The organism is Kitasatospora sp. NPDC087271, assembly GCF_044744605.1.
Classification (GTDB): domain Bacteria; phylum Actinomycetota; class Actinomycetes; order Streptomycetales; family Streptomycetaceae; genus Kitasatospora.
Genome location: NZ_JBIUYQ010000037.1, coordinates 1 through 55,562 on the forward strand (window position 1 = coordinate 1; position 55,562 = coordinate 55,562).

Below are 55,562 nucleotides of genomic sequence, written 5' to 3' on the forward strand. Positions count from 1 at the left end.
CCACCGGCACCACCCCCGACATCAACGAACTCAACGTCCTCGCCGACCAGGACGACACCAACATGCCCCTCGCCGCCACCCACAACTTCCCACTCACCAACGACACCCGCGTCCTCAACCCCCACATGGGCAACTACCGCGCCACCATCGCCGACGCCGTCACCTCCATGACAGCCGCCGGCAAGTAACCCCGACCACACCACCGGCACCCACCCACGGCCGGACCCGGGTGAGCGACGAGGTCACGGGCCCGGTCGGTGTTCCGGTGCGACGGTGATCAGCGGGTGGAAGTGGGCGAGTTCGGCGGGCTCGTCGACGGGTTCGCCGTCGGCCTCGATCCACGCGTGGGCGCGGAAGGGTGCGGTTCGCACGCCCGTGCGCCAGGTCGGCCAGGTGCCGCGCGTGCGGCACAACAGCGCTGCGGCGATCGAGCGTTGGAGACATCCCTGGCCGGCGCAGCGCATGCTGAGGGCGACCACGGCCTGCCGGGCGGCCAGTGCCTCGGCCCGGCCGGCGGGGCGGGCGCCGCGCCGCAGTGCGCTCATCAGCCGACGGATCCGGACCGGGGGGAGCCGTTCGACCAGCCGCGCCGCGCCGATCGCCGCGAGCACGGCCGGCCGCAGGTGCCAGGGCGGCCGGCCCACGTGGTCGGCGTGCGCGTGCAGGCTCATCCGGTGACCAGCCCGGCGGTGCGCAGGCTCTCGTGCAGCCGGTCGACGTCGGAACGTGCCCGGGCCGCCGTGACCGGGAACCGGCCGCCGAGGTCGGCGGCGATCTCGTCGGCGGTCCGGTCCTCCAGCAGGGACCGCAGGATGAGCAGCCCGGTGCGGTTCAACTGGAAGTAGCGGCCGGAGCGTTCGTCCAGGACGACGGCGCCGTCGTCGGTCGGGGTGAGCGTCACGTCGGGGCGCAACCGGGTGGCCATTCAAGCTCCTTGGGCGGTGGTCGGGGAAGCGGGGTGCCGACTCGTCCCGTGGGCGCGCAGCCAGTGCTCGCAGGCGAGCGTCGCGTCCAGGGCCGCGTAGGAGGTGCCGGGCGGGTACAGCCCGAGGCAGGCCTGCCGGAGGACGGCGGGGTCGACCAGTCCGGCGCGGGCCAGGGCGCTGTCGTCGATGAGCGCGGCGAGTTCGACGCGGTGGCGGGCGAGCCCCTGGTAGGTGTCCGGACTGAAGTCGCCCTTGCCGGTGCGCCGGAGGAGGTCGGCCGGCACGTCGGGAGCGACCGCCGCGGTGAGCAGCGGCTTGTACGCGAAGGGCGTTCCGCGGGTGGCGGGGTCGGCGGCCAGGCAGGCGTCCAGGACCTGGTCGTCCAGGAAGGGCACGCTGTACGGCGTTCCCGCGCGGGCGGTGGCGTCGATCAGCTGCCGCATGGCCGCCGCGCTGTGCCGGACCATGCGCAGCGCCTGGTGCTGGGCGTGCTCCGGCGCCAGCGGTTCCGAGCCCTGGCCGGCCCGCAGCTGTTCGCGTACCAGTTCGGCGGTCCGGGCGGTGGCCCAGGGCGGCAGCCGGGGTGCCATCCCCCAGCCGAGCAGTTGGGTGGTGCGCGGCGGGTCGGGGTGGGTGAGGCGGTCGGCGGCGCGGGCGAGCCAGGCCGAATACGGCCGGGGGTCGCTGAGGGCGCTCAGGGCGTCCGGCAGCGTCCAGCGCAGGCGGGCCCGGTGTCCGCGCAGGTGGCGGGCGGCGGTGGCCGGGTGCCGTGGCAGGACGGTGCGCAGGTAGGCGGGCAGGGCTTGCAGCACCTCGTCGCCGCCTTCGCCGCTGATCCGCAGCCGGGCGCCGTGCGTCGCGAGCAGCCGGGCGACGGCTTCGTCGCGGGCCCTGGTCCGGGTCCAGGCGAACGGTTCGTCGCCCTGCGGTCCGGGTGTGTCGATGTCGGCGAACATCGCGGGAATGTCCTCGGCCGCCAGCACGAGTCGCCGGCCGGGCAGGTGGTGCGCGGCTCGCTGCGCCCAGGCGGCGTCCTCGTGGTGGGGGTCGACGGAGCCGATGGTGACGGTGAGCAGTTCGGCCGGGCCCGTGGCGGCCAGGAAGCACAGGGGTGTGGAGTCCAGCCCGCCGGAGAGGTCGGCGGCGATGAGACCGCCGTCCCTGGTCCGGGTGTCGACGGCCCGGTGCAGGGCCTGGCCGAGCGCCGTCGCGGCTTCGGGCCGGGCTCGCCGCGGGGCCGGCGGGTGCCAGTGGGCGAGGGTGCGGGCGGGGCGTCCGGGGGCGAGCACGGCCGCGTGGTTCGGCGGCACGGCGGTGACTCCCGGCCACAGGGGCAGCGCGTCGACGGGGTGCGGCAGCGGGTCGGCGAGCCTGAGGGCGAGCCGGTCGAGGGACGGGGCGAGGCCGGCGGCGGCGGCCAGGACGTCGGCCCGGTCGGACAGCACGGGGACGCCGTCGACCTCGGCCAGGTGGAGTCGGCGCAGTCCGGACAGCGAGCCGCGCGCGGCCACGGTGCCGTGCACGGTGGCGAGGAGGTGGAAGCTGCCCGCGAGGTCGCCGCCGAGGACGAGCACGTCCCGCGGGTCGCGAACGCGTTCGGCGTGGCGGCGCAGGCGGTGCGGGTCGGCGTCGGAGGTGCCGAACACGGCCAGCGCGACCGGTCCGGCCTGGGCGGTGACCGGCTCGCCGGCCGGCCAGTGGCCGAGGATCCAGGGACGCCCGCTGGGGTGGTGCAGGGCACGGCACTCGGCCGTGCCCCACACCGCGGCCGTCGCGGCCCCGGCTTCGGTGTCCGGAAGGACCACGAACCATGTCCGCGGGTGACCGCTCATCGGCCGGTTCCTCAGGGGGCGAGGTAGTAGCCGTGGACATCGGACTGGTTGCCGATGTCGAAGCCCCGGGTGAGGTCCGCGAAGTCACCGAGTTCGATCAGCATCGGGGGCTCGTACACGTCCAGCGTCGGGGGCTCGTACACGTCGGTCATGACGATGTCCTCTCGTTCACAAGGAGTGGGACGCGATCACCGGCCGGTCGAGTACAACTGTTCTCTGCCGACTCCCCGATGGACAAGCGGTGCCGGAGGCTTCGGCCGGAACCTGACGGTCTCCCACCTGGGCGGCCGGTGTCGCTCCCGGGGCTGCCGGGCACGTGAGTGCCGGTCCGCGCGTACGGAGGGCGGAGGGGCTGGATCCGGCCAGAGGGAAACGCGGGAGGACGCGGGCCCGCCGCTGCCGTGGCCGGCGGCGGGCGCCGCGAGCCCTCTAAGCCCCGGACGTCACCAGAGGACCGGCATGCTCCGCAGGCCGAAGACGATGTCGTTGTGCTTGAACGCGGACTGCGCCAACGGCTCGGCCAGCCGTAGCCCCGGCACGCGGCGCAGCAGTGTGGTCAGCGCGACCTGCAACTCGATCCGGGCCAGCTGCTGGCCGATGCACTGGTGCGGACCGAACCCGAACGCCAGGTGCGTGCGGGGCGGTCGGCACAGGTCGACGGTGTCCGGGGCCGGGAACAGGTCCTCGTCCCGGTTTCCGGACGGGATCGCGGCGACCAGCCAGCTTCCCGCCGCCACCGCGGTACCGCCGACGGTGACGCCCTCCGTGGCGTACCGCAGCAGCCCGAACTGGATCACGGACAGGTAGCGCAGCAGTTCCTCCACGGCCGTGCCGATGGTGTCCGGGGCGGCCCGCAGCGCGGCCGCCCGCTCCCGGTCCGCCATCAGCACCAGGGCGCTGAGCGCGATCATGTTGGCCGTCGACTCGTGCCCGGCGACCAGCAGCAGTACGCCGAGCGTGGCCAACTCCCCTACGGTCGGGGGGTGTTCGGTCTCCTCGCCGCGGACGATCAGCCGGCTCAGCAGGTCGTCCCGCGGCTCGGCCCGGCGCCGAACGATCAGCTCGCCGAGGTAGCCCTCCAGCCGCCGGGTGGCCGCGTCGCGGGTGGCCGCGTCGGCCCCGAAGCCGATCAGCACCTCGCTGTCGTGTTGGAAGGACTCGTGGTCGTCGTAGGGCACGCCGAGCAGCTCGCAGATCACCAGCGACGGGATCGGCAGCGCGAAGTCCCGTACCAGGTCGGCGCTCGACCCGGCGAGCATCGCATCGACGTGCCGGTCGGTGATCCGCTGGACGGACGGACGCAGCGCCTCCATCCGTCGCACGGTGAACTCGCCGATCAGCAGCCGTCGCAGCCGTGCGTGCTCTTCCCCGTCCAGCTGGATCATCGAGCCCGGGGCCGGGTCGCGCCGGTCGTAGGAGGGCAGCATGTGCATCGATCCCGCGCCGCGGGAGCTCAGCCGGGGATCCGTGAGCACGCTCCGGATGTCCTCGTAGCGGCTGACCAGCCATGCGTCCATCCCGGCCGGGCAGCGCACCGGTGACACCGGCGCGTGGGCGCGCAGCCGGGCGTAGGTCTCGTCGGGGTCGAGGGGGCGGGAGTCCGGCCGGGTGACCGGGAATTCGGGGAGTCCGGGGAGTTCTGATGCCGGGTCAGGGCTGGGTTTCGTCATGGGTGACGGCTCCAGGATGACGGAGGGAGAGCTCATCGCGCCGACGCGTACGGGGCCGGCCGTCCTCACGGACCGGGGTGGGTCCGGCGCGGCGGCCGCGCGGCCGGCTGAAGCGTCGGACCGCCGGGCGTTCGACCAGTGTGTAGAGGGCCGCCGCGAGGACGAGGCTGATCGCGACGGTGAGCAGGATGTGCACCAGCCGCGTCGACGCGGCGCCGCCCGCCGTCCCGCCCGTGGCGTGCACGCCGTCGATCGGGCCGTACTGGATGACGAGGTAGTGCACGAGGTAGAGGGCGAACGAGATCTCGCCGAGCCACACCATGGTCCGGCCGCTGAAGGGGGTGCGTGCGGTGCGTACGTCGGCGGAGGCGGCGGCCGCGATCAGCAGGGCGAGTGCGGCCGCGGTCGGTCCGGCGCAGAGGCGGAACACGCCGGGCAGGTGGGACTGGACCACCACACAGGCGACGGTCAGCAGGAACGCCGGCGTCATGCCCAGGCGGATCCACTTCCCCGAGATCACGATGCGCGCCATCAGGATGCCGAGGACGAATTCGAGCATCCTGGTGAAGGGCAGGCTGTAGGCGAACCAGGACTGCAGCTCGGCGATCGCCGGGTCCCATGAGGTGGCCGGCCGCGCCGGTAGCGCCTGGGCGGCGAACGGGACGGCGATGATCGCGATGGCGACGCCCACCGCCCACGGCCACAGCCGCGGCGGCCGGATGCGCCCGATGAGGCGGATGAGCCAGGGGAACGCGAGATAGAAGACCAACTCGCAGCCGAGGGTCCAACTCGGCACGTTGATTCCGGTCAGCCCGCCGAGGGCGTCGAAGTCGGGAATCCAGGGCTCGATCAGCAGCAGCGGCGGGATCGTGTTGATCACCATGATCGGAACGCCCGCAGCGGCCATCAACGCCACGGTGGCCGTGAAGGTCGTCAGGTGATTCGGAAGGATCTTCACCAGGCGTCGGCGCCAGAACAGTCCGGCGGTGTCGTTCGGGTCGGCGACCCAGGTGAGGATGAAGCCGCTGAGCACGAAGAAGAACGCCACCCCGACCGGTCCGAGGGTCGTGATCAGGTACGGCAGACCGGGGTGTATCGATCCGACGATCTGACCGGCCAGGTGGGATACCAGCACGGCGAACGCCGCGATGAACCGCATACCGGTCAGCGACGGCAGGCGGCTCGGACGAGCGGACGGTTCCGGCGTCTGCATCACCGCTTCTCTGTCGATGACGACATCCACGCCACCAAGGCTTCCCGGGTGGAATCCGAGCATGTGCGCAGACTGTTTGGGCCACTATCAAATGCCCCGCCGGAACGGTCAAGCGGATTTTCTCGATGCACCGCATCGCACCGTGCGACCCAGCGGATCGGCTCAGCGGATCGGCCCGGCGAATCGGCTCAGCGGATCGGCCCGGCGAATCGGCCCGGCGAATCGACCCAGCGGATCGGGCAGGCAGGCAGGCCCGGGCCGGCGGACAGGCAACCCGGCACACGTCCCGTCAGAGACGGAGGGCAGGGACGGGAATTCACCCACGTCAGGCCCCGTATCGGTCGGCGAGTGCGCGGGCGGTCGCGGCCAGCCGGGCACGCAGCTCCGGTGGTTCGAGGACCTCCACGTCGGTGCCCAGTCTCAGGAACTCGTCGTGGGCGTGGCCAAGGGACTCGATGGGCACGGACGCCCTGGTCCAGCCGTCCGCCTCGACCACCCCCGAATCCACGACCGCCCGGTCGAACGCGCGGCCGAGCTGCTCGCGGCCCCGGGCGACACCGCGCGGCGACAGTCGCACCGTCGCCTCCGCGGTGTGCAGTCGGGCATGGAAGTCGGCGAGCCGGTCCCGCCAGTGTGCAGCCAGGTCGAAGCTCGCGGGTATCTCGAACTCCTCTTCCAGTTCTCGCAGTTCGAGGATCTGGTCGACCCGGTACGTACGCGGGGCGGCACCGCCCGCGGCAGCGACCAGATACCAGCGGCCGGCCTTGAGGACCAGTCCGTACGGCTCCAGTCGCCGTTCCACTTCGGTGGGCGCCTTCCACCGCCGGTAGCGGACCCACACCCTGCGCCGGTCCCAGAGCGCGGCCGCGACGGCCGCCAGGTGCGGCGTCTCGTCCACGTCCCCGTACCAGCCGGGCGCATCGAGGTGGAAGCGCTCCTGGATCAGCCCGGCCCGCTCGCGGAGCTCCGCCGGTAGGGCGGCCCGCAGCTTGAGCTGGGCGGTCGCCAGGACCTCGCCCAGGCCCAACTCGGCCGCCGGGCCGGGCAGCCCGGCCAGGAACAGGGCCTGCGACTCATCGGCGGTCAGGCCCGTCAGCCGGGTGCGGTACCCGTCGAGCAGCCGGTAGCCGCCGCCGTGACCGGCCTCGCCGAACAGCGGGACCCCGGCGGCGCCGAGCGCTTCGAGGTCCCGGTAGACCGTGCGGACCGACACCTCCAGCTCGTCGGCGAGCTGCTGGGCCGTCATCCTTCCCCGGTTCTGGAGGAGCAGGAGCAGCGAGATCAGTCGGCTGGCGCGCACAGCTGTCAGTATCCACTGACAGGAGGTGTCAGTGGACCGGTTCTAGCCTGCGGCCATGATCGATTCCGACTTCCTCCACGGTTCCCGGGGCATGGCCGTCCGCAGACTCACCAGGGTTCCGGCCGGCGGTGACAGCCGGGCGCAGGAGTTCTCCGTGAACGGCGGACACAGCCGGGCGCTCGACCGGGTCACCGAGCTCAGCCGTGTCCAGTTGCAGGACGCCTCGTGAGCATCGTCGAACTGCGCCAGTACACCCTGCACCGAGGTGCCCGCGACACTCTGATCGACCTCTTCGAGCGGGAGTTCGTGACCGGACAGCAGGCAGTGGGCATCACCGTCGGCGGCCGGTTCCGGGACCTGGACGACCCGGACCGCTTCGTCTGGCTGCGCAGCTTCCCGGACATGGCGTCGCGGGCACGAGCACTGCACGCCTTCTACTACGGGCCGGTCTGGCAGGAGCACCGGGACGCCGCCAACGCGACGATGGTGGACTCGGACGACGTCCTGCTGCTGCGCGGCCCGGGCTTCACCACCCCGGCCGAGGCCGGACCGGTCGTCGCGACCATCTGCCACCCCCTGGACCCCGCCGCCTTCGCCGACCACTTCGAGCGGCGTCTGCGCCCGGAACTGGCCGCCCGGACCCCGCCGTTGGCGGTTCACCGCACCGAACACGCGGAGAACGACTTCCCCGCCCTGCCCGTACGGGCCGGCGAGGACGTCCTGGTGTGGTTCACCACGGGCGACACCGCCCCCCTGCCGGACCTCTCGACACACCTGCACTCCGCCCCGCAGCAACTGCACCTCTCGCCCGTGCCGCAACACTCCCGCTGAAGCCTGTCGCAGAGGGCCGTGGGTGGGCAGGCCGACGTCCGGCCTGACCTGCTGCGTCACCCGCCGGGAACGGGGTCGTGCGAGGTGGCGACGGCCTGCACCACGCTGGTGCGGGCCGTCGCTCCCCGCTTTCGGGCCGGTGGCCGGCGGGAACGGAGCAGTCCGGCTGGAGCACTACGAAGCGGCCGGTGGTTCCACCCGGGCGTGCGTCTCCGGCGGCACCGGGAAGCGCCTCAACAACTCCTCCATCCAGGCAGCCGGATGGGTGGCCTTCGCCGCCCCGCCGGGGAGGGCACGCGCTTTGCGGATGCCCTCGATCAGTGCCTCGACGGCGGCCCGGGTGGTGTACCGGTCGGCGACCCACTGACGGCCCGCCCGCCGCACCTCCTCCTGGCCGGGCAGGTCGAGCAGCTCAAGGGCCTTGTCCGCCAACCGATCCGTTTCGAGCTCCGGGATCCGCCACGCGGACGGCGAGTCGAACAGTTCCGCTCCGCCGCCGGCGGCGTAACCCGTCACCAGGCAGCCGCTGGCCATCGCCTCGGCCGGCGGCAATCCGAAGCCCTCGCCCTCGGGCGCTCCCAACGCGATGAACACCGACGTGTCGGACAGGACGCGAGCGACCTCCTCGTGGGGGACCGCGTGGATGTCGTACAGCTCCACGCCCTCGAACCGCGGGTCGGCGTGCAGCAGACGGCGGAGCAGCGTGGTCTCGATCGGACGCTTGCGGGACATCCACGCGATGCGCCGAACCCGCTCGGTCGACGCCGGTCGGAACAACTCGGTGTCGATGACGTTCGGCACCAGGTGGGGTTCGAACTCGGGCAGGGCGCGGCGGAACATGTCGACGCCCGCCTTCGAGATCGTCCACAGGGCCGGCCGGTCCGACCAGCCCGGATACGGGCCGGGTTCGGGGCAGGTCAGGAAGCTGACGTAGTGCCCCTGCGAGTAGATCACCTTGTGGCCGCCGGGCGCCGGGTCGTGGCCCGGCACCACGCTGACCTCGTGCAGCACGAGCACGTCCTCGGGCCCGAGGTCCAAGGTCATGCCGGACAGCGTCGGCACGTCGTCGTCGAACCACGTGTAACGGAATCCCGGCGTGGGCGTCCAGCGGAACGCCTCGACGCCGACGGCCCGCAGCAGCGAGACCTGCTGGTTCAGCACCCGAATGCCGCCCAGCGGGAACTGGAACTCGAACGACGCGTAGATCACCCGGCCGGTCATCGTGCCTCCCTGAGAAACAACGATCGGTAGGACCAGACCACGGGGGTTACGGGCATGGGCGGTTGGGCCGGGGAGGCGGCATCGCCTTCCCGGGGCCGTGGAGCAACGTCCGTGCACAGCGGCTGGGCCTGGCCCGTACTCATACGCTCAGGGTGGCAGCAATGCCCCCGCGTGTCACCGACCCGACGCGGTCGACGGCCGCCACTCTCGCCCGATCAACCCGAACACCCACGAGTCGGACACCTCGCCGTTCACGACGCAGTCTTCCCGCAACGTCCCTTCACGCACGAATCCGATCTTCTCCAGGACCTGGGCAGATGCCACCTTGCGCGTATCGGTCCCGGCCGGCACCCGATTCAGGTCCAGTGCGTCGAATGCCCATCGCAGCACGGCGGTTGCGGTCTCCGTCGCGAAGCCGTGGCCCCACACCGCATCGTCGAGGCAGTAGCCCAACGACGCGCTGCGGTAGTCCGGGTTCCATCCGGTCAGACCGCACCAGCCGACGAAGGCCCCGTCAGAAGCACGGTCGATGGCCACCCGCGCCCCGGTGCCTCCGTCCGCCGTCTTCCGGCACATCGCGATGAAGCGCTCGGCGCGGGCCTGTTCGGTTCACGGCGGCGAGTCCCGATAGCGCATCACATGGGTGCTGCTGTGCAGCGCGAGGAGGGAGTCCGCGTCGGCGTCGGTGAAGGGGCGCAGTCACAGGCGAGCGGTGTGCAGAACGGGGGTGGCCAAAGTCATGCGCACCATCTTGTGTCCTCTTGGGCAGGCAGAACACCGAACATCCCTCAGTGGGTACTGACGGCCGATAGGCCGAACAGGAGGGCCAGGGCGAGCTGGAGGGTTGCGGACGCCGGGCGCCGCCGCCAGAGGCACAGACCGCCGGTGACCAATGTCGCCGTGAACGCGACGACCAACCGAGGGACAGCAGTACGGGCGCCGCATTGACGTCCGCCGAGGGCCGGACAGAGTCCATGCCCAAGCGCGGCCTGAAGGACGGCCGCGAACAGGACGACATCCAGCGCCAGCAGACACGCCACCACGATCGGCGTGCCGTTCGAGCGATCCGACCGACCAGGCCGTCGAAGCCTCATGCATCCCCCAGGAATTGCGCCGCCGCGATGACCTCCTCGGCGTGACACCGAAGACCGTACAAGCCTCCGGCGACTCGACGCGATCGGCCGGCACCACCCCGCGCCGCCTCAACCCCTGGCCCGGCTCCGCGACTTCTCCTGAACCGGCCACATGAGGGCCGTCCCGGCCGGGGCGCGGGTCAGGTGGTGCGGGCTCGGATGCGAGGCGCGCCCACGAGGTCGTCGAGGGGCACGGCGTGGACCTCGGCGAGCGGCAGCAGCAGTTCCAGGGTGGGCTTGCGGGTGCCGCCCTCCAGGCGGGAGAGGGTGCACCGTGACGCGACCGCGGATAATGGCCGTGGCCGCGGGCCGGCGGCGCCGGCGGCCTCGATCGATGGAGAGGCAGAGGACGGATGACCCTGAAGGAAGGCTGGCGCGTCAGGTTGGCCGAGGACCTCGGGATCGGTGAGGCGGTCGCCGGGGAGCCCGGGGCCGTCGTCGGGTTCCTCTCACTGGGATCCGGGGTGGAGGGCACCGTCGAGCGGGTGGACGGGGAACTCCCGGAGAGCCATGAGGTTCGCGAGTACCAGCGGCTCAAAGCGCTGTTCGAGGACTACGGGCACACCATGCCGGTGGCGAGCCGCGAGCGCCTGGAGGCGGAGATCGCCGCGCTGGAGCCGCAGTGGACCGCGCACCGGGAACGGGGGAACCGGGTGACGGTCCGGGTCCGGCTGGACAACGGCTTCGTCCTCGACGGGGCTGACCAGGACATCCTCACTCCACTGTGAGGGAGGACGTCTCCGGGGCCTTCGTCGGGACGGGCGGCCGCCCGGGTGCTCGTACGCCACGCCAACTGACAAACGATGGACGGGCGTTGCGAACGGTGCGGTGAACAGCGCGGGACGCAGCGTCCATCGTTTGTCTGTCGGCGCGGCGCATCGTTCACCACGGCGCGGGACACCGCCCGCGCCACCCACCGAAGGCACACGGAATCGAGGGAACCATGCGTACCTCCGCACGCTTCGCGGCGCTGGCTGCGGTAAGCGCCATCGGGCTCGGCACCATCGCCACCGGCACCGCCCAGGCCGCCCCGGCCACCGCCCAGGCCACCACCCAGGCGGCCCGGAGCACCACCGTCCACCTGCACAACGGGACCGGCTGCTCGCTCTACCGGACCGGCTACGCTCTGGCCCACGGCATCTGGACGCAGGGCCAGGAGCCGCCGCAGACCCTGGGGAACACCGGCGACGCCACCTTCCAGTCGGAGAGCAACGGGTTCCTAACCGGCACCGAGGGCTGGGCGACGTTCAGCACGTACGGCTGCGAGGAAGGCTGGCGCAACAACAACACCGTCCAGTTGCACTGGGCCAACCCCTACACCGGTTCCAACAGCTACGACGAGAACGGCACCAGCAGCGTCTTCCGCACCACCCGTGAGAGCGGCTCCGGCGACAACGCCGACGTCTACTGGGGCGTGTGGAAGAACTGATCCCGGCCGTCGGGCACCGCCAGGGTCGGGCAAGCGCCGCCAGATAGTCCAGGATCTGTCCGGCCCCCACCCCCCGGCGCCTGTGTCGGGTGATCCGGCGCCTGTACCGCCGCGCCGCTCGACGCACGCCGCCGCATGAAACGCATGAGAAGCATGAAAAGACGGTGCCCCGCCACTGGGTGCCGAACGGCCCGGGCCGTTCGGCACCCGCCGGCCGGCACCGCCGGGAAGCGGAGGAACCCGGGAACACCTCCACCACGCGCTCACCGCAGGTGCCGCAGCGACCGCCGAGCGCCGCACCATCCCCCTCCGGCCCGGTAATTCGATGGCGCGCTGCGCGCCGAACCCCGACCCTGGTCACCGTGTCAGAACCCAAGCATCGGATCCGCGCCCTCCACACGGCCACCACCGTGACCGTCTACCAGGCGTACCCTCCGGAGATCGGCCTGCCCGCCGCACAGGACGGCCACTTCCCGGCTGCCTGGAAGAGGGACCGAATGACGTGGATCAAACCGTCGTTCCTGTGGATGATGTACCGCTGCGGATGGGCGGGCAAGGAGGGCCAGGAGACCGTCCTCGCGGTCGAGATCACCCGCGAGGGCTTCGAATGGGCCCTGGCGAACGCCTGCCTGGCCCACTACGAACACGGGCTGCACCCCGACCGCGCCACCTGGAAGCGCCAGCTGAAGCGGGCCCCGGCCCGGGTGCAGTGGGATCCCGAACGCGATCTGCACCTTCAGCCGCTCCCCCACCGCTCCCTCCAACTCGGCCTCGCCGGCGAGGCCGCCGAGCGCTACGCGGAGCAGTGGATCGTCTCGATCGACGACGTCACCGCACTCGCGCACACGGTCCAGGCCCAGGTGAGGGACGGGGCTCTGGATGCCGCCCGGCAGCTCCTTCCCGTCGAGCGCCCCTATCCGGCGGACGACGCGCTGCTGAACCACCTGTGCGGTTGAGCCGGTCCCGAGCGCTCGGGGCCACGGGCTGCTCGTTCCGTCGCCGTCCGCCAGGGCAGCTCACGACGGTCCGAGACGTGGTGCACCATCAGTTGACACCGGGGCCGGGGTGGCGTTGCCCGCTCCAGCCGTCGGTGGTCAGCCGTCGGCGGCGAGGCGGTTCAGCCACTCCCCCAGCAGATGCTGCTCGGCGCCACTGAGCGTCGTCTGTTCGGGCAGTGCGGCGCGCAGGGCGCGGGCTGCGCCGGCCGGGCCCGGCTCGTTCACGGCCGGCTGCCGGTTGGTGACGGCGGCGACCATGCACTCCCGAAGGGTGGTCAACAGGGCCGGGTCGCGCCGGTCCCGGGGCAGGGACAGCCAGGTGAGCACGGCGCCGCGCGCCGTGGCGTGGATGATCTGGGCCGCGAGTTCCTCGTCGACGCGGAGCCAGCCGCCTGCGGCGAGGCGTCGGATGCGGCCCATCAGGATCTCCATGCCGGCCTTGAAGGCGGCCGAGGTGGTCCCGGTGGGTTCGGTGTACATCAGCGTGTACAGCGCGGGGTTGGCCAGACCGAACTCGACCGCGACGTCCCACCCGGCTCTCAGGTCCTCGATCGGGTCCCGGGGGTCGGGGTCGACGTGCTTGGTGGCGAGGAACGCGGCGAAGCCGTGCTCGGCCACGGCGTCGAGCAGCCCGTCCTTGTCGCCGAACAGCCGGTAGATGGCCGGCGGCTGCAGGCCCGCCGCATCGGCGACCGCGCGGGTGGTGACCGCGTCGCGGCCCCCGCGCGTCAGCAGTCCGATGGCGGCCTCGATGACCCGCTGCCTGGTCTGCTCCCGGCCCGGGGAGGCGGGGGCGGACTCAATGGTGGACGCGGTGGCGGTGGCGCCGTCCCTGTCGCGTGAAGGCGATGGCATGAATCAACGATACCGCACCACTGGTTCCATCGTTATTATCAGAGATACCTTGAAAGTGTTTCCACTGGAACCACCTCGTCGCGACACGGGAGCACATCATGATCATCGTGACCGGAGCCACCGGACAGCTGGGGCGTCAGATCGTCGAGAGGCTGCTGACGCGCGTACCGGCGGCACGCATCGGCGTCAGCGTCCGCGACCCGCAGAAGGCGCAGAACTTCGCCGACCAAGGGGTACGGGTGCGCCAGGGCAACTTCACGGACGCCGCCGGCCTCGCGCACGCCTTCGAGGACGCCGCGCAGGTCCTCGTCGTCTCCGTCGACAAGATGGGCGAGGAGTGCGTCAGGCAGCACCGCACCGCGATCGAAGCGGCCGTCGCGGCAGGCGCCCGTCGCATCCTCTACACCAGCCAGATGGGGGCCGGCGCGACGTCGCGCTTCCAGGCCTGCCGCGACCACGCCGCCACCGAGGAGGCCCTGCGCACCTGCGGCGTGCCGTTCACCTCGCTGCGCAACGGCTTCCACGCCACCAGCGCGGCGCACTTCCTCGGCAACGCGGCACAGTCCGGCCGGCTCGCGCTCCCCGCGGACGGGCCGGTCGCCTGGACCGCGCACGCCGACCTCGCGGACGCAGCCGCCGCCATCCTGGCCGACGAAGGCCGCTTCGACGGCCCCACGCCGCCGCTCACGGGCCGACAGGCGCTCACCTTCGACGACATCGCCGCCATCACCACCGAGCTCACCGGCCGCACCGTCACGCGGACCACCGCCCCCGACGACCAGTTCCGCACGCAGCTGACGGGCCAAGGCGTCCCCGCGGAAACCGCCGACCGGTTGCTCGGCATCTTCGCCGCCAGCCGCGCCGGCGAGTTCGCCGCCACCGACCCCACCCTGGCCGACCTGCTCGGCCGCGATCCCGTCACCCTGCGCACGGTGCTGCGCGAGCAGCTGTCCGAAAGCTGATCCACCGAGGGCGCCGGCTGCCGGATGCCGGTGCCCGGTCCTGGCCGCTCGGCGGCGGTCGGGCTTCGGGCCGCCGTCCGCGCCCCGCCTACACCGCCGTCCGGGAACACCTCCCGGACGGCGGCCCGGACGGCAGGGCACCCCGCTCCTGAGGGAGTGCCCCGGGTGTGCCGGCCCAGCGGAGTCGCCCCGTCAGGAGACGCGCTTCAGCTGCCAGGCGTTGTTGTTGAGGCTCGGGTTCGACCAGGCGACGCAACTGCTGGTGTAGTACGAGCCGGTCTGGACCCAGCCCGCCGGCGGGTAGGTGGTGGAGCAGGCCTGGACCACGGTGCCGACGGGCAGTCCGGTGAGCTGCTTCATCTGCTTGATGTTGGGGCTGAAGCTCTGCGTGCCGCAACTGCTGCTGTAGCCCCAGCTGACGTCGACGTAGCCGGCCGGGGTGAGAACGCTTCCGCACGAGGTCGTGACGTCGCCCGGGGCGGCCTGGGCGGGCGCGGCGGTCAGGGCGAACGTCGCCGCGGCGCCGGCGATGGCCATACAGGTGCGAAGACGGATCATGGGCGAGGGCTCCTTCTGATCACGGGTGGGTGGCCGATCAGGCCGTGGAGCCATTCCTACGGTTTGATCACCGGCTTCGGATAGCGGCTTTCAGGCCTAAAGGCCCCCCGGGCAGGACGGCGTCCGGGCACCGGAACGGCGGCGTGGCAGGGGGGCGTTGTGGTAAAACGCGTTGTGGTAGACGCCGTCGGGCGGGACTGCGGGGAGTTGCGGATCCGCTCCGCCTCGGGGGTCCGGGCGCTCCGGGCGTCGGGATTTCTCCTGCGGTATGCGAACTTGTGCGGTCGTATCCGAACTTGATGCGATTTCCGGCCCTTCACCTGTCACACACACCAGTGAATTCGCCCCGAAACCAGGACGTGGACGACCGGTTGTCGCTCTCCTGGGGGTCCTGTCCGGATCGGGCAGATGTCCGCCGACCATGAGAGTGGGGATCAGGTGGGGACGAGAAGGAGAAGGAAGGGCGTCGCGCGGGCCGCGGTGCTCGCCGCCGCGCTGTGCGGCGGCGGGGCGCTGACGGCGCCGGCGGCGTTCTCGCAGACGGAGGACGGGACGGTGACGGTCCGGGTGATCCGGGCCGTGGACTCCTCCGGGGTGTGGACGCCCGCGCTGGAGCCGGGGCTGGCGGGCGTGAAGGTGACGCTCACCGGCGAGGCGCGGGCCCACGTCGAGGGCACCACCGGGGCCGACGGGACGGTGACGCTGGCGCCGCCGCGGAGCCGGGAGCACGGCGGCACGTACCGGGTGCAGGTGGTGAATCCGAAGCCGGGCATGCTGTTCCCGGCGTTCGCCTCGCGGCAGGGGCTGGACGGCGCGCCGAACCAGCTGAGCTCCAACGAGGAGTTCGTCGACCTCTCCGGCGGCAAGAACGTCTCGTACACCACCGGGCTGTGGTACCCGGGGGACTACTGCCAGCAGAACGCGCCGCTGGTGACGACCTGCCAGAACACCACCTGGGGAGGCGGCGCGCAGCGCACGCTGGTGTCGTTCCCGTACCGCGCGCGCGGCCAGGACGGCGTGGACGTCAACGTCACGAACCTCGCCACCGACGCGCAGACGGGCACGCTCTACGGCATCGCGTGGAACAAGGCCGACCGGCGGATCTTCTCCTCGGCGGCGGCCAAGCGCACCACGGACTACGGCCCCGGCGGCGCCGGCGGCATCTACGTGACCGACCCGGCGCAGGGGCGGACCACGCTGTTCACCACCGTCCCGGACGCCGGCAGCACGGCGCACGGACCGGGGACGGACGACGCGTTCCTCGTCGCGCCGGGCAAGGAGAGCCTCGGCGGGCTCAAGGTGACGAACGACGGCAGGGACCTGTTCGTCGTCAACCTCAACACCCGCACGCTGTACCGCTACGACGCGACCGCACCGACGGCCGCGCAGCCGAGGGGCGTCTACCCGATCCCGGACCCGGGCTGCGCCTCGGCCGGGGACTGGCGGCCGTTCGGCCTGGGCCTCCAGGACGGCGTCGGCTACCTCGGCGGGGTCTGCTCGGGCGAGTCGACGGGCAAGGCCTCGGACCTGCGGGCGGTCGTGCTGCCCTTCGACCTGGCCACCGGCCGGTTCGGTGCGGCCGTGCTGGACCAGCCGCTGGACTACCCGCGCCAGTCGACCGTCGGATCGGGCCCGTGCGACGGCGCGGGCTGGTTCCCGTGGACGAACACCTACCCGACCACGCAGAACGGCCAGACCTGCGCCGGTTTCCGCGCGCAGCCGGAGCCGGAGCTGGGCGAGGTCGGATTCGAGACGGACGGCTCGATGCTGCTGGCCTTCCGCGACCGCATGGCCGACCGGGCGACGGGCCAGTCGGGGTCGGGCGCGGCGGTGGGCGAGGTGCTGTCGGGCGGTGACCTGAACAAGGCCTGCCTGAGCGGCGGCACCTACGTGCTGGACGCCAACACCGGCTGCGGGCTCTCGCCCCGGGGCGCCCGCTTCTTCGACACCAGCCGGATGGGCGTCCACCACAACGCGGCCTACGCCGGGATGGCGCTGTCCAAGGTCGAGAACACCATCGGGACCTCCGGGTTCGACCCCAACAGCACGGCCTTCGGCTACGGCACGTCGTTCGTCCAGCGCGACGGCAGGCAGGACCCGGCGTTCGGCCTGCGGCTCAACCCGGCGAACGTGCCCGCGCCGTTCGGCAAGGGCGCCTCGATGGGGGACCTGGAGGTGCTCTGCGACCAGGCGCCGCTGCAGATCGGTAACCGGGTCTGGTACGACGCCGAGCACAAGGGCACCCAGAAGCCGGGCCAGCGCCCGGTGGAAGGCGCCACCGTCCACCTGTACGACGGGCCGGGGAAGCTCGTCGGCACGGCGCGGACGACGGCGCGCGGCGAGTACTACTTCGACGACTCGAACGTGGACGGCGGGCTCAAGCCGCACACCAAGTACACGATCCGGCTGGACAACCCCGCCGACTTCGCCCAGGGCGGCCCGCTGTACCAGTGGGTGCCCACCCGGCACGACGTCGGCGACAACCCGTTCATCAACTCCAAGGGCGTCGTCCCGCCGGGCGGAACGTACGCCGAGCGGGAACTGACCACCGGCGGGCCGGGCCAGGACGACCACACCTTCGACTTCGGCTTCCGGCCGCAGGAGGGCGCGCTGACGCTGGTCAAGCACGACCAGGACGGCAGGCCGCTGGCCGGGGCGACGTTCCAGCTGTGGCGCTGGAACGGCGGGCCCAGCTGGCCGCAGACCGCCGGCGGGCACCAGGACTCGCCGGTCGGCGATCCCTGCACCACCGGGGCGGACGGCATCTGCCGGATCGTCGTCGGACCGGGGACGTACTACTGGGTGGAGGTGAGCCCGCCCGACGGCTACGCGGCGCCGGCCGTCACGGTCTTCGGGCCGCTGGTGCTCACCTGCGAGACCCTGGACGACGGGATCACGGTGACGGTCGTCAACCGGCTGCTCCCGTCGGCCGGTTCGGGCGCGGCCCCGTCGTCGCCGGATGCGGTCTCGACCCCGCCGCCGACCCCGCCGCCGAGCCCGACGTCGGCCTCGGTGGCGGCGGTGGCGTCCTTGTCGCCGCCGCCGCCGTCGCCGAGCGCCTGGCCGTCCCGGCCCGATGAGCGGCCCGGCGGCGCGCTGCCGACCACCGGGGCCGGCAGCGTGCTGCCGCTCGGTGTGACCGGTGCGGCGGCGCTGCTGGGTGCGGGCGGCGTGCTGGTCGTGGTCGCGCGCCGGCGCGGGGCGCGGCACGCGTAGTGGAACCAGGCCGAGCCCGTGGCGAGTTCGACGGCCACGGGCCCGGCCGGGCGGCCCGTACGGCTTCACCCAGGGCAGAACGCCACTCCCTTCCCCTGGTGCCCCGGATCCCTAGGCTGGAGGGGTGAGCACTCATGCGCCGAACGAAGCCCGCGTCATCCCCCTGCGCCCGCACACCTCGTCGCCCGGTTCCGGCGGGGCGACCCGCGCCCCGCAGCGGCCGGCGGGAGCGTCACCGGCGCCCGTGCCCGCGCCCGCGAACGCGCCGAGGGAACCCCTGTGGCGCGACCTCGTCGGCGACGCGCTGCGCCGCGAACGGCTCGCCCAGGAAAGGACGTTGAAGGACGTGGCGGAGGCGGCCCGGATCTCGATCCCGTACCTGTCGGAGCTGGAGCGCGGGCGCAAGGAGGCCTCCTCCGAGGTCCTCGCGGCCGCCGCCCGTGCCCTCGGACTCGGCCTCGCCGACCTGCTCTCGCTCGCCCAGGACGAGCTGACCCGGCACACCCGGAGCCAGATGGGCCGGAGCCAGGTGGGCCAGAGCCAGGTGGGCCGGGGCGCGGTGGGCCGAAGCCGGTTGGACCGGAGCCGCACGTCGCCCACGGCGCAGTACGACGGGCTCTGCCTCGCCGCCTGATCGGACCTGCCCCGGCCGACGGCCGGTACGACGGTGGTGCGCCCCGCCGTACCGGCCACGCCCGCACGGAGAAGTCAGCCGAACGCGAGCCGTCGGCTCAGCACCTCGTCGGCGAGCCCGTAGGCGACGGCCTCCTCGGCGGTGAACACCTTGTCCCGGTCCATGTCCGCGCGCAGTGTCGCCACGTCGTGGTGCGTGTGCCGGGACAGCACCTCCTCCACCTGCGAGCGGGTGCGGACCATCTCCTTCGCCGCGAGGCTGAGGTCGGACACCGTCCCCTGCCGGCCGCCGCTGGCCGGCTGGCCGAGCAGCACCCGCGCGTGCTGGAGCACGAACCGCCGCCCGGGGTCTCCGCCGGCCAGCAGCACCGCCGCCGTCGACGCCGCCTGACCGACGCAGAACGTGGAGATCGGCGCCTGCACGAACGTCATCGTGTCGTAGATCGCCATCAGCGAAGTGAACGATCCACCGGGCGAGTTGAGGTAGATCGAGATCTCGCGTTCCGGGCTCTCCGACTCCAGGTGCAGGAGCTGCGCGATGACCACGTTGGCGACCCCGTCGTCGATCTCGGTGCCGAGGAAGATGATCCGCTCGTTCAGCAGCCGGCTGAAGACGTCGTAGGAGCGCTCGCCCTGCGCGGTCCGCTCGATGACGTAGGGAACCGTGTACGACCCCATGTCACAGCCCCATCCGTCGGCGCGACGCGGCCGGGCGGATGTCGGCGACCGACTCCACCACCCGGTCCACGATCCCGTACTCCCTGGCCTGCTCGGCCGTGAACCAGCGGTCCCGGTCGCCGTCCCGCGCGATCGTCTCCTCGCTCTGACCGGTGTGCTCGGCGGTGATCCGCTCGATGGCCTTCTTGGTGAACTGGAGGTTCTCCGCCTGGATCTCGATGTCCGCGGCGGTGCCGCCGATGCCCGCCGATGGCTGGTGCATCATGATCCGCGCGTTCGGCAGCGCGAACCGCTTGCCGGGCGCCCCCACGGTGACCAGGAACTGGCCCATGCTGGCGGCGAACCCCATCACCAGCGTCGAGACGTCGTTCGGGATGAGCCGCATGGTGTCGTAGATGGCGAGCCCTGCGGTGACCGACCCGCCGGGGCTGTTGACGTACAGGCTGATGTCGGTGCGCGGGTCCTCCGCCGACAGCAGGAGCAGCTGCGCGCACACCCGGTTGGCCGACACGTCGTCGACCTGGGTGCCGAGGAGGACGATCCGCTGGGCGAGCAGCTGCGCCGCGAGGTGGTCGTCGAAGCGGCTGGGCGGCGTGCCGCCCTCCTCCGCGCGGGGCGCGAGCGTGGTGAGGGGAGTCATCCGGTCTCCTTGTCGAGATGCCGAGGTGTCGAGGTGTCGAGGTGTCGAGTCGAGGTGTTGAGGCGGGCTTGCCCTCGACTCCACTCTTGACCCCGGGAGACCTCCGGATGCGTTTTCTCTGCCCGCCGCAGATTCGCCACGGGCAGAGGCGACGGCCCGGCCCGGCTGCGCACGGCCCGGCGGCCGGCCGGGAGAGCCCCCGACCGGCCGCCGGGCGGGACCGGTCAGAGCGGCAGGCCCTGCCAGCCGCCGAAGGTGGTGGGCGTCGCGCCCGTGCGGTAGTAGACGCGGCCGTCCGAGCCGATCGCGAACACGTGGAGGACGCCGCCGCCGTCGACGAGTGCGGCCGGGTAGTCGAGGACGGTGCCGCCGAGGTCCTGCCAGGTGCCGTAGCCGGAGTTCGGGGCGGTCTGGGCGGTGGTGCTCACGCCGCCGCCGCGGTTGCGCTCGAACAGGACGACCCGTCCGCCGACGGTGGCCGCCGCCGGCTCGCCCACTCCCCCGTCTCCGCCGAGGGGGGCCGGGGACCGGCTCCACTCGCCGCCGGGCCGGGTCTGGTAGCTGACCAGCATCGCGCCGGTGCCGACCTCGCGGTAGGCGAGTTCGATGCGGCCGTCCTGGTCGAGCGCGGCCTTGGGCGGGCTGGCCGGCCGGGCACCCGGGATCGGGCCCGGGCCGCCGAAGGCGCCGTTCGGGGCGCCCTGCCACCAGCCGAGGATTCCGGTGCGGGTGCTGGCGAACACCTCGATCGCCCCGACGCCGTTGCGGATCGCGGTGACCGGGTCCTGGAGGTCGGTGCCGCCCAGGTCCGTCCAGGTGCCCGTCCACACCCCGCCCGGGGTGGTCTGCCGGATGCTGCTGAGGCCGCCCCCGCCGTTCTTGACGAACAGTTCCAGCCGCCCGTCCTGGTTGCCGGCCACCACGGGCACGCCGACCTGGTCCTCGTTGCCGAGTCCGGTGTTGGGGTTGCCGTGGTCGGCCCAGCTGTTCCACCACCAGCCATTGGGCGCACCCTGGGGCAGGGAGATGATGTGGTGATCGGTCAGGCGGCGGGCGAAGACCTCCAGCCGGCCGTCGGCGTTGGTCCCGACCGCGATGCCCGGCGCCAGTCGCCCGCCCGGGTCGGCCATCCGCACCGGACCGCCCCAACTGCCGTCCGCCTGGCGCCAGTAGGTGCAGAGGGCGCCGGCCCGGACGACGAAGACCTGAGGCCGGCCGTCCTGGTTCAGCCCGGCCCAGGAGGTGCCCCGCGACCAGCGGTAGTACATCCGGGAGAACCAGGCGTCGGAGTAGTTCCCCGAGTGGTCGTGGCTGGCGTACTCGGAGACGAACACGCCCTTGGCGCCGGTCGTCGCCGGGTCGAGGTTCACCGGGGAGTCGCTGATGTTGTAGTCCCGGTAGTTCACCTGGATCAGCGGGCCGCCGTACAGCAGGGCCGCCTGGCCGGCGAACTTCGCGGCGGAGACGTGGTCCGAGTGGTCGCCCGAGTAGCGGCTGTCCGGGAGTTCGTCCTGGGCCCGGAGCACGGTCGGCTGGTACGTCACCATCAGCTGCCGCAGCACCTCGACGACGTCCGCCGCCGTGTAGGTCGACGGCCCGGACAGCGGGCTGCCGACCGGGACGACCGTGGTGTCGGTGCCGCCGGCCAGGACGGCGCCGAGCCCGGCGTCGTGCAGGTTGAGGAAGATCAGGTGCACCGGGCGGTCCTTGAGGACGTACCGTTCGACCTGCTTGCCCGCGACCGTCCACGCCTCGGCCGTCCAGTGCCCGACCTCGTCGGTCGCCGGGTCGGTGTCGCCGACCCCGGTCATCCGGGAGTAGGCGTTGATGGCGCCCATCTGCCGGTTCCAGGTGCGCAGCGGCTCGCCGGCGGTGTCCCAGCAGGACGTGGCGCACGGGTCGCCGGTCGCGTTGCCCGCGGTGACGAACACCGTGACGGACGGGGTGCCGATGGCGAGCGCGTTGGACAGGTCCGGGTTCATGAACAGGATGTCGTCGTCCTCGTGCGCGACGACCTGCATGAACAGCGGCCCGGAGGGGGCGGCCGGGGCCGCCCCCACGGCCGCGGCCGCGCGGGTCGCGGTCCCCTTGGCCAGGACGGGCGCGGCGAGGGCGGTGAGCGCGACGGAGGTGAGGAGTTGCCGTCGTCCGATTGCCATGTGATTCCCCCCAATTCGAGATCGGCATGTGATCACGCCAGGACGAGGCTAGCGCATGCCGGGAAGGCAATACCCTGGACCGCATCGCGCAAATTGCCATCGGGGGAAGTCAATTGACGCATCATCAAATTACTTCAACCGCTCCCCACCCCATCGGACCCCTTTCCGGACGAGCCCGTTCCTTTCGGAGATGGAATCGGCCCAGCGAGCGATAAGACGACAAGCCGAGTCCAACCCGTGCGGCCGGGTAGGGCAGGAGACCGGTCCGTGCGGCCGGGTGGGGCAGGAGGCCGGTCGCGCGAGGTGACGGCGTGTCGGCAGATCCCGCCGGTCGGTCCTCCCGAGCACCCGGCGGCGCCCCGCGGCGGTCAGCCGAGCGAGTCCACCAGTTCGGCGATCGCCGTCAGCGGCTGGTGGGCCGCGAGTTCGGCGGCCAGGTCGGCGGCGTTGGCGCGGTAGGCCGGGTCGGCCAGGACCCGGTCGACGGCCTCGCGCAGCTCCGACTCGCCCGGGCGCCCGGTGCGCAGGTCGATGCCCACACCGCGCCAGGCCACCCGGGCGGCCACCTCGGGCTTGTCCTCGCTGCCGCCCGCAACCACCAGCGGCACCCCGAAGGCCAGCGCGGTGTGGACACCGCCGTAGCCGCCGTTGCTGATCAACACGTCGGCGTGCGGCAGGAGCCGGTCGAACGGCAGGTAGCCGGCGGCCCGCACGTTGTCCGGCAGGCCGCCGAGCGCCTGCGCCAGCAGCTCGGGCCCGTCCGGGCGGACCGTGGCCGCAACCACCAGCAGGTCGGGGCGGTCGGCCAGCGCCCGCACCGCGGGGACCAGCAGCTCGGTCAGGTCGTCATTGGCCAGGGTGCCCTGGGTGACCACCACGACCGGGCGGTCGGAGGCCAACTCCGCCCACCACTGCGGCAGTTCCACCTCGCTCCGGTTCTGCGGCGCCAGCGCGCCGATGTAGCGCAGCGAGGCCGGCGCGTCGCTGCGCGGGTACTCGAACCCCGGGACGGTCAGCTGCAGGTAGTGGTCGGGCCCGGTGACGGCGGCGTTCGCCCGTGGCCCCGGCGGCAGTTCGGCCCCGACCCCGGCGAAGACCTCGGCCGCGTACTGCCGCAGCGGCTCACCGCGCAGCGCCGCCTCGGCGTTCAACTCCCGGTTGCGGGCCAGCCCCTCCGGTCCCGCCTGGGGCGCCAGCGCAAGCCCGAAGGGCGCGGTGTCGACACTCTGCAGCATCGGCGGGGACACCCCGATACCCACCACGGCCGGCCGCTCGCCGCGCGGATGGGCCAGCGCCAGAGCCACCGCGCCGTGGAAGAAGCAGTCACCGAGCACGACCGTGGCCGGGAACTCCGCCAGCAACGCGCGCAGCGCCCGGTACTGCGCGGGCACCGGGTCGATGAAGATGTTCCGGGCGTCGAAGGCCAACCGCTGTGGCCCGGGCGGCAGTTCGGCCCGCCCCGGGAAGGAGTCGTTGATCCGGCGGTCGTCGAAATCCGCCTCCGGCGGCAGGGCGACGAAGCGCGCCCCGGTCTCCTCGGCGGCCCCGGCGAACCGCGCCCCGCCGAGGAAGACCACCTCGTGCCCGCGCGCCACCAGGTCGGCGGTGATCGCCAGCATCGGCGCGGTGTGCCCGTGCGCGGGCATGGCGGCAGTGATGATCCTGGACATGTGAAACCCCCCATAGTCGTTCGTCGGCCGGTCCGTACGCACCCCGTGGTCGCCCCCGCGCACCCGGCCCACAGCGCAGGCTAACCCACCACGCCGCGTCCGCCCGACACCGACACCGGCGGCGGGGCGGCGGGCGACGGGGCGGCGGGGCCAGGCGGGACGGGCGGGGGTGCCCGTCCCGCCGGCTCGTCAGGCAGTCAGGCAGTCAGGTCCTCAGCTGGTCAGCTCCTCAGCTCGTCAGCCACGGTCGTCAGGAGACCACGTCAGCCGGGCAGAGCCGCTGGGTGCCAGGGCGTCCGCGCACGGTGGCGTCCACGCAGCCGCCCGGCAGGCCGTCGTGGACGGTGGTGCCGAAGTTGGCGGTGACGGTCAGCGCGCCGTCGCCGAAGACGGTCCGCTGCACCAGGTGGTCGCCGGTCAGCCAGCGGAAGGAGGTCAGCTGCTGGGCGCCGGCCGCCTGGTGCAGCGGCGCGAAGTACTGCTGCAGAGAGGCCAGTTCCCGAAGGTTCTGCCCGTCGTGCGGGTCCTTGTCGCTGAGCACGAAGTTGAGCGGGGTGTTGTCGAGCATCGCCAGCAGCGCACGCGTGGTCTTCTGCTCCGGCAGCTTACTGAAGGGCAGTTCCCAGCGTTCGACGTTGACCAGCGAACCGTGCAGCGCCGTCTCGTACAGCGGCACCCGGTACCGCGGGTCGTACATCGCCTTCAGGGCGGCGGCCACCCGGGCCTGGTGCTCGGGCTTGAAGTCCGTGGTGCGCACCGGCTTGAAGAAGGTGGCGGCGGCCTGTTCCGGGGCGTAGCCGCCCCAGGCGCCGTCGTCCTTGGGGTCCTGCGGCCCGTTGTCGAAGTGCCCGGACTCCATCGCCCACAGCCGCCCGTCCACCGGGGTGCCCGAGCCGTGGTCGAAGGCCAGCACCTGGTTGGCCCAGGAGCCGGCGGACTCCGAGCCCAGGACCAGCGGGGCGGGCCGGCCCGTGGACGCGTCGTACGAGCCGTCCGTCAGGCGCCGCATCCGGGCGAGCCGGTTGGTGCGGTCCTCGTCCATGGTCATCGCGTGGCCGGGGTCGAAGTCCTGGAAGAGCTCGCCCGCCGCGTCCACGTCGAGGAAGTAGCTGTCGGCCCCGTTGGCGACCAGCGAGCGGGTGCGGTCCGCGAGGTAGTGCTGCTGCGGCTCGGCCTGCTCGAACGCCTGCGAGCTGAGGTAGCAGCCCTTCTTGTGGAAGCCGGGTTGCGGCGTTCCGTCGGCCCTGAGGACGCAGAACCGGGGGTAGACGTCGTCCGGCCAGACGGAGTTGGGGGACGAGTCGTCCGTCTTCTGCTGGCCGTTGGCGAAGGAGTCGTACGGCCCGACCAGGTAGCCGGCGGCCTCGGCGGCCTTGACGTCCTCGCCCGTCATCGGGGAGTCGTCGGAGTCGTAGCCGAGCCAGAGCCGGGAGACGCCCAGTTCCTTGAGCCGGTCGAGGTAGGCGGGCCGGCGGGCGCCGCCCCAGGCGTAGGCGTGGAAGGCGCCGAGCAGCTTCGCGGTCTGCGGGTTCTGCTTGATCTTCTCGCTCAGGCTGCCCAACTGCCCGTGCTCCGAAAGCCAGTTGCGGTAGTCCACGGCCGGGGCCACCGGGGAGCCGTCGGTGAGGGAGAAGGCCACGGTGTACGCGCCGGTGCCGTTCCCGGCGGAGAATCCGTGCTCGGCCGTGGCCCGCAGCCGCCCGTCCTGGGAGGCGAACGTCAGCGACGTGCCGATGTCGGTGGGGACGATGTAGCTGACGCCGGCCCGGCCGGAGCGGAGCGTGTAGCCCCACATCGGCATGGACAGCTGCGAGCTCAGCTCCTGCTCCTCGCCGACCAGCGCCCCGTCGGAGGAGTTCCAGAACGGGTCGTCGACGGGAACGGACAGCCCCTCGCCGCGCGGGAGCTGGACCTCGGCGGCGGCCGGATCGGTGGCGGTCACCGGCCACCGCACCGAGGTGTCGCCGCCGCTCCCGGTGAGGGCGGTCCCGGTGAGGGTGACCAGCAACCGGCCGTGATCGGCGCTGACTTCGGCCCGCAGGCCCTTCTCCGGATACGACCAGGCGGCGCCGCTCGCCGTCCTGACCGGGGCGCTCGCCCGGCCCAGCCCCTGGGCGGCCGGAGCGGACAGCAGGACCACCCGCCCGTCCTCGGTCCGGGCCTCGGCCCGCAGCGTGGCCGCGTCGATGGTGGCGGTGCCGCCGCGCACCGGCACGTCGACGCGCCCGTCATGGACCCGCACCCGCATCGGCGAGGCGGAGCTGCCGGTGGCGCTCGCCACGGTTGCGGACACCAGCGCGGTGGCCACAGCGAGGACGAGAACGGCGCGCGGAACGTGCCGGCGGGCGGGGCCCGCAAGGGATGACGTATGAGTACCGGTGTGCATGACACAGTGATACGGAGGACTCCTAAGAAGTCCTTAAGAACCGACCATTGACCACCGGTCATGCTGACGCGGCACCCGAGCTTGGACCTGCTGGTCCGGCGGTCCGGCGGTCCGGCAGGGCGCTCGGTGGGGTGAGGGACGCCGTCAACGCCTCCGCAGATCGAGCGAGACGACGGTCAGCCGACGCAGTTCCTCCGGAGCGTCCGGGTGCCTCCCGTCGGTGATCTCCGAAAGGGTGCCGAACGAACCGGGGTAGACCATGACAGAAAGGCCTTCCTGGACAAGACACGCGAATATTGCGGACTCCTCCAGAAAGTATTGTGCGGACATTTCGACCCGCCTCTCCAGGTCAGCCTCGGCAAGTTGGCCGGAATGCCTGGTGTGGAAGCTCCGCCCGAACGCGTCCACTGACTCCCGGAAGTTCCGGTCGGCCCGGTGGTAGTCGGTGAGGCTTCGATGGTGCTTTGCGTAGGAATCCCACCGCTGCACTTCGGAGCAGCGCAGGAACGTGAATTCGGTCTGCTCGCGTTCGGCCGCGAACAGGGCCCGGGTGTCGGCGATGAAGCGGTCGCCCAGGGCCAGCGCCCGGGAGAGCGCCTCGTCCTCCGACAGGCCCCGGGTGGACGCCAGGGTGATCCGGTGGATGCTGTCCCCGACCAGCACCGTGCAGCGGGGGAACCGCCTGGCTATCCAGCGGAGCATCGCGGCGATCTTGCCCGGAGTGAAATTGCCGCTCTCCAGACTGACGCCGAGGAAGCACTGCCCCTGATCCGCCAGTCCGGTCCGCCGGGCCGAAGGGGAGACCAGGTCAACACTCGCCTTGTAGGAGGTTTTCGGCTGATTCTCGGAAATTCCTGATATGCCGACAGGGGTCTGTTCGTAAGGAGGCATGCGAAAACCCCTCCGGGCCATCGAACGAGTGAGCGACGATCAGTACGGGGTCGACGTTAGATTTCGTCTGACTGATCGTCAAATCTCTTCAACTCGCCCACGAAACAGGGGCGGTGGGGAATGGATCCGACAGGGGCCCTGACCTTGACGGACAGTCGATGACAACGGGGACGACCGTCGCGGGGGAGCCGGCGGCCCGTCAGCGCGCGGCTTGTCCGAGGCCGTCGAGGATTCGGCAGACTGGCACTCACCCTGCCCGACGAATGATGTCCACGGTCGCCGCCGACAGCGCACCACCCACCGGCAGCCCCTAGGAGCTCCGATCCTTCGGCTCTGCGCGGCACGACACGGGTTGATCCAACTTCGGGGCTCTGGGTGTCAGTTCGCGGTTTCGGCGAAATGCTCAGACGGTCCTCAAATCCGACCGGAAGGTCTTGCCCCGCCGCGTCGGATGAGTGACGGTATGTACCGGCTTCGTTTGCAGAACGCAACCTGAGTCGCCCGGATGGCGGCGTGTCGTGGGGGAGATCAGCGTGGCCGAAGACGCCGACTACATCATTTCGCCGCCGACGGGCCCGGGCGGTGGTGGCCCGGCAGGCGCTGGGGCCCGTCCTGCTGGGCCGCCTTCGGCATCCGGCGCGGCGCCGTCGCCGTCGCCGCAGTCGCAGTCGCAGTCGCAGTCGCAGTCGCCGGTTCCGCAGCACGCGCCGACGGCAGGCCCGGGCAGGCCCCGGCTCGCTCGGGTACCGCGCCACTGGCAGCTGATCGTGGCCGCGGTCGTGCCCTGCCTCGTCCTGGCCGGCGTCGGGTGGTGGCTCTGGCCGCAGCAGCCGACGAGCCTGCCGCCGCACGTGGCCGCGGGTACGGTCCAAGCGGACCTCGTGAGCCCTGACAGCGTCAGTCGGCTGGCCGGGACGACGCTGGTCGCCGGCCCGCAGTCGAACCGTCCGCACGCCCCGCTCGCCGTGTCGCCGTCGGAATGCGCCGTCGCGGCGGGGCCGACGACCCAGTCGGTCTACGGACAGGCGTGGACCGCGTTCCTGTCGGCGACCTACCAGGACGCGGGGGCCACGGGCGCCTACACCGTGAACCAGGTCATCGGCGTGTTCCCGGACAGCGAGAAGACCGGCGCGGCCTTCCAGGCGCTCACCGACGGTCTCACCAAGTGCCCGTCCTCGACGGTCACCGACCAGGCAGGTCGTACCGCGAAGTGGGCCTACACGGCCCACCCTCCCACCGAGGTCGCCGTGGCGTGGACGGCGGCGCAGGACGGCGCACAGGACGGCGGCGCGCAGTGGGCCTGCCACCACCAGGCGCGGGTGAAGGGCACGAGTCTGGTCCAGGTCGCCGTCTGCCAGGCGGGCGACGGCCAGCCGACCACCGCGAAGCTCGCCGACGAGCTCACCGGGAAGGTGAGCGGATGACCGCGTCCCCGTACGGCCCGGCCGCTCGCCGCCGGCGAACCGTACGGACGACCGTACGGGCGACTGTGCGGATGACCGTACGGACGGCCGTACGGCGATTCGTTCTCCTGGCGCTGGCGGCCGTGCTGGTGCCGGTCGTCGGCGCGGGAGCGCCCGCGTTCGCGGCCACCGGCGCTGCGGCCGTCCTGGCCCAGTCGGGCGGCGTCGCTGTCCTGGTCCCGTCCGGGGACGTCGCGGCCGCCTCGGCGCAGCTCATCCGGGAGGTCGAGGACTTCAACCGGCAGGAGGCGGAGATCGCGCAGCAGGAGAAGGCCGTGGTCGCCGAGGCGGAGCAGATCACCAAGGATGCCGCCGCCCTGCGCAACGACACCGCGGCGTTCGAGACCAAGGCCGCTGCCGCGAAGCAGAAGGCCGGCAGCTTCGGGACGCGCGCGGCGGCCCTGGCCTCCAGGATCGATGCCCACAACAACAAGCCGCACACCTTCCAACTGCCCGCGCAGGCCGCCGCGTCCAGCGCGTACGACGCCGAGGCGAGCGAACTGAGGACCGAACAGGCCCAGCTCCAGGCCGAGAAGGGCAGCCTGGAGAACGAGCAGTCCCAGCTCGGGCAGGAGGAGTCCAAGCTCAGTTCCAGGCAGTCCCAGCTCAGCGCCGCCGCCAAGGCCCAGGAGGCGAAGGCCAAGGAGCTCCAGGCCAAGGAGCAGCAGCTCCAGCCCCGGGCCCAGCAGTTGCTCCAGCAGATGGCCCAGGCCACCCAGAGCCTCGCCGACAATCCACCGGACCCGGCGGCGGCGATGGACCAGGGCGGTGACGCGGCCGCCCCTCCGCAGCACCGCACTCGCGCCCCGTCCCAGAGCCAGAACCAGAACCAGAACCAGAACCAGGGTCAGAGTCAGAACCAGTCCCAGAGCCGGAGGCGGGGGGTCGACACCGTCGACACGGCCGACGCCGCCGGCACCGCCGACAGCCCGTACCAGCAGCCGCGAACCTCCGCCCTGAAGGCCTACGCGAAACAGGCCGGCACCACCGTCGACATGCGCCCGGGCACGGCGTACCTGCTGCCCGAGGCCGTCGGGCAGCTTCCCGCCGCCCAGGCGGCGCAGCTCGGCAGCCCGTCCATCGCCTACGACGGGCTGGTCCGCAAGCCCGACGGGAACTACACGGCCCTCCAGGTGCAGATGCCGGGGGCTGCCGCGGCCCCCGCCCTGGAGGTCTTCAGAACCGCCATGGACCGCCGGGGCCGGCTCGTCGCGTACAAGGCCGGCGTGAAGCTCGTCATCGACGAGATCAAGACCGTCCAGCCGGCGCCGGAGCCCCCGGAGACCGGCCCCGGGAGCCCGTCGCCCTCTCCTTCCGGCAAGGCCGCCTGCCTGACGCAACCCCGGGGCAGGCCGAGCGGCAGCGGATGGATCCTCAACACCGAGCAGCCCGTGCCCAGTCGCAACCGGACCGCGGGCCCGAGCCCCTCCGGCTCCCGGGCCCCCGCGCCGGCCACCAGGGCCGGCAAGGCGGAGGCCTGCCTGACGAACCCCCTGGTCAAGGGGGACGAGGCCGGCGGCGACATCACGGGCTGGGAGGACGCGAACGCGCAGTCCCCCGGCGGCGGCCTCGCCCGCTGCCACCTGATCGCCAACGTCCTCGGGGGAAGGGGCAGCCACAAGGAGGACTGGATCAACCTCGTCCCGTGCTACCAGCTCGGGATGAACATCAAGGGGATCAGCATGAGGATGTTCGAGGCCAGGGTCCAGAAGGAGGTGAACGCGCTGTCCGCGGACGGGGACGCCGCCGTGTACTACGTGGTGACGCCCCTCTACCGGGACGACGGCAGCACGATCCCGTGGGGCGCGAGCATGAGCGCCACGGTTCAGCTGCCCGACGGCGCGTCATGGCCCGTCTTCAACGAGCAGACCCTCCTGAACGTCCCCGGGGACGGCGGGCCCAGTCTGGGGAACTGAGACCGGCAGACCGGGACAGGGGAACCGAGACCGGTACGGCTGGGAGGCCGGAATGACCCGCACCACCCCGCCGAGGCCGGATGACATCGTGGCGGCCTTCCCACGGCTGGCCCCGCTGGCCCGGACGGCGACCCGGCTGCACCCGCGGCCCGGATCACCGTCCCCGCGGGAGAGCTCGGTCGGAGGTCCGCTGCTGTGGCCCGCCGCCGAGCCGTGGCCGCACTGCGAGGGCACGCACCGGGTGCCGGCCGTGCTGCCGGCGACCTCCCCGGCGGATGTCCGGCTGTTGCGCGAGATCCGGGCGGCCGCCCGGGCCCGGCCACCGGGCGCCCGCTCCTACACCCCGCAGGAGCGCGCCGTGCTGGCTCGGGCCGGCGCCGGCCGCCCGTGCCCGCAGGGGCCGGTCGCGATGCTGGCCGTGGCCCAGCTGTACGTCCGCGAGGTGCCCGCCCTGCGTCCGCCCGAAGGCGCGGACCTGCTCCAGGTGCTGTGGTGCCCCTTCGACCACCCCTTCGACCGCCCCTGGGGGAACATGCCGAGGACCGAGCTGTTCTGGCGGTCCGCCACCGCGGTCGGCGAGGTCCTCACCGCGCCTCCGCAGCCGCCCGCGATCCAGTACGAGGACTACCTGCCGCAGCCGTGCCTGGTCTCCCCCGAGCAGGTCACCGAGTACCCGCTGGCGGTGGAGCTCGACCCGGACCTGCGCGCGCAGGTCCGGGCGTGGAGCGCGCGGCGGAAGACCGGCGCGGAGCCGGGCAGCGCCTACGACGGGGCGGAGGACGGCTACTACGACCGGGAGTTGTCCGTCGCCCCCGGTTGGAAGGCCGGCGGCTGGGCTCCCTGGAGCTTCACCGATCCCGCTCCGCAGTACTGCCGCGCCTGCGGCTGCCGGATGGACCCGATGCTGACCATCGCCACGAAGGAGCACCGCGCGGACGTCCACAGCTGGATCCCGTACGAGGACCGGGCCGCCGCGAACCGGGCCGCCGTCCACCCCGACCCGGCGGCACCGACCATGATCACCGTCGGCGACGGGTACAACCAGCAGATCTACGCGTGCCCGGCGGCCCCGGACCACCCGCACACCGCACTGCTGCAGTAGCCGGCCGGAGCCGCCGCGCTGCGCCCGGGCCGACGCCCCGTGACCCGAACGGAGTATGCCGCGCCCGGAAACCCGGCAGCGCCCACCGCGGGCGACGGGCGGCGGGAAGCGGCCGCGCCGGTGCGTGGACGTCGAGCGGCTGGTGGGGCGGTCGCGGACGCGGATCGGCAGAATCGAGGCGTGGGGGCGGCCCCGGCTGCGCCGCAGGCGGCTACGTGAGAGGACCATGCCATGCCCGACTTCCACCCGAAGCACGATCATCTGATCGTCAAGCCGATCGGGGTTCCGACCCCGCAGGACCCGGAGACGTGGACGGGCGAGGTGGTGGCGGTGGGGCCCGGCCGGCAGCTGGGGAGCGGCAAGCCGCACCCGGTGGACGTCAAGGTCGGCGAGAAGATCCTCTTCAACAGGCTCTCCGGTTCGGAGATCCGGGTGGAGGGCGAGGAGTACGTCGAGCTTCCCGAGGACGAGATCCTCGCGCTCTCCGCCGAGTAGTCCCGACAGCCCCGACAGCCCCGAGTCGCTGTACCACCGTGCCCCCGAGACCCCCTTGGAGATTCCCGCCATGACCGAGCAGGCACCGGCCCGGATCGGCGTCACCGGATTGGCCGTGATGGGCCGCAACCTGGCCAGGAACTTCGCCCGCCACGGCTATCGGGTGGCCGTGCACAACCGCACGGCGGCGCGGACCACGGCGCTGCTGGAGGAGTTCGGGCACGAGGGCGAGTTCGTGGCCGCCGAGACCACGGAGAAGTTCGTCGCGGCCCTGGAACGCCCCCGCCTGATCGTGATCATGGTCAAGGCCGGGGCGCCGACCGACGCGGTCATCGACGAGCTGGTGCCGCTGCTCGACGAGGGCGACGTGGTGGTGGACGGCGGGAACGCGCACTTCCTCGACACCAGGAGGCGGGAGGCGACCCTGCGCTCACGCGGCCTGCACTTCGTGGGCAGCGGCATCTCCGGCGGCGAGCAGGGCGCCCTGGAGGGGCCGAGCATCATGCCCGGCGGCACCCCGGAGGCCTACCGGGTCCTGGGACCGCTGCTGGAGGACATCGCGGCCAAGGTCGACGGCAAGCCCTGCTGCACCCACGTCGGACCGGACGGCGCCGGCCACTTCGTCAAGATGGTCCACAACGGCATCGAGTACGCCGACATGCAGCTCATCGCCGAGGCGTACGACCTACTGCGGCACGGCGCCGGACTGCAACCCGACGCGATCGCCGAGGTCTTCCGGATCTGGAACGGCGGGCGCCTGGAGTCCTACCTGATCGAGATCACCGCCGAGATCCTCGCCCACACCGATGCGGCGACCGGGAAGCCCTTCGTCGACATCGTGCTGGACCAGGCCGAGCAGAAGGGCACCGGCCGCTGGACGGTCCAGAGCGCGCTGGAGCTCGGCGTGCCCGTCAGCGGGATCGCCGAGGCGGTCTTCGCCCGGGCGCTGTCCGGCAGCGTGCCGCTCCGGCAGGCCGGCCGGGGGCTGCCCGGCCCCACCGAGACCTGGCTCGACAGCGCGGCGGCGGACCGGTTCGCGGACGACGTCGAGCAGGCGCTGTACGCCTCCAAGATGGTGGCCTACGCCCAGGGCTTCAACCAGATCCAGGCCGGCAGCGCGGAGTACTCCTGGCAGATCGACCCCGGTGAGATGGCCGCGATCTGGCGCGGCGGCTGCATCATCAGGGCCCGGTTCCTGGACCGGATCAGGGCCGCGTACGAGGCCGACCGGGAGCGTCCCACGCTGCTGACCGACGCGCACTTCCGGGAGGCGCTCGGCTCCGCGCAGTCGGCCTGGCGGCGGGTCGTCTCGACGGCGGCCCAACTGGGGGTGCCCGCCCCCGGCTTCGCGACCGCGCTCGCCTACTACGACGGCCTGCGGGCGGAGCGCCTCCCGGCCGCGCTCGTGCAAGGACAGCGGGACTTCTTCGGCGCGCACACCTACCACCGTGTCGACCGGGAGGGGACCTTCCACACCCGTTGGGAGCTGGAGAGGCGCCCGGAGGAACAGCGCTGACACCTGAGACACCCGCAACCACCGTGCGGGAGCGGCATACGGACAGACCGGCGCCACAGAAGGTGATTCCGCGGTCACCATGGGTAGGAGCGTGGCGCAATCCCCTACCTCCAGGAGACCCGCATGGCCCAGCAGGCCGACCTCATCCTCCACGGCGGCGAGATCGTCACCGTCGCCGAGAGCACCGGAAGCACCGCGAGCAGCGAAAGTGACGCCCGGCGCCCCGAGGCCGAGGCCGTGGCCGTCAAGGACGGCACGATCGTCTTCGTCGGCCCCCGGCAGGAGGCGCTGGACCAGTGGCGCGGCCCGCACACCGTCGTACGGGACCTCGAGGGCCGCGCCCTGCTGCCCGGCTTCGTCGACGCGCACGGGCACCTCGGCGGCATCGGCCTCCAGGCCACCATCGCCAACCTGCTGGCCGCGCCGGACGGCGACGTCACCGACCTCGACTCGCTGAAGGACAAGCTGCGCGACTGGGCCGGGAGCACGGTGGGCGCGGACTCCGAGTGGATCGTCGGGTTCGGGTACGACGACGCGATGCTCGCCGAGGGCCGCCACCCCACCCGCGACGACCTCGACGAGGTGTCCACGGACCGCCCGGTGCTCGCCATCCACCAGTCCTTCCACCTCGGCGCGGTGAACAGCCTCGGCCTGGAACGGCTCGGCTACTCGGCCGCCACGCCCGACCCCGAGGGCGGGGTGATCCGGCGGCGCGAACTCGCCGTCCCGCCCGCGTACGGCGAGCCCGACGGGGTCCTGGAGGAGAAGGCGTTCACCCCGGCCTCGGACCTGGCGCTCGCGGGGCTGCCGGAACGGGCACAGCTGATGCTGTTCATCACCGGCGCCGCCACGGCGGCGAGCTTCGGCTTCACCACCGTCCAGGAGGGCGGCACCACCCTCGCCAACCTCAAGGCGCTGCGGGACACGGCCGCCGCCGTGCCGTTCGCGGTCGACGTGGTCGCGTACGTGAAGGCCGGCGAGGCGACCTCCTCCGCACTGGACGACCCGATCGGGGTGAGCGACGAGTACGTGGACGGCGTCCGCGCGGCCGGGGTGAAGCTGGTGCTGGACGGATCGCCGCAGGGCCGCACGGCGTGGCTCACCGCGCCGTACCTGACGCCGCCGGCCGGGCAGCCCGAGGACTACTGCGGGTACCCGGCGGAGCGGGACGACGCGGTGGTGGCCAAGCAGGTCAGCACGGCGGTCGAGCGGGGCTGGCAGGTCCTGGCGCACGTCAACGGCGACGCGGCGATCGACCAGTTCCTCCGGGCGGTCGAGGCGGCCGGGCCGGGCCGGCGCCCGACCGTGGCCATCCACGCGCAGACCGCCCGCGAGGACCAGGTCGAGGCGTTCGCCCGGCTGGGGATCGTGCCGTCCTTCTTCTCCATGCACACCTACTACTGGGGCGACTGGTACCGCGGGACCGTCCTCGGCGAGGAGCGGGCGGCCGCCATCTCCCCCGCCCGCTGGGCGCTCGACCGCGGCCTGCGCTACACCTCGCACCACGACGCGCCGGTGGCGCTGCCCGACTCGATCGCCGTGCTGTCCAGCCAGGTGACCCGGCGCACCCGAACCGACGGGGTCGTCCTCGGACCGGAGCAGCGGGTGTCGGCCCTGGAGGCGGTCCGCGCGATCACCCTCGACGCCGCCCACCAGTACGGCGAGCAGGACCGCAAGGGCAGCATCGAGGTCGGCAAGCTCGCGGACCTGGTGATCCTGAGTGCCAATCCGCTGACGGTCGACCCGGAGGCGATCCGCGACATCGAGGTCGTCGAGACGATCAAGGCGGGAACAACCGTCCACCCGCCGGCACCCGCCGCCCGGGCCTCCGCGACCCCGGCCACCGCGCCCACCCCGCAGTGGGGCTGCTGCTGAGCGTCCGGGGCCGGGCCGGGGAGCTCCCGACACACGTATTCCGACACGAGACGAGGGCGTAGAGCAATGGTGCCAACCACGCAGCAGGGGCGCTTCGCAGGCAAGGCGGCCGTCGTGACCGGTGGGAGCCGCGGGATCGGCGCGGCCGTCGCCCGGCGGTTGGCGGGCGAGGGCGCGGCCGTGGCGATCGGCTACCGGGGCAACCAGGCGGCCGCGGACGCACTGGTGGCCGAACTCGCCGCCGCGGGCGGCCGGGCGATCGCCGTCCGGGCCGACGTCGCGGAGCCGGAGCAGATCGCGGCGCTGATCGAGCGGACGGTGGCCGAGTTCGGGCAGTTGGACGTGGTCGCCTCCTGCGCGGGCATCGAGTACTTCGGCGCACTGGAGACCATCACGCCGGCCGACTTCGACCGGGTCTTCGCGGTGAACACGCGCGGGCAGCTGTTCACCGTGCAGCACGCCGCGCCGCACCTGCGCGAGGGCGGCCGGATCGTGCTGACCTCCTCGGTGAGCGCCGGCAAGGCCGTCTTCCACCACACCTTGTACGCGGCCAGCAAGGCCGCCGTGGAGTCGATGGTCCTGAACCTCTCCGCCGAGCTGGGCACGAGGGGTATCACCGTCAACGCCATCGCCCCGGGCGGGACCGACACGGACATGGCCGTCGAGAGCGCGCCGCACTACGTGCACCCCGACCTGGCCGGCACGCAGGACCTGGCGCGGCTGCTCGGCACGCTGACCGCACTGCGGCGGCTGGCCCGGCCCGAGGAGGTGGCGGCGGGCTACGCCTTCCTCGCCTCCGACGACGCCGCCTACATGACCGGCCGCACCCTCCAACTGGACGGCGGGACGTTCTGAGCACCCCGCGCGGACCTTCTCCAGGGAACCGGGGCCAGCCGACGCGGGCGGGCCGGTGACGCGGGCGGGCCGGCGGAGGTGGCAGGCGGGGGGGGTGGCAGGCGGGGGGGGTGGCAGGTGGGGGGTGGCAGGTGGGGGGTGGCAGGTGGGGGGTGGCAGGTGGGGGGTGGCAGGTGGGGGGTGGCAGGCGGGAAGCTGCCGGTGGATCTGCCGATCGGCGGCGCGACGCGGACCTAACGTTCGGTGCGGCGCCGGACGCAGCGGGGCGGGCGCCGCAGGAATCCCCCGCTGGCTCGTCAACTCCGCTGTCCCCGGAAGGACTTCAAGCCCACCCATGTCCAGACTCCGCTCCCGGGTCGCCGCCCTGGCCGCCCTCGCCACGATCGGGTTCGGCGCCCTCACCACGGGTACCGCCGACGCCGCCCCGGCCGCCGCCCCGGCCCCGGCCGCCGTGACCGCCGCGCCGTCCGAGCCCACCCACATCCCGATGAACAGCCTGCTGAACCGCGACCAGGCCTGGTACTCGCCGAACGGCCACATCATGCTGGCCATGCAGGGCGACGGCAACGTCGTCCTGTACCGCGACACCACCCCGATCTGGGTGGCCAAGGGCGCCGTCCCCAACGGCAACGTCCTGGTCATGCAGGGCGACGGCAACCTCGTCGTGTACTCCGCCGCCAACACCCCGCTGTGGGCCAGCAACACCGGCGGCAACCCCGGCGCCGAACTGGCCGTCTACAACGAGGGCGCGATCGCCGTCCAGCTGAACGGCAAGATCCTGTGGACCAGCGCCCCGTCGACGCCGACCCTGCCCAAGTGCCCGCCGTGGGGCCCGCCCTACCCGGGCCAGGTCACCTGGCCGTGGTGCCCGACCTGGCCCTTCCCGAGCTGACCCCCACCCCGGACGGTCACGCGACCGGCCCGTGCCCCCGCCGCCCGAACGGCGGCAGGGGCGCGGGTCGGTGCCGCCGTTCGGGCGGCGTACCGGCCGGCGGCCGTCCGCGCCTACGCGTCGAGCCCGCGGATGTCCTGGAGCGCGAGCCGCAGCAGCACGTGGTCGGCGGCGGAGCGCCAGCCGCTGTCGACGGTCAGCGAGTGCGCACGGTCGGGGAAGTGCTCGAGGTCGCTCGTCGCCGTCGAGTCGTCGTACAGCTTGTACACCGAGCGGGTGACACTGTCGGGCACCATGCGGTCCTCCTGGCCGGAGATGAGCAGCAGGGCGCCCGCCGCACGTTCCCGGTGTCCACCCTCCGGCGCGGGTGTGCCGCGCCGCCCGCACATCGCGTGCAGCCAGGCACCGTGGATGAGGACGACGGGGGTTCGGGTCACGGAACAGTCCCCCCGCGGGGCGTCGGCGGGTACCCGGCAGGTGTGTGCGGGAGCGGAAGGGAGCAGGGTCGTCCATCGGTGCCCACGGCGGAAACAGTCGAATGACGTAACGTCGCCGAACAATGTCCCCGACCATGTCGCCGACCGCGCGATGTCCTGTCGGCGCCGCCCCGCCGTGTCGGCGCTCCCCGCCCGCCCGTCGGGGATGGTCGGGAATGGTACTGCACGGCCCCGGGGGAATGCCGCACACTGCCGGCGCCCTCCTCCACGGAAGCTCCGGCGTGGGTACCATGCGCAACGTCATCCATTACTAGGGAGTGAACGGTTGTGACCAGCCAACCAGCCAGCACGCTCCGTACGCGGCTCGTCGATCAGGCCGCATCGGATCTGGAAGAGAACCGTCGGCGTCAGCAGGAACTGGCCGAGGAGGCCAGGATGCTGAAGCAGGAGGAAGCCCTCCTGGTCGACATCCTCCGCCTCGCCGAACGGTACGAGGGCCTGTCGGAGCCCGCGTCCCTGCCCGAGCAGGCGCAGGACGAGCCCGTGCTCACCGGGGCGAAGCGACGCCGGGCGTCCGCTTCGGCCCCCGCCCGCACACCCGCGCCGCGCTCGCCGCGTTCGGCACGGACGGGGAAGAGCACGAAGACCGGGAAGACGGGGAAGACCGGGACCACGGCGCGGACGGCACTGACGGTTCGGACGGGGAAGCCGGCACGGGCCGCCGCGGCGGGGACGTCGCGGCAACCCCTGCTCGGAGAGCTCCTGTTGGCCCTGCTCAGCGGTCACGACGAACCGCGCCTGGCGAAGGAGCTGCGGGAGGAACTGCTGGCGACGCACCCGGACCGCACCCCCACCCCGCAGGTCGTGCGCAACACCCTGGAGTCGCTCGTGGCCAAGGGGAACATCCAGCGCCACAAGCAGCAGCGGTCCGTGCTGTACACCCTCGCCGAGTCCGGCCGACACGCGCTCGCGGCGCAGGAGAGCGCTCAACGGCCTTGACCTCAAATGCCGTTGAGTACGGGAGGCCCCCGATCCCGGGCTTCTCCTCGTTCGGCGCCCAGGAACGCGTATGCGTGTCCAACGGCCTCGCGTACGACAGTCACATGTCTCGCCGATGCGGTCACGTGACTGTCATACGTGTGAGAGAGCCGGCCGGACGGCGCTCCAGCCGCGCCTCCGGGGCGGGCGCTCTCCGCCGCCCCGTCCTCATCGCGGACCGGCCGTCGCCACCCCCTCGCGCCGGAGCGGACGCTGCCAGCCCGTCGCCCGTGCCGTCTCGGACGCGGCAGGGGCATGCTCCTCCAGCCTGTTCAGGGCGTCCCCGAGGGCGACCCACGTCGTGATGCCCGGCTTGGGGAAGATGCGGTACAGGTGGGCGCTGACGGTACGCGGGGATGCCGCCCGCCGGGGAAAGGGCGTTGGTCGCCTCAGGTCGCGAGGGGCAGGTCCAGGACCCGGCGCGCGGCGCGTTCGCCGGTGGCGAGCGCGGCGTTGGTGGTGCTGTAGGCGAAGTGGTCCCCGGCCAGTTGGACGGGGGAGGCCGGATCCAGGCTCGCGGTGAAGGCGGCGAGGTCCCGGTACCCGCCGGCCGGGCGGGCGAGGACCGCGTTCTCCCAGCGCTGGACGACGGCCATCTCCCGGTGGTCGTCGATGTGGGCGGCCAGACCCGGCATCACCTCGCCCACGGCCGCGCGGGCGTCGGCGATCACCGTGTCGTCGTCGAGGGCCATCCGGGCGGCGTTCCAGTGGTGCCGGAAGACCAGGGTGACCAGGCCCCGGCCGGCGGGGGCCCGGCCGGGGCCGAGGTTGTGCTCGTACAGCGCGACGCACAGGTCCGGGTGCTCCCGGCGCGGCACGGCGACGCCCAGGGCCGTCTCGGCGGGAGGCCGACGCAGCCCGAAGGTGACGTGAACGTCACTGGTGTACCGGACCCCGTCGAGGTAGCGGCGCTGGTCGTCGTCGAGGGTGGTGACGATCCGGGCCGCGACCGGGGCGGGCACGGCCACGACGCAGGCGCGGGCCCGCTCCGTCCGGACCTCTCCGTCCCGCTCCCACACCACCACGGCCCCGCCCCCGTTCCCGTCCCGGCGGACCTCGGTCACGTGGGCGCCCAGTTCGACGCGGGTGCCCGGGGCGCGCATCACGGGGGTGTCGAGGAGGTGTCCGGGGAGGCTCCCGACGCCGCCGTCGAAGGTGAAGCTCGCGGCCCCGAACGTGCCCCACATGATGCAGAAGGCGCCGACGGCGGCGACCTCCTCGGCGGGTACGAGGAACTGGGTGCTGCACAGGGGCTCGATCAGGTAGTCCAGGAGCTCCCGGTCGAGCCGGCGCAGGGCGTGCTCCCGAGCGCTCTCCCCGTCGATCCCGGCGGCGCCGGACATGTCCTCCCAGCGCAGCCGGCGGCGGGCGGCCGCCAGGTCGCGCAGCAGGTTCAGCGCCTTGAACTTGGCGCGCCACCCGAGCAGTCCGGTCCGCAGGAGTCCCGAGGCCTGGACGAGTGAGAGCCGGTGCACCCGGCCCTCGCGCAGCACGCCCAGCTCGTCCGAACACGGGAGCATGCGCGTGGCGAGCCCCGCGTCCTCCAACAGCCGGATCATGGGCGCGTAATTCCGGGAAAGCCAGCTCGCGCCGCGGTCGACGCGATATCGGACGTCTCCGACCGGCACTTCGCGGGTGGACATCCGGCCTCCGACGTGGTCCTCCTTTTCGAACAGAGTGACGTCGCAACCGGCCTGGCGCAGCCGAAAAGCGGCGGCCGCTCCCGCGATTCCGGATCCGACCACGATCACGCGGTCCTCACGACCCTTTTCGGCCATGTAACGCCTCCTCGGACATCCCGGTTCCCCGGGTTTCTTTTCGCGTGGGCAGAAACACTCTGGGACGACGCGGAGTTGTCCGTCAACCCCACCGGATCTCCTGCGGCACGACCACCATGGCGCTCCTGCCAGCACCTTGACGCCCCGTTGACACCCGTGGACACCGGTGTTGAGATCGATGCGAATCGAGGGAGGCGGCGGTGCGCCGCCGTCACCGTCGCCGTGTTCACTGCCTCCCACGCCCGAAACCGCGAGAAACCGTGAGAAGCCACAAGAAGCCGCGAGAAGCGAAGCACGAAATCCGGTGCGCCGCACCGAACGGACTGGCGTGTCGCCAGGGGGCGGTACAACGGCACTGATCCAATCGGCGAGGAAAAGGAGGTAGCGCATGCGGAAGGAACCGCCGACGGAACGCGAACTCCCGGCGTACGGGGACGAAGTCCTCGCCTTCGCCCACCCCGCGCAAATGGAACGCCTGAACGCCCTGGCCGATTTGTGCGATCCCGCGACGACCGGCGATCTGGCGCGTTGGGAATTACCGGCCGGGGCCCGTTGTCTGGAAATCGGGGCGGGGGCCGGGACCTTGGCCCTGTGGCTCGCCCGCCGTCACCCCGAGGGCGAGGTGACGGCCACCGACACGGACCTCCGCTTCCTCACGGGCCCGCGCCACCCGGCCCTGCGGGTGCTGCGACACGACGTGCGCACCGAAGGGTTCCCGCCCGACACCTTCGACCTCATCGTCGCCCGCAGTGTCCTGTGCCACCTGCCCGATCGTGCCTCGCTGCCGGGGCGCATGGCGTCCTGGCTGAAGCCGGGCGGCCGCCTGTACATCGAGGACCCCTCGTTCTTCCCCTCCGCCTCCTCCCCCGATCCGGTCGTGCGGCGCCTCGGGGCCGCCGTCACCACCACCCTGGCCACGACGCTCGGCAGCGACGTGGCGGCCTGGGCCCGGTCGTTCCCCGCCCCGCTGCGGGGCCTGGGGCTCGGCGAGGTGGGGATGCGGGTCCACTGCCCGACGCTGACGGCGACCAACGCGGCGGGGCGGGCCTGGGCGCTCTCGATCGCCGATCTCCTGCCCGCGATGGCACGCTCCGGCGCCCTCGGGGAGGCGGAAGGGGCCGAGGCGCTGGCCCACCTGCGCCGCCCCGGGTTCGTCGACACGGCGCACGCGATGATCGCCATGTGGGGCGTGCGCCCGGCGCGACGCCGGCCGGAACGACAAACGGCGCGACAACCGAAGGCGGGGGCCGCATGACGATCGACGTGCTCAAGGGCTCCGCGATCCGGGACGTCCCGGCCCGCCACGGCGACCACGCCGGAACCGCCGACGCGCAGACCCTGCGGTGGGTGGAGGCCGCCGGCCTCTGCGAGACGCCGGCGGAGCTGCGCAACCTCGCGCGGATCCGTCCCGGGCTGTTGGCGGCGTGGTGCCATCCGCGGGCCGACCGGTCGGACAGCGCCCTGGTGGCGATGTGGATGGCCTGGCTGTTCCTCCTCGACGACCGGATCGACGAGGGCGACCTGGGGCGTGACGCCGATCGCCTGGAAGAACACCTGCACGAGCCGCTCGGCATCGTCTCGTGCGGGTCGGCGCCCACCTCGCCCATGGGGCGGGCCCTCGCGGAGATCGTCGAGCGGGCCTCGGACGCCATGCCCGACGCCTGGGTCCTGAGGTTCCGTCGTCACGTGGCCGACTACCTGTCCGGCTGCGTCTGGCAGGCCGCCCACCGGCAGGCCGGCCACGTCCCGTACCCGGACGGGTTTCCCGCCTGGCGCCGGGCCTTCGGAGCGATCATGCCCTCGTTCGACCTCGTCGAGCGAACGGACGGCTGCTTCCTGCCCCCGTCCCTGTACTACTCCCGCCCCTTCCAGGAACTCCTCGTCGCGGCGGCGGACCTGGTGTGCTGGACCAACGACCTGATGACCGTGGACAAGGAGGCCGCCCAGGGCGACCCCCACAACCTGGTGCTCGTCACCGCCCACCACGGCGGCATGGACCGGCACGCCGCCACCCTCCTCGTGACGGACGCCTTCGAGGACCGCCTGCGCGCCCACGCCCGGGCCCGCCGCGAACTCACCGGCCTCGCCCGCGCGCTCGCCACGCCACCCGCCCTCCGGCGGCAGGCCGACCACTGCGCCGAGGCGCTCCTCGACTGGGCCCGGGGCCACCTGGAATGGGGCCTGAGCACGCCCCGGTACCGCACCGGAACGACGACAACCGCGCCTGCGCCCACGGGAGAGGACCACCATGCCGACACCCCCTGACCCCACCGGCCGCCGCCCGGCCCGGGTGCCGGGCGCCGTCCCGCTCCTCGGGCACGCGATCCGGCTGGCCAGAGCGCCCCTGGCCTTCCTCGACGCCCAACGCCGCTACGGGGACGTGGTCGAGTTCCGCATCGGCCCCCGGCCCGCCTACCTCCTCAACCACCCCGACCTCGTCATGGCCCTGCTGACCGGACCCGGGGGACGCTTCGACCGCGGCGAGATCTTCACCAAGTCACGCCCCCTGTTCGGCACCGGCATCGCCGTGGCCGACGGCACCCACCACCGGGACCGCCGCCGCGTCGTCCAACCCCTGCTGAGCGCCGCCCGCCTGCCCGGATACCTCGGCACCATGGCCGAACTCGCCACCGCCCGGGCCGACTCGTGGCACCACGGCCAACGGATCGACCTCAACGCCGAGATGGCCGAACTGACCCTGAACGTGGTCGCCGCGACCCTCTTCGGCCGTCCGCTCCCCGCCGGCGCCGCCTCCGTCGTCCACCACGCCCTGCCGGTCGTCGTGGCCGGACTGGGCCGCAGGGCCTACGGGCCCGCCGCCGCGCTCCTCGACCGGCTGCCCGGCCCCGAGCGGCGCAGCTACCACTCCGCCCTGAACGACCTCCACGGCGTCGTCGACGCCCTCATCGACGCGGACCCGCACAACGCCGCCCTGACGCACCTGTCGGTCGGCGCCGACCGGCGGCAGGTCCACGACGACGTGACCTCCCTGCTGGTCGGCGGCTCCCACACCAGCGGAGCGGCCGCCGCCTGGCTGTTCATCCTCCTCGCCCGCCACCCCGAGCTCCGCCGCCGGGTCCGCGAGGAGGTCCGCCGGGTCGTCGGCGACCGCCCCGTCGAGCCGGCGGACCTCCCCGCGCTCGTCCTCACCCACCGCGTCGTCCAGGAGACCCTCCGGCTCTACCCGCCGATCTGGCTGTTCCCCCGCCGTACGGGCAGTGCGGTGGAACTGGGTGGCCACCGACTCCCGCCCGGGGCCCAGATCTTCTACAGCCCCTACGCCCTGCACCGGGACCCGCGCTGGTACCGCAACCCGGGCGCGTTCGACCCCGACCGCTGGGACCCGCAACGGCACCCCGCTCCCCCGCGCGGCGCCTACCTGCCCTTCGCCGCCGGTGTGCACGGCTGCCCCGGCGGCGACTTCGCCCTGGCGGAGCTCACCCTCCTGACGGCGGCGGTCACGGCCGCCTGGCACGTGGACCCGGTCCCGGGCAGCCGCCCCCGCCCGATGGCGGCGGCCACCCTCGGCCCCGCGCCCCTCACCGCGACCGTGACCGCTCACTCCTGAGCCCGCCCCTGAGCCCGCGCTGGGAGGCCGACGCCCGGGCGTCGGCCTCCCAGCGCGGGCCCTCACGTCACCTCCGCCAGAACAGGTGGTGCGTCACCCCGCTCGGGCTGGGCACCACCTCCAGGTGGAACCGGTCCAGCAGTTCGTCGGGGGACTCCCAGAGCCGTAGCCCGGGGCCGAGCTCCACCGGCGACACCGCCACGTGCAGGGTGTCGACGAGGTCGGCGGCGAGGAACTGCCGGATGGTGCCGACCCCGCCACCGAGCCGCACGTCCTTGCCCTCCGCGGCCTCCCGCGCGCGGGCCAGGACCGTGGCCGGGTCGCCGTCGACGAAGTGGAACGTGGTGTCGGAGAGCGTGAACGACGGACGCTCGTGGTGGGTCATGACGAACACCGGGGTGTGGAACGGGGGTTCGTCACCCCACCAGCCGCGCCACTCGTCGTCCTGCCAGGGCCCGCGCTGGGGCCCGAACTTGTTGCGGCCCATGATCTCGGCACCGATGTTGCGCGCGAAGTCCCGCGTGAAGTAGTCGTCGAGGCCCCGGCTCCCCCCGGGAGCCGTCCGCATGGGCCAGTTCGCCGTGGCCCCGGCCCAGGCGAACAGCTTCTCGGGGTGGTCGTGGCCGAACGGCCGCTCGAAGCTCTGGTGCTCACCGGCACCGGCACCGACGCCGTCACTGGAGACGTTGAAGTTCATGACTCTGAGCAGTTGGTCCACGTGTTCCCTCGTCAGGTCTCGTCGTCGCGTCACCGTGCGGCGAGGCGTCGCGTCACCGTGCGGCGGGGCGCCGCACATCATGACGTCGCAGCGGACGCGGCCGAATCGACATCGGCCCGAAACTTCTTCTCGGGGCCCTGCTCATCACGCGGGGTTGGTGGGGGCGGTGGTGACGGCGACCGCGTTCGCTCCGACGATCACCAGCATGGCGAGCCAGGCCGCCGCGCCGAGGTGCTGGCCGAGCACGACGAGGCCGATCAGCGCGGCGAAGACCGGGTTGACGCTCATGAACACGCCGAAGAACTGCGTGGGCACCCGCCGCAGCGCCAGCAGATCGGCCAGGAAGGGTACGGCCGAGGACAGCACGCCGGCGGCCAGCGCGCAGGCCAGGGCGGCGGCGGTCGGGGGACGGAGCCACAGCACCACGATCCCGACGGGAAGGTAGAGCACCCCCGAGAGCGCGGCGGCGGCGGCCGAGCCCTCCAGCCCGGGCAGGCGGCGGCCGACGACACGGTTGAGCAGGATGTAGCCGGCCCAGCACACCGCCGCGAGCAGGGCCAGGGCGATGCCCGGGTAGTCGGTGGAGGGCGAGGGCCGGACCAGGACGACCACCGCGGCCGCGGCGGCCACCGCGCACAGGGCGTCGAGGCGCCGGCGCGAGCCGACCAGGGCCACCGCGAGCGGACCGAGGAACTCCAGGGTGACGGCCAGCCCGAGCCCGATGCGGTCGATGGCCGTGTAGAGGGACAGGTTCATCACGGCGAACACCACCGCGAGCCCGAGGACCGGACGCCACTGCGCCGCCGTGAACGACCGCGGCCGCGGCCTGCCGACCGCCCACAGCACCCCGGCGGCCACCCACTGACGGACGGCCACCACACCCGCGGGGCCGATCACCGGGAAGGCGAGCGCCGCCATCGAGGCTCCGGCCTGGTTGGACAGGCCGGAGCCCAGCATCAGCGCCACCCCGGCCAGGCGCCCGTCACCCCGGGCGGTAGCGGCGTCGTGAGAGCTCTTCAGCACCATGCCCTCCACAGTGGAGCCGACGTAGTCATACGCAAAATGCATTCACCGGCCCATTGATACGTTGGGCGTATGGATGAGCGACGACGAAGTCCCGCCGATCTGGAACTGAAGCACCTGCGCTGCCTGGTCGCCATCATCGACACCGGCAGCTTCACCGACGCCGGCCCCGAGCTGGGCATCTCCCAGGCCGCCGTCTCCCGCAACCTGCACGCCCTGGAACAGTTCCTCGGAGTGCGGCTGCTGCACCGCACCAGCCGCACGATCGCGCCCACGCCGGCCGGCGTACGGGTCCTCTCCCGCGCCCGCGTCCTGCTCGCCGGCGCCGACGACCTGGTCGAGGAAGCGACCGCCGGCCACGCCCGGCTCCACCTCGGCCACGCCTGGTCCGCCTTCGGCCGCCACACCACCGACTTCCAGCGCCGCTGGCACGAGCGCCACCCCGAGGTCGAGCTGCGCCTCGTCCGCCACAACTCCCCCACCGGCGGGCTGGCCGAAGGCATGTGCGACCTCGCCGTCGTCCGCGCCCCGCTCGACCTGAAGCCCTGGTCACACGCCCTGGTCGGCCACGAACACCGCATCGTCGCACTCGCCTCCGACGACCCGTGGGCCCACCGGCGCAGCATCCGCCTCGACGAGATCCCCGCCCGCACCCTCGCCATCGACCGCCGAACCGGCACCACCGCCCTGAACCTGTGGCCCGAGGAGCAGCGGCCCGCCGTCATCTACACCCACGACATCGACGACTGGCTCGCCGCCATCGCCACCAGCCGCTGCATCGGCGTCACCCCCCAGGCCACCGCCGCCCAGTACCGCCGCGACGGCATCGTCTACCGCCCCCTGCGCAACGCCGCCCCCGTCCCCGTCCACCTCATCTGGCGCCGCCAGGACCCCCACCCCGCGACCCACGCCGCAGTCGCCCTCGCCCTCGACCTCGACCTCTACCGCGAGAAGCCCGACTCCCCGCCGCCCCCGCGAAAGTGACAGCGGCACCCCAGCAGGGCCGCCTCGCTCTCCCGGGCACACGAGATCCGCGGCACGGCTACGGCAGGGGGCCGAGGTCGCCTTCGACGACGGTCTCCGTGATCAGGGGGCGCTCCCAGAGGGTGAGGAGTTCGTTCGCGAGGGCCATGATCGGGCGCAGGTCGTGGTCGCTCGGGGCCTCGATGGCGGCGGCCGACAGGCCGCGCGGGATCCTCACCGGCACGCTCCACCCCTGCCGGCCGACCAGCCCCGCCACCTCGCCGCCCGACGCGGCGAGCGCCTGCGCGTGGTCAGCCCGCAGGAGCCGCAGCAGGGGCTCCCAGGTCGCGAAGTCGTACAGCGAGGACGACGAGGGCGGCAAGGACGACGACGAGGACAACGAGGGCCTCCAGCAGGTCCGGTGATCACGGCAGTGGCGATTATGACGCCCGCCCCCGACAGTTCGGAGTGCTCCGGGAGGCCGACGCACCCGGGCCCTACCCGTGCTGCCCCAGTCCGTCGCGCAGCAGGGCGAAGGCCCGCTCGGCGGCGCGGACGGCCTCCGGGTAGTGGTCGTCGGCGGACGTGCCGTCGGCCAGGCGTTCCTGGTTCATGACCGCCAGTTCCCGCTGCACCACGATCACCTGGGTGGCCACGAGACGGGCGTCGAGCGGGTCGACGTCGGCCTCCAGCAGTGCCTCGGCCAGCTCGTCGCTGCCGCGTGCCGCGTAGCGGATGATCCGTGCCGCCAGGCTCTCGGTCTCGACGATCATGCGGAGGAAGGCCATCACCTCGGGGTCGTCGCACAGGCCGGTGTTCGGGTCGCGGCGCGCCAGGGCGTCGAGCATGGCCGCGCGCAGCGCCTCCAGCGGCGGCTGGCCGGCCGGGCGGGCGCGCACCGTCCGGGCCGCTTCGCCCTCGTGGTCGGCGAACCGCTGGAGTACGAGGTCTTCTTTCGTCGGGAAGTACGCGAAGAGGGTCCGCCGGGAGACCTCCGCCGCCTCCGCGATCTCGGTGATCGAGACCTGGTCGAAGCCCCGGTCGAGGAAGAGGCGGATCGCCGTCGCCGCGATCGTCTCCCGGGTGCGTTCCTTCTTGCGTTCCCGCAGGCCCATCTGCTGATTCATGCACTCAGTCTACCTTGTGGTAGACTGAGTGCAGAATTGCACCCAGTTTCTTCTTTCGGGAGGTCATCGTGCGAACCGAGGTCATCGTGGTGGGGGCGGGCCCGACCGGGCTGATGCTGGCGTACGAGCTGACGCTGGCCGGAGTGCCGGCCGTCGTCGTCGAGAAGCAGCGCACCCACAGCACCCAGTCCCGGGCGGGCGGACTCCAGCCGCGCACCGCCGAGGTGCTCGACCTGCGCGGGCTGCTGGAGCCGCTGCTCGCGCAGGAGCCGTCCGACAGCACCACCGGCGGGCACTTCGCCACCCTGCCGGTCGAGCTGGACTGCCGGCCCTGGCGCACCCGGTACCCCCACCCGGTCAACGTTCCGCAGATCCGGCTGGAGGCCGACCTCGAACGGCTCCTCGGCGAGCAGGGCGTGCCCGTGCTCCGCGGCCACGAAGTGACGGCGGTCGCGCAGGACGCGGAGGGGATCACGGTCACGTGGCACGCCGACGGCACCCCGGGCGGCGGTGACGCCCCCGACGGCGGTGAGGTCCGGGGCGACGGCGAGGTCCGGGGCGGCGGTGAGATCCGGGGCGGCGACGGTGAGATCCGCGGCCGCTACCTCGTCGCGTGCGACGGCGGGCACAGCACGGTCCGCCGGCTGCTGGGCGTCCCGTTCCCCGGCCGGGAGCGCCGGATGTCCGCCGTGGCGGCCGACATCACCCTCGCCTCCCGGTCCGAGACGGTCCCCACCGAGCGCAAGCACTTCAGCCAGTACACCCGCGTGGCCGGCGGCTTCCACTCGATCCTGCACCCCATCGGCCCGGACCTGTACCGGATACTGTTCGGCAGGCTCTCCGGACAGGGCCCGGACCGCGAGACGCCGGTCTCGGCCGACGAGGTCCGCGAGGCGCTGCACGCCGTGTACGGCCCCGACACCGAACTGGGTGAACTGCGCGCCGCCTCCCGGTTCGGCGATGCCGTCCGCCAGGTCGAGCGCTACCGCGAGGGCCGGGTGTTCTTCGCCGGGGACGCGGCGCACATCCACATGCCGATCGGCGGCCAGGGCGTGAACCTGGGCCTCCAGGACGCGGTCAACCTGGGCTGGAAGCTCGCCGGCACGATCCGCGGCTGGGCGCCCGCCGGCCTGCTCGACAGCTACCACGAGGAGCGGCACCCCGTCGCCGCGCGCGTGCTGCGCCACACCCGGGCCCAGGCCGTGATCATGAATCCCGGCCGGGACGAGGAACTCGGCACGGTCCGCGAGCTCGTGACCGAGCTGCTGGGCCTGCCCGACACCAACCGGTACGTCTCGGGCATGATGTCCGGCCTGGACCTCCGGTACCCCGGCGTCGGCCCCCGGCTGATCGACCTGGACCTGACCACCGAGGACGGCCCGACCCGGGCGAGCCGGCTGATGCGCTCCGGCCGGGGCCTGCTGCTCTCCCTCGACGGCAGGCGGCGGTCGGTCGGCGACCGGTCCGACCGGGTCGAGCACGTCATGGCGAAGACCGACGAGGACGTGGACGGCGCCGGCGCCCTCCTGGTCCGCCCCGACGGCTACCTCGCCTGGACCGACACCGACGGCACCCCGCTCGACACGGCCCTCGCCCGCTGGTTCGGCTGAGGCCCCGGGCGGTTCGTCGGCGCGCCACGATCCTCGGCGCGCCGACGGACCGCCCGTCGCGCTGCCGTCACCTGCCGCACGGGTCATCCGGCGGTTCTGCGGAGGCCTCGCCCCGGGAGGAGCGCGGCTCGCTCTATCTGGAGCATCCGATCCAGATAGGCTACGGTGAAACCATGGCAAGGACCCGGGAGTTCGACACCGAGGCGGCGGTGAGCCGCGCCATGGAACTGTTCTGGACGCGCGGCTACGAGACGACCTCGGTGCGCGACCTGACCCAGCACCTGGGGATCGGGCAGGGGTCCCTGTACGCGGCGTTCGGCGACAAGGCCGGCCTGTACCGGGCCGCGCTGGACCACTACCGCGCCACCCTCGCGGCGGATGCCCTGCGCAGCCTGGAGGAGGGGGCGGACGCCCGCTCGGCGATCCGCACGATGCTGATGGAGCGGGTCCGCATCGCCGCCGAGCACGGCGGCCGGGGCTGTCTGGCGGTCAATGCCGCCTGCGAGCGCCTACCGGGGGACGCGTCGATCCGGCGCACCGTGCGGGACATGCAGGATGTCAGCCGGGACGCGCTCGCCGAGGTGCTGCGGGTCGCGGCGGAACGGGGTGAGATCGCGGCGCGGCACGACCCGCAGAGCCTCGCCGCCTTCTTCGTCACCTTCCTCAACGGGCTGCTGGTCTCCTCGAAGATCACACCGGACCCCGTAGCCCTCGCACCCGTCGTGGAGGTCGCGCTGACCGCCCTCGACTGATTTTTTCATGTCCGCAATCTGTATCGCACGATCCAGATAAGGGCCGGGCCCCGCACCCGCGGAATCCGCCGCTCCATCCCTGCTCGATCGCAACGCTCCACCTCTGCTCCATCGCACCGCTCTACCTCTGCTCCATCGAAACGCTCCACCTCTGCTCGATCGCAACGCTCTACCTCTGCTCCATCGAAACGCTCCACCTCTGCTCGATCGCAACGCTCCATCGACACTTCGGAGGACCCGTGCCCATCGCCCCCACCCCGAGTACGCCCGCCCTCGGCGGCAGCCGCTGGAACACCTTCCCCGCGGCCGGCACCGCCCTGACCGCCCGTGAGTTCTTCACGGCCACGGAGCCGCTGCTCCAGGGCGTCATCGATGACAACGCCCTCACCGCCGCCGACGGCGAGGTGCTGGAGGCCCAGATCCGCGCGACCCTCGCCCTCGGGACCCGGGAGACCTCCCTGCCGCTGGCCGTCGGCCCCGGCAGCGCCCCGGCCGCTCGCGAACTGGGCGCGCAGGCCGAGGAGATCGGCCATGAGCTCGCCTCCTGGGCCGCCGCGGCCCTGGAACGGCTGCTCGCCGACCGGATCGCGCTGCCCGCCGGCCCGCTGGTCGTCCGCAGCCACTGCTACGGCCACCTGCTCACCCCTCCCGCGACCGACCTGCTCCTCGGCCGCCGTGGCGGACCCGTCACGATGCAGCTCTACAACGAGTGGCTGCACCAGGTCGTCCTGCTGCGCGACGCCCTGCTGCCCTTCACCAACTGGCAGGACGTCCCGCTGCTGATCACTCCGACCGGGCTGCGGCACATCGAACCGGCCCGGGACGCGTTCCTCACCGAACTCCTGGTCCGCCGGATCCGGCACGCCAGCATCGTGGCCTTCGCCCGCCACGCCGTCACCGGCACCTCCGGCACGTCCAGCACCTCCGGCACGTCCGGCACGTCCAGCACCTCCCGCACCTCCGGCACGTCCGGCGCCCCCAACCCCTCCGGCCCGGCCGGCTACGGCTTCGAGGCGAGCGGCGGCACCGCCCTGCCGGCCGTCCTCGACCAGCCGCCCCTGACCGCCCCCCGGTACCTGCTGACCTGGCGTCCCGACCCGGCCGCCGACGAAACCGTCACGCACGTCGCCGAGTTGCGGGACTACTACGCCGCGCCGCGCACCCTCGTCGAGCACCTGCCGCCCGCCACCACCGCACCGGGTCCGCTCACCGGCCGCATCACCGGCCGCGTCGTCGCCGGGCCGGTCGCCGGCGGGGCCCGCACCGCCGCCATCGAGCTCACCCACGACGGCGCCACCGCCCGCGTCGACCTCGGCCAGGCCCTGCGCGGCCACCGCTTCGCCCACCGGCCGGACGGCGCCACGGGCGACGTGCCCGCCGACGCACCGGTCGCCGACGCACCGGTCGCCGACCCGCCCGCCGCCGCGGACGTGTGGACGGCCCTGCGCGCATCGGGGCTGGTGTGGACGCAGGCGGGTGACGCCGTCCTGGACGCCACCGGCCAGGGCGACCTCGTCGTCCTGGCCCTGCTCGGCCGGCTCTACCCGGAGAACGTCACCCTGCACCCCGCCGACCGCCCCGTCACCCACCCCGCCGAGCGGGCAACCGCCTCCGGCGACGGCCCGAGCCGGCTGGTGGTCCGGATAGATCCGCCGCAGGCCGACTGACGCCCGCGCCACGAGAGGAAGCACCGCCCCTCGGTAGCCGACGCCCGGCCACCGAGGGGCGGGTACGGGTCAGCCGGCCCGGTAGCGGGTGGCGAGTTCGGGGCTCTGCGCGCCGAACGCCGCCAGCTCGGCCCGGAAGACGGCATCGAGCAGGCTCGCGTCCTCGACACCGGGCGCGCAGACGACCTCGCCGAGTTGTAGGCCGCGCAGGGCCGCGGTGACGACGTCCTCGGCACTCATCCTGGGTACGGCGCTGAGATCGAGGCCCTGGCGCTCGTGGAACTCGGTGGCCACCACCCCCGGACAGACGACCTCGACCTGGACGCCGGTGCCTTCGAGCTCGGCGGACAGGGTCTGGCTCATCGCGACCAGGTGGGCCAGGGCGCCGGCGTAGACGGCGCGGCGGGGCAGCTGGGACTGCGGGGCGGGTCCGCTGAAGGCGATCATGCCGGCCACGTTGATGATCGCGCCCCGGCCGCGCTCCTGCATGCCCGCGACGGCGGCACGGGTGAGCAGGGTGGGGGCGAGAACCTTGACGTCGACCAGTTCGCGGGCCAGATCCGCAGGCAGGTCGGCGAGCGGCATGTAGTGGGCGACGCCCGCGTTGTTGACCAGCAGTGTCAGCGGTTCGGCCGCGCAGATCCGCGCCACGGTGTCGATGCCCTCGCCGGTGGAGAGGTCGGCGGCCACGGATCGCACCTCGACCCCGGTGTGGGCGGCGGCGAACTCCTCCAGCCGCTCCCGGCGCCGGCCGACCAGCACCAGGTCGTAGCCGTCGCCGGCCAGCCGCTCGGCGAATGCCCTGCCGATTCCGGAGGTGGCGCCGGTGACGAGTGCGAGGTTGCTCATGGGCGTCGTTCCCTTTCGGTAGTCGGCCGAGGCGGCCGGAGTGCGGGTCTCGCGGCGTCACGAGGGTGCTGTCCGTGGCTGATCGATCGTCAGTGGGTCGGGGGCCCGTACCGGGTGGCTACTGCGGTGATCGCGATGAGGATGGTCGCCGTGACCGCGATCGTGGCCCAGGCGGGGAGCAGCGGTCCGGCGGGGAGGACTGCGGACACCAGGTCGAAGAAGAGCTCGAACCAGCTCGCCCGGTACCCGTGTCCGGCCGGGGCCGGCATCCCGGTGGAGTCGTTCACCGCTCCAGGGTGGTGATCGTGCCCCGGCCACGGGGTGCGGCACGCCGTGGCCGGGGCGAGACCCCACCGGTCAGCCGTGTGACCCCGCGGTCACCACGGTCACCACGGGACGGGGCCCTCCTCCTCGAAGAACCCTCCGGTGGGGCCGTCGGGGGCGACGGTGGCCATCCGGACGATGATCTTGGCGCACTGCTCGGCCGACACGGTGCCGCGGGGGTTGAAATCGGTGGCGGCGGCCCCCGGGTGGACGGCGTTGATCCGCATGTCCGGGAAGGCGTTGGCGTACTGGACGGTGATCATGTTGACCGCGCTCTTGGACGAGCAGTAGGCCACCATCGGGAAGGTCGCCTCAAGGCCGGCGGGGTCACTGCACCGGGTGAGGGAGCCGCCGCTGCTGCTGACGTTCACGATGACGGCGTGGTCGGCGGCCTCCAGCAGCGGCAGGAAGGCGTGGGTGACGCGGACGAGGCCGAAGACGTTGGTGGCGTAGACCGTCTCCATGTCGTCGGCGGTGATCTCGGCAGGCGGGTTCCACCTGCCCGGGACGCCGGCGTTGTTGACCAGGACGTCGAGGCCGCCCGCCTCCTCGCGGATCAGCCGCGCGGCGGCCTGGACGGACTCCTCGCTGGTGACGTCGAGCTGCACCGCGCGGGCGCCGATCCGCTCGGCGGTTTCCCGGCCCCGTTCCAGGTCGCGCGCACCGAGGTAGACGGTGTGTCCGGCCCCGGCCAGTTGGCGGGCGGCCTCCAGGCCGATCCCGCGGGTGGCTCCGGTGATGAGTGTGGTCGTCATGGCGTGCTGTGAAGGCGCCGGGCCCCTCGTGATCCGGGGCTCCTCGCGCCTTCACCTCCTTTCCGGGTGGGTGGAGACGTACGGTCGCGCCGTGCGCGTTCCTACGGTGTGCTCAGAGCTGTGAGCCGTTGCCTGCTCTCCTCGTCGGCGGCGGGCATGACCGCGAGGAACTGGTCGCGTTCCTGGGCGACGGTGAGGACCTGCCAGTCCAGCCGGACCTCGCCGACGACCGGGTGCAGGATGCGCTTGCTCCCGAAGCTCCTGCCGGAGACCCGGTACGTGGTCCACCAGTGCTGGAAGTCGGAGTCCCCGGCGCTCAGCTCGGCGACCAGTTCGGCGAGCCTGGGGTCGCTGGGGTAGCGGCCGGCGTCCATCCGCAGGTAGGCGACGCACTCACCCGCCGACAGGTCCCAGTCCGGCACGCGCTCGCGCGTCCGCGGGTCGAGGAACGTCAGCCACAGGTAGTTGCGGTGCTCCTCGGGGACCGCGGCGAAGTCGAGCAGCAGCTCGGCCGCGAGGTCGTTCCAGGCCAGGATGTCCATGAACCGGCCCAGGACCACGGCGGGCGTGGTCCGCAGATCGGCCAGTACGGCCAGCACCGCGGCGGGCACGACCTGGTGCTGCGAACGCCGCTGTCGGCGGGCCGGGGCCAGGTCGGCCAGCTGGCGCAGGTAGTCACGCTGGTCGTCGTCCAGCAGCAGGGCGCGGGCCAACGCGTCCAGGACACTGCCGGACGGCGCGGGCAGCCGGCCCTGCTCGAGGCGGGTGTAGTAGTCCACGCTGATCCCGGCCCGCCCGGCCACCTCCTCCCGGCGCAGCCCGGCCACCTTGCGCGACCGTTCGTACGCGGGGAGTCCGGCCTGTCGGGGGGAGACCTCCGCGCGCCGGGCACGCAGGAACGTGGCGAACTCCCGGCGCTTGTCGTTGTTCGTGCTCACACCGGCCACTGTGCCAGGGCGCCGCGCGAGCTGGCAGGACATGTTTTTCCCTGGAAGAACGTGTCCTCCCGGCCCCGGCCCGCGGCAGCGGCCATGGGTGGAACGGCCTGCGGCAGGACGGTTTCAGGCGCGCCGGACGCCCCCACGCCTGCCGGGGTGGCCAGCGGGTCCACCGGCGGCCCGGAGCGCGGTCAGGGCATGGGAACGGCTTCCAGGCAGGGGTGGATGGTTCCGTACTCGGCCGGCGCGGCGAGGACTTCCGCGATGGTGCCCCGGATCTGGACGCGGAACAGGCCGGTGGCGTCCTCGTAGACGGGCTCGCGCGCGGGGCCCAGTTGGTCGGTGAGGTGCACGATGACGGTGTGCGCTGCGGCGTGGGCGCCGGGCGCGCCGGGCAGGGCGATGGCGTAGCGGCGGACGGGGTCCATGGTTCTCGGCTTGCGGTGGTGCGGGGTGGCCCGCGTGCGGTCAGGGGTCTGCGTTCTCGGTGTGCGGGGGGCCGGCGGGGCGTTCGGTGGCGGCGGGGGTGAAGAGGCCGGTCGTCTCGGTGATCGCGAGCAGGCGCTCGACCTGGGTGCTGGCCGCGGTGATCGCGAGGGTGCGGTCGGTACGGTGCGCGGTGCTGCGCAGGCCCAGCAGGAGGTTGAGGCCGGAGCTGTCGCAGAAGGGGACGCCGGACAGGTCGACGTCGAGCCCGGTG

At 72.8% G+C, this 55,562-nt stretch carries 52 protein-coding genes and 3 pseudogenes (1 of these 55 running past the window's edge); 25 read left to right on the plus strand and 30 right to left on the minus strand.

What is annotated here, in order from left to right:
- Window positions 1-188: pseudogene (locus ACIO9K_RS35255) on the plus strand (hypothetical protein); the annotation flags it as partial.
- A 54-nt stretch (window positions 189-242) separates the two neighbouring features.
- Here the strand turns inward: ACIO9K_RS35255 and ACIO9K_RS35260 are convergent.
- The 7 genes from ACIO9K_RS35260 to ACIO9K_RS35290 form a co-directional block, all read right to left on the minus strand.
- A complete protein-coding gene (locus ACIO9K_RS35260; RefSeq protein ID WP_400335865.1) occupies window positions 243-671 on the minus strand; it encodes a lasso peptide biosynthesis B2 protein in 429 nt (142 codons plus the stop codon).
- Entirely contained in the window at window positions 668-925 is a 258-nt protein-coding gene (locus tag ACIO9K_RS35265) for a lasso peptide biosynthesis PqqD family chaperone (protein ID WP_363586890.1), read from the minus strand. The genes ACIO9K_RS35260 and ACIO9K_RS35265 overlap by 4 nt, the downstream gene beginning before the upstream one ends.
- The gene (locus tag ACIO9K_RS35270) at window positions 926-2,758 is read right to left on the minus strand and encodes an asparagine synthase-related protein (protein ID WP_400335867.1); all 1,833 of its coding nucleotides are present in this window, start codon (window positions 2,756-2,758) and stop codon (window positions 926-928) included.
- An 11-nt stretch (window positions 2,759-2,769) separates the two neighbouring features.
- Entirely contained in the window at window positions 2,770-2,910 is a 141-nt protein-coding gene (locus ACIO9K_RS35275; RefSeq protein WP_350878647.1) for a lasso RiPP family leader peptide-containing protein, read from the minus strand.
- 291 nt (window positions 2,911-3,201) lie between these two features.
- Window positions 3,202-4,428 carry a cytochrome P450 gene (locus ACIO9K_RS35280; RefSeq protein ID WP_400335869.1) on the minus strand — a complete coding sequence of 409 codons (1,227 nt, stop codon included), beginning with the start codon at window positions 4,426-4,428 and terminating at the stop codon, window positions 3,202-3,204.
- Window positions 4,409-5,641: an acyltransferase family protein gene (locus ACIO9K_RS35285; RefSeq protein WP_400335871.1), complete on the minus strand. Its 1,233-nt coding sequence runs from the start codon at window positions 5,639-5,641 to the stop codon at window positions 4,409-4,411. The genes ACIO9K_RS35280 and ACIO9K_RS35285 overlap by 20 nt, the downstream gene beginning before the upstream one ends.
- A 325-nt stretch (window positions 5,642-5,966) precedes the next feature.
- On the minus strand, window positions 5,967-6,941 hold the full coding sequence (locus ACIO9K_RS35290; protein WP_400335873.1) for a helix-turn-helix transcriptional regulator: 975 nt from the start codon (window positions 6,939-6,941) through the stop codon (window positions 5,967-5,969).
- A 55-nt stretch (window positions 6,942-6,996) separates the two neighbouring features.
- On the opposite strand from ACIO9K_RS35290, the gene ACIO9K_RS35295 reads away from it, so the two are divergent.
- Window positions 6,997-7,170 (plus strand): hypothetical protein, encoded by a 174-nt coding sequence (locus ACIO9K_RS35295; RefSeq protein ID WP_400335875.1) that lies wholly within the window; start codon window positions 6,997-6,999, stop codon window positions 7,168-7,170.
- Entirely contained in the window at window positions 7,167-7,772 is a 606-nt protein-coding gene (locus ACIO9K_RS35300; protein WP_400335877.1) for an NIPSNAP family protein, read from the plus strand. The genes ACIO9K_RS35295 and ACIO9K_RS35300 overlap by 4 nt, the downstream gene beginning before the upstream one ends.
- 174 nt (window positions 7,773-7,946) lie before the next feature.
- Here the strand turns inward: ACIO9K_RS35300 and ACIO9K_RS35305 are convergent, their stop codons facing one another.
- From ACIO9K_RS35305 to ACIO9K_RS35315, 3 genes and pseudogenes are all read right to left on the minus strand, one after another.
- The gene (locus tag ACIO9K_RS35305; RefSeq protein WP_400335879.1) at window positions 7,947-8,993 is read right to left on the minus strand and encodes a glycosyltransferase; all 1,047 of its coding nucleotides are present in this window, start codon (window positions 8,991-8,993) and stop codon (window positions 7,947-7,949) included.
- Between the two features lie 174 nt (window positions 8,994-9,167).
- A pseudogene (locus tag ACIO9K_RS35310) lies at window positions 9,168-9,692 on the minus strand (GNAT family N-acetyltransferase).
- A gap of 595 nt (window positions 9,693-10,287) precedes the next feature.
- Window positions 10,288-10,458: pseudogene (locus tag ACIO9K_RS35315) on the minus strand (XRE family transcriptional regulator); the annotation flags it as partial.
- Between the two features lie 21 nt (window positions 10,459-10,479).
- Between ACIO9K_RS35315 and ACIO9K_RS35320 the strand changes: the two are divergent.
- The 3 genes from ACIO9K_RS35320 (at window position 10,480) to ACIO9K_RS35330 (ending at window position 12,511) form a co-directional block, all read left to right on the plus strand.
- Window positions 10,480-10,854 carry a hypothetical protein gene (locus ACIO9K_RS35320; RefSeq protein ID WP_400335881.1) on the plus strand — a complete coding sequence of 125 codons (375 nt, stop codon included), beginning with the start codon at window positions 10,480-10,482 and terminating at the stop codon, window positions 10,852-10,854.
- 215 nt (window positions 10,855-11,069) lie between these two features.
- Window positions 11,070-11,555, plus strand: a complete 486-nt coding sequence (locus ACIO9K_RS35325) for a hypothetical protein (protein ID WP_363586906.1) — start codon at window positions 11,070-11,072, stop codon at window positions 11,553-11,555.
- Window positions 11,556-11,917: 362 nt separating this feature from the next.
- A complete protein-coding gene (locus tag ACIO9K_RS35330; RefSeq protein ID WP_400335883.1) occupies window positions 11,918-12,511 on the plus strand; it encodes a DUF4291 domain-containing protein in 594 nt (197 codons plus the stop codon).
- A gap of 138 nt (window positions 12,512-12,649) precedes the next feature.
- Here the strand turns inward: ACIO9K_RS35330 and ACIO9K_RS35335 are convergent, their stop codons facing one another.
- Window positions 12,650-13,408: a TetR/AcrR family transcriptional regulator gene (locus ACIO9K_RS35335; protein ID WP_400335885.1), complete on the minus strand. Its 759-nt coding sequence runs from the start codon at window positions 13,406-13,408 to the stop codon at window positions 12,650-12,652.
- Window positions 13,409-13,506: 98 nt separating this feature from the next.
- Here ACIO9K_RS35335 and ACIO9K_RS35340 point away from each other — a divergent pair, with 98 nt between their 5' ends.
- Window positions 13,507-14,370 carry an NAD(P)H-binding protein gene (locus ACIO9K_RS35340; protein ID WP_400335888.1) on the plus strand — a complete coding sequence of 288 codons (864 nt, stop codon included), beginning with the start codon at window positions 13,507-13,509 and terminating at the stop codon, window positions 14,368-14,370.
- Between the two features lie 192 nt (window positions 14,371-14,562).
- Here the strand turns inward: ACIO9K_RS35340 and ACIO9K_RS35345 are convergent, their stop codons facing one another.
- On the minus strand, window positions 14,563-14,928 hold the full coding sequence (locus tag ACIO9K_RS35345) for a hypothetical protein (RefSeq protein WP_363586909.1): 366 nt from the start codon (window positions 14,926-14,928) through the stop codon (window positions 14,563-14,565).
- 408 nt (window positions 14,929-15,336) lie between these two features.
- Between ACIO9K_RS35345 and ACIO9K_RS35350 the strand changes: the two genes are divergently transcribed.
- Both ACIO9K_RS35350 and ACIO9K_RS35355 read left to right on the plus strand, forming a co-directional pair.
- On the plus strand, window positions 15,337-18,144 hold the full coding sequence (locus ACIO9K_RS35350) for an SdrD B-like domain-containing protein (RefSeq protein WP_400335891.1): 2,808 nt from the start codon (window positions 15,337-15,339) through the stop codon (window positions 18,142-18,144).
- A gap of 124 nt (window positions 18,145-18,268) precedes the next feature.
- Window positions 18,269-18,778, plus strand: a complete 510-nt coding sequence (locus ACIO9K_RS35355; protein WP_363623847.1) for a helix-turn-helix transcriptional regulator — start codon at window positions 18,269-18,271, stop codon at window positions 18,776-18,778.
- 74 nt (window positions 18,779-18,852) lie between these two features.
- On the opposite strand, the gene ACIO9K_RS35360 is transcribed toward ACIO9K_RS35355, so the two are convergent.
- From ACIO9K_RS35360 to ACIO9K_RS35385, 6 genes are all read right to left on the minus strand, one after another.
- Window positions 18,853-19,455: an ATP-dependent Clp protease proteolytic subunit gene (locus tag ACIO9K_RS35360; protein ID WP_331745151.1), complete on the minus strand. Its 603-nt coding sequence runs from the start codon at window positions 19,453-19,455 to the stop codon at window positions 18,853-18,855.
- Window position 19,456: 1 nt separating this feature from the next.
- A complete protein-coding gene (locus tag ACIO9K_RS35365) occupies window positions 19,457-20,095 on the minus strand; it encodes an ATP-dependent Clp protease proteolytic subunit (RefSeq protein WP_363623848.1) in 639 nt (212 codons plus the stop codon).
- 224 nt (window positions 20,096-20,319) lie between these two features.
- A complete protein-coding gene (locus tag ACIO9K_RS35370; protein WP_400335894.1) occupies window positions 20,320-22,254 on the minus strand; it encodes a PIG-L family deacetylase in 1,935 nt (644 codons plus the stop codon).
- Window positions 22,255-22,622: 368 nt separating this feature from the next.
- Window positions 22,623-23,924, minus strand: a complete 1,302-nt coding sequence (locus ACIO9K_RS35375; RefSeq protein WP_400335896.1) for a glycosyltransferase — start codon at window positions 23,922-23,924, stop codon at window positions 22,623-22,625.
- A gap of 250 nt (window positions 23,925-24,174) precedes the next feature.
- Complete coding sequence (locus ACIO9K_RS35380; protein WP_400335898.1) at window positions 24,175-26,232, minus strand: glycoside hydrolase; 2,058 nt, start codon at window positions 26,230-26,232, stop codon at window positions 24,175-24,177.
- 222 nt (window positions 26,233-26,454) lie between these two features.
- Window positions 26,455-27,201 carry a tRNA-dependent cyclodipeptide synthase gene (locus tag ACIO9K_RS35385; RefSeq protein ID WP_400335899.1) on the minus strand — a complete coding sequence of 249 codons (747 nt, stop codon included), beginning with the start codon at window positions 27,199-27,201 and terminating at the stop codon, window positions 26,455-26,457.
- An 851-nt stretch (window positions 27,202-28,052) separates the two neighbouring features.
- Between ACIO9K_RS35385 and ACIO9K_RS35390 the strand changes: the two genes are divergently transcribed.
- The 8 genes from ACIO9K_RS35390 to ACIO9K_RS35425 all read left to right on the plus strand — a co-directional run bounded on the left by ACIO9K_RS35390 (window position 28,053) and on the right by ACIO9K_RS35425 (window position 37,315).
- Window positions 28,053-28,625 carry a sensor domain-containing protein gene (locus ACIO9K_RS35390; RefSeq protein ID WP_363623885.1) on the plus strand — a complete coding sequence of 191 codons (573 nt, stop codon included), beginning with the start codon at window positions 28,053-28,055 and terminating at the stop codon, window positions 28,623-28,625.
- A gap of 71 nt (window positions 28,626-28,696) precedes the next feature.
- Complete coding sequence (locus ACIO9K_RS35395; protein WP_400335901.1) at window positions 28,697-30,580, plus strand: DNA/RNA non-specific endonuclease; 1,884 nt, start codon at window positions 28,697-28,699, stop codon at window positions 30,578-30,580.
- Window positions 30,581-30,632: 52 nt separating this feature from the next.
- Window positions 30,633-31,682 carry a hypothetical protein gene (locus ACIO9K_RS35400; RefSeq protein ID WP_400335904.1) on the plus strand — a complete coding sequence of 350 codons (1,050 nt, stop codon included), beginning with the start codon at window positions 30,633-30,635 and terminating at the stop codon, window positions 31,680-31,682.
- A gap of 231 nt (window positions 31,683-31,913) precedes the next feature.
- Window positions 31,914-32,177 (plus strand): hypothetical protein, encoded by a 264-nt coding sequence (locus ACIO9K_RS35405; RefSeq protein ID WP_363586919.1) that lies wholly within the window; start codon window positions 31,914-31,916, stop codon window positions 32,175-32,177.
- Between the two features lie 70 nt (window positions 32,178-32,247).
- The gene (gndA, locus tag ACIO9K_RS35410) at window positions 32,248-33,693 is read left to right on the plus strand and encodes an NADP-dependent phosphogluconate dehydrogenase (protein WP_400335906.1); all 1,446 of its coding nucleotides are present in this window, start codon (window positions 32,248-32,250) and stop codon (window positions 33,691-33,693) included.
- A gap of 123 nt (window positions 33,694-33,816) precedes the next feature.
- A complete protein-coding gene (locus ACIO9K_RS35415) occupies window positions 33,817-35,568 on the plus strand; it encodes an amidohydrolase (protein ID WP_400335908.1) in 1,752 nt (583 codons plus the stop codon).
- Between the two features lie 114 nt (window positions 35,569-35,682).
- Window positions 35,683-36,423, plus strand: a complete 741-nt coding sequence (locus tag ACIO9K_RS35420; protein WP_400335910.1) for an SDR family NAD(P)-dependent oxidoreductase — start codon at window positions 35,683-35,685, stop codon at window positions 36,421-36,423.
- A gap of 334 nt (window positions 36,424-36,757) precedes the next feature.
- Window positions 36,758-37,315, plus strand: a complete 558-nt coding sequence (locus ACIO9K_RS35425) for a hypothetical protein (protein ID WP_400335913.1) — start codon at window positions 36,758-36,760, stop codon at window positions 37,313-37,315.
- A 113-nt stretch (window positions 37,316-37,428) separates the two neighbouring features.
- On the opposite strand, the gene ACIO9K_RS35430 is transcribed toward ACIO9K_RS35425, so the two are convergent.
- The gene (locus ACIO9K_RS35430) at window positions 37,429-37,752 is read right to left on the minus strand and encodes a hypothetical protein (RefSeq protein WP_400335915.1); all 324 of its coding nucleotides are present in this window, start codon (window positions 37,750-37,752) and stop codon (window positions 37,429-37,431) included.
- Window positions 37,753-38,079: 327 nt separating this feature from the next.
- On the opposite strand from ACIO9K_RS35430, the gene ACIO9K_RS35435 reads away from it, so the two are divergent.
- Window positions 38,080-38,751, plus strand: a complete 672-nt coding sequence (locus ACIO9K_RS35435; RefSeq protein ID WP_400335917.1) for a hypothetical protein — start codon at window positions 38,080-38,082, stop codon at window positions 38,749-38,751.
- 428 nt (window positions 38,752-39,179) lie between these two features.
- On the opposite strand, the gene ACIO9K_RS35440 is transcribed toward ACIO9K_RS35435, so the two are convergent.
- The gene (locus tag ACIO9K_RS35440) at window positions 39,180-40,568 is read right to left on the minus strand and encodes an NAD(P)/FAD-dependent oxidoreductase (RefSeq protein WP_363623873.1); all 1,389 of its coding nucleotides are present in this window, start codon (window positions 40,566-40,568) and stop codon (window positions 39,180-39,182) included.
- A 388-nt stretch (window positions 40,569-40,956) separates the two neighbouring features.
- Between ACIO9K_RS35440 and ACIO9K_RS35445 the strand changes: the two genes are divergently transcribed.
- The 3 genes from ACIO9K_RS35445 to ACIO9K_RS35455 are packed head-to-tail and all read left to right on the plus strand — an operon-like array spanning window position 40,957 to window position 44,136.
- Window positions 40,957-41,823 (plus strand): class I SAM-dependent methyltransferase, encoded by an 867-nt coding sequence (locus tag ACIO9K_RS35445; protein ID WP_400335920.1) that lies wholly within the window; start codon window positions 40,957-40,959, stop codon window positions 41,821-41,823.
- Window positions 41,820-42,833, plus strand: coding sequence for a terpene synthase family protein (locus ACIO9K_RS35450; protein WP_400335922.1), 1,014 nt, complete (start codon window positions 41,820-41,822; stop codon window positions 42,831-42,833). Before ACIO9K_RS35445 ends, ACIO9K_RS35450 begins: the two co-directional genes overlap by 4 nt.
- On the plus strand, window positions 42,817-44,136 hold the full coding sequence (locus ACIO9K_RS35455; RefSeq protein ID WP_400335924.1) for a cytochrome P450: 1,320 nt from the start codon (window positions 42,817-42,819) through the stop codon (window positions 44,134-44,136). Before ACIO9K_RS35450 ends, ACIO9K_RS35455 begins: the two co-directional genes overlap by 17 nt.
- Before the next feature lie 67 nt (window positions 44,137-44,203).
- Here ACIO9K_RS35455 and ACIO9K_RS35460 read toward each other — a convergent pair whose 3' ends face one another.
- Window positions 44,204-44,854, minus strand: coding sequence for a dihydrofolate reductase family protein (locus ACIO9K_RS35460; protein ID WP_400335926.1), 651 nt, complete (start codon window positions 44,852-44,854; stop codon window positions 44,204-44,206).
- 144 nt (window positions 44,855-44,998) lie between these two features.
- Window positions 44,999-45,811, minus strand: coding sequence for an EamA family transporter (locus ACIO9K_RS35465; protein WP_400335953.1), 813 nt, complete (start codon window positions 45,809-45,811; stop codon window positions 44,999-45,001).
- A 138-nt stretch (window positions 45,812-45,949) separates the two neighbouring features.
- Here ACIO9K_RS35465 and ACIO9K_RS35470 point away from each other — a divergent pair, with 138 nt between their 5' ends.
- Window positions 45,950-46,861: a LysR family transcriptional regulator gene (locus ACIO9K_RS35470; RefSeq protein ID WP_400335928.1), complete on the plus strand. Its 912-nt coding sequence runs from the start codon at window positions 45,950-45,952 to the stop codon at window positions 46,859-46,861.
- 58 nt (window positions 46,862-46,919) lie between these two features.
- Here the strand turns inward: ACIO9K_RS35470 and ACIO9K_RS35475 are convergent, their stop codons facing one another.
- Both ACIO9K_RS35475 and ACIO9K_RS35480 read right to left on the minus strand, forming a co-directional pair.
- Entirely contained in the window at window positions 46,920-47,240 is a 321-nt protein-coding gene (locus ACIO9K_RS35475; protein WP_400335930.1) for a hypothetical protein, read from the minus strand.
- A gap of 97 nt (window positions 47,241-47,337) precedes the next feature.
- Window positions 47,338-47,967 carry a TetR family transcriptional regulator gene (locus ACIO9K_RS35480; RefSeq protein ID WP_363625618.1) on the minus strand — a complete coding sequence of 210 codons (630 nt, stop codon included), beginning with the start codon at window positions 47,965-47,967 and terminating at the stop codon, window positions 47,338-47,340.
- A gap of 68 nt (window positions 47,968-48,035) precedes the next feature.
- Between ACIO9K_RS35480 and ACIO9K_RS35485 the strand changes: the two genes are divergently transcribed.
- The 3 genes from ACIO9K_RS35485 to ACIO9K_RS35495 all read left to right on the plus strand — a co-directional run bounded on the left by ACIO9K_RS35485 (window position 48,036) and on the right by ACIO9K_RS35495 (window position 51,996).
- Window positions 48,036-49,577 carry an FAD-dependent monooxygenase gene (locus tag ACIO9K_RS35485; protein WP_400335932.1) on the plus strand — a complete coding sequence of 514 codons (1,542 nt, stop codon included), beginning with the start codon at window positions 48,036-48,038 and terminating at the stop codon, window positions 49,575-49,577.
- Window positions 49,578-49,750: 173 nt separating this feature from the next.
- The gene (locus tag ACIO9K_RS35490) at window positions 49,751-50,329 is read left to right on the plus strand and encodes a TetR/AcrR family transcriptional regulator (protein WP_400335935.1); all 579 of its coding nucleotides are present in this window, start codon (window positions 49,751-49,753) and stop codon (window positions 50,327-50,329) included.
- Window positions 50,330-50,568: 239 nt separating this feature from the next.
- Window positions 50,569-51,996, plus strand: a complete 1,428-nt coding sequence (locus ACIO9K_RS35495; RefSeq protein ID WP_400335937.1) for a hypothetical protein — start codon at window positions 50,569-50,571, stop codon at window positions 51,994-51,996.
- A 69-nt stretch (window positions 51,997-52,065) separates the two neighbouring features.
- Here the strand turns inward: ACIO9K_RS35495 and ACIO9K_RS35500 are convergent, their stop codons facing one another.
- From ACIO9K_RS35500 to ACIO9K_RS35525, 6 genes are all read right to left on the minus strand, one after another.
- Window positions 52,066-52,845, minus strand: a complete 780-nt coding sequence (locus ACIO9K_RS35500; protein WP_363586935.1) for an SDR family NAD(P)-dependent oxidoreductase — start codon at window positions 52,843-52,845, stop codon at window positions 52,066-52,068.
- A gap of 89 nt (window positions 52,846-52,934) precedes the next feature.
- Window positions 52,935-53,132: a hypothetical protein gene (locus ACIO9K_RS35505; protein WP_400335939.1), complete on the minus strand. Its 198-nt coding sequence runs from the start codon at window positions 53,130-53,132 to the stop codon at window positions 52,935-52,937.
- A gap of 99 nt (window positions 53,133-53,231) precedes the next feature.
- Complete coding sequence (locus ACIO9K_RS35510; protein ID WP_400335941.1) at window positions 53,232-53,924, minus strand: SDR family NAD(P)-dependent oxidoreductase; 693 nt, start codon at window positions 53,922-53,924, stop codon at window positions 53,232-53,234.
- 101 nt (window positions 53,925-54,025) lie between these two features.
- A complete protein-coding gene (locus ACIO9K_RS35515; protein WP_400335943.1) occupies window positions 54,026-54,862 on the minus strand; it encodes a helix-turn-helix domain-containing protein in 837 nt (278 codons plus the stop codon).
- 191 nt (window positions 54,863-55,053) lie between these two features.
- Window positions 55,054-55,290: a DUF6296 family protein gene (locus ACIO9K_RS35520; RefSeq protein ID WP_363586939.1), complete on the minus strand. Its 237-nt coding sequence runs from the start codon at window positions 55,288-55,290 to the stop codon at window positions 55,054-55,056.
- A gap of 40 nt (window positions 55,291-55,330) precedes the next feature.
- Window positions 55,331-55,562: the 3' portion of an STAS domain-containing protein gene (locus tag ACIO9K_RS35525; protein WP_400335945.1), read on the minus strand. It continues 149 nt past the right edge of the window; only the last 232 of its 381 coding nucleotides appear in the window; its start codon lies beyond the right edge, outside the window; its stop codon occupies window positions 55,331-55,333.

What these genes read in the sequence shown, in the direction of transcription:
- ACIO9K_RS35260 (WP_400335865.1), bottom strand. Translation starts at nt 671, where the DNA reads ATGAGCCTGCACGCGCACGCCGACCACGTGGGCCGGCCGCCCTGGCAC.
- ACIO9K_RS35265 (WP_363586890.1), bottom strand. Translation starts at nt 925, where the DNA reads ATGGCCACCCGGTTGCGCCCCGACGTGACGCTCACCCCGACCGACGAC.
- ACIO9K_RS35270 (WP_400335867.1), bottom strand. Translation starts at nt 2,758, where the DNA reads ATGAGCGGTCACCCGCGGACATGGTTCGTGGTCCTTCCGGACACCGAA.
- ACIO9K_RS35275 (WP_350878647.1), bottom strand. Translation starts at nt 2,910, where the DNA reads ATGACCGACGTGTACGAGCCCCCGACGCTGGACGTGTACGAGCCCCCG.
- ACIO9K_RS35280 (WP_400335869.1), bottom strand. Translation starts at nt 4,428, where the DNA reads ATGACGAAACCCAGCCCTGACCCGGCATCAGAACTCCCCGGACTCCCC.
- ACIO9K_RS35285 (WP_400335871.1), bottom strand. Translation starts at nt 5,641, where the DNA reads ATGCAGACGCCGGAACCGTCCGCTCGTCCGAGCCGCCTGCCGTCGCTG.
- ACIO9K_RS35295 (WP_400335875.1), top strand. Translation starts at nt 6,997, where the DNA reads ATGATCGATTCCGACTTCCTCCACGGTTCCCGGGGCATGGCCGTCCGC.
- ACIO9K_RS35305 (WP_400335879.1), bottom strand. Translation starts at nt 8,993, where the DNA reads ATGACCGGCCGGGTGATCTACGCGTCGTTCGAGTTCCAGTTCCCGCTG.
- ACIO9K_RS35320 (WP_400335881.1), top strand. Translation starts at nt 10,480, where the DNA reads ATGACCCTGAAGGAAGGCTGGCGCGTCAGGTTGGCCGAGGACCTCGGG.
- ACIO9K_RS35325 (WP_363586906.1), top strand. Translation starts at nt 11,070, where the DNA reads ATGCGTACCTCCGCACGCTTCGCGGCGCTGGCTGCGGTAAGCGCCATC.
- ACIO9K_RS35335 (WP_400335885.1), bottom strand. Translation starts at nt 13,408, where the DNA reads ATGCCATCGCCTTCACGCGACAGGGACGGCGCCACCGCCACCGCGTCC.
- ACIO9K_RS35340 (WP_400335888.1), top strand. Translation starts at nt 13,507, where the DNA reads ATGATCATCGTGACCGGAGCCACCGGACAGCTGGGGCGTCAGATCGTC.
- ACIO9K_RS35345 (WP_363586909.1), bottom strand. Translation starts at nt 14,928, where the DNA reads ATGATCCGTCTTCGCACCTGTATGGCCATCGCCGGCGCCGCGGCGACG.
- ACIO9K_RS35350 (WP_400335891.1), top strand. Translation starts at nt 15,337, where the DNA reads ATGTCCGCCGACCATGAGAGTGGGGATCAGGTGGGGACGAGAAGGAGA.
- ACIO9K_RS35360 (WP_331745151.1), bottom strand. Translation starts at nt 19,455, where the DNA reads ATGGGGTCGTACACGGTTCCCTACGTCATCGAGCGGACCGCGCAGGGC.
- ACIO9K_RS35365 (WP_363623848.1), bottom strand. Translation starts at nt 20,095, where the DNA reads ATGACTCCCCTCACCACGCTCGCGCCCCGCGCGGAGGAGGGCGGCACG.
- ACIO9K_RS35370 (WP_400335894.1), bottom strand. Translation starts at nt 22,254, where the DNA reads ATGGCAATCGGACGACGGCAACTCCTCACCTCCGTCGCGCTCACCGCC.
- ACIO9K_RS35375 (WP_400335896.1), bottom strand. Translation starts at nt 23,924, where the DNA reads ATGTCCAGGATCATCACTGCCGCCATGCCCGCGCACGGGCACACCGCG.
- ACIO9K_RS35385 (WP_400335899.1), bottom strand. Translation starts at nt 27,201, where the DNA reads ATGCCTCCTTACGAACAGACCCCTGTCGGCATATCAGGAATTTCCGAG.
- ACIO9K_RS35395 (WP_400335901.1), top strand. Translation starts at nt 28,697, where the DNA reads ATGACCGTACGGACGGCCGTACGGCGATTCGTTCTCCTGGCGCTGGCG.
- ACIO9K_RS35400 (WP_400335904.1), top strand. Translation starts at nt 30,633, where the DNA reads ATGACCCGCACCACCCCGCCGAGGCCGGATGACATCGTGGCGGCCTTC.
- ACIO9K_RS35405 (WP_363586919.1), top strand. Translation starts at nt 31,914, where the DNA reads ATGCCCGACTTCCACCCGAAGCACGATCATCTGATCGTCAAGCCGATC.
- gndA (WP_400335906.1), top strand. Translation starts at nt 32,248, where the DNA reads ATGACCGAGCAGGCACCGGCCCGGATCGGCGTCACCGGATTGGCCGTG.
- ACIO9K_RS35415 (WP_400335908.1), top strand. Translation starts at nt 33,817, where the DNA reads ATGGCCCAGCAGGCCGACCTCATCCTCCACGGCGGCGAGATCGTCACC.
- ACIO9K_RS35425 (WP_400335913.1), top strand. Translation starts at nt 36,758, where the DNA reads ATGTCCAGACTCCGCTCCCGGGTCGCCGCCCTGGCCGCCCTCGCCACG.
- ACIO9K_RS35440 (WP_363623873.1), bottom strand. Translation starts at nt 40,568, where the DNA reads ATGGCCGAAAAGGGTCGTGAGGACCGCGTGATCGTGGTCGGATCCGGA.
- ACIO9K_RS35445 (WP_400335920.1), top strand. Translation starts at nt 40,957, where the DNA reads ATGCGGAAGGAACCGCCGACGGAACGCGAACTCCCGGCGTACGGGGAC.
- ACIO9K_RS35450 (WP_400335922.1), top strand. Translation starts at nt 41,820, where the DNA reads ATGACGATCGACGTGCTCAAGGGCTCCGCGATCCGGGACGTCCCGGCC.
- ACIO9K_RS35455 (WP_400335924.1), top strand. Translation starts at nt 42,817, where the DNA reads ATGCCGACACCCCCTGACCCCACCGGCCGCCGCCCGGCCCGGGTGCCG.
- ACIO9K_RS35465 (WP_400335953.1), bottom strand. Translation starts at nt 45,811, where the DNA reads ATGCTGGGCTCCGGCCTGTCCAACCAGGCCGGAGCCTCGATGGCGGCG.
- ACIO9K_RS35470 (WP_400335928.1), top strand. Translation starts at nt 45,950, where the DNA reads ATGGATGAGCGACGACGAAGTCCCGCCGATCTGGAACTGAAGCACCTG.
- ACIO9K_RS35480 (WP_363625618.1), bottom strand. Translation starts at nt 47,967, where the DNA reads ATGAATCAGCAGATGGGCCTGCGGGAACGCAAGAAGGAACGCACCCGG.
- ACIO9K_RS35490 (WP_400335935.1), top strand. Translation starts at nt 49,751, where the DNA reads ATGGCAAGGACCCGGGAGTTCGACACCGAGGCGGCGGTGAGCCGCGCC.
- ACIO9K_RS35500 (WP_363586935.1), bottom strand. Translation starts at nt 52,845, where the DNA reads ATGAGCAACCTCGCACTCGTCACCGGCGCCACCTCCGGAATCGGCAGG.
- ACIO9K_RS35510 (WP_400335941.1), bottom strand. Translation starts at nt 53,924, where the DNA reads ATGACGACCACACTCATCACCGGAGCCACCCGCGGGATCGGCCTGGAG.
- ACIO9K_RS35520 (WP_363586939.1), bottom strand. Translation starts at nt 55,290, where the DNA reads ATGGACCCCGTCCGCCGCTACGCCATCGCCCTGCCCGGCGCGCCCGGC.